Genomic DNA, 56,177 nt, shown 5'->3' on the forward strand with positions numbered 1-56,177 from the left:
CGGCGCCCCGATCGTTCTCATCTGGGACAACCTCAATGTGCACAAGGACGCCCGGCTGCGTGCCTTCGTCGACAGCCACGACTGGATCACCACCCACTACCTGCCGCCCTACGCACCCGACCTCAACCCCGTCGAAGGCATCTGGTCACTCCTGCGCAGGCGCTGCCAGGCCAACACCGCCTTCACCGACCCCGACCACCTCCTCGCAGCCCTCCGCCGACGGCTCCGCCAGATTCAATACCGCAGCGACATCATCGACAGCTGCCTCACCGCGACCGGACTTTCCCTAACGACACCACGCAGACAAAGTCAGTAACGCGTGCGACGAGCTTCGGACCGGCGCCGGGTGGCGTGGAGGGAGCCGAGGAGTTCGAGGGCCTGGGCGCTGGGGCTGCCCGGTTCGGCGTGGTAGATGACGAGCTGCTGGCCGGGGGCGTCACGTACGTCGAACGCCTGGTACGTGAGCGTGAGCGGGCCGACGTCCGGGTGGAGGAGGTGCTTGGCGTCCCGGGTCTTGCCGCGCACGGTGTGGGCGTTCCAGAGATGGGCGAAGTCCGCGCTGTGTTCGGAGAGGGTGCGCACGAGTGCGCGCAGCCGCGGGTGGTCCGGGTCGAAGCCGACTGCCTGGCGCAGGTTGGCGACGGTGGCCTGGGCGGCCCGTTCCCAGTCCGTGTAGAACTCCCGGCCCGCGGGGTCGGCGAAGGTCATGCGGGCCAGGTTGTCCACGGTCTCGAAGGGGGTGAAGAGGGCGTCGGCCAGGGCGTTGGTGGCGAGGACGTCCAGGGCCCGGCTGAGGACGAACGCCGGGGTGTTCGGGTAGCCGTCCATCAGCTGGCGCAGCGCTGGACCGACCTGTTCGGCAGCGCGCGAGGCGGACTGGTCGTCCAGCACGGTCCCGGCCAGCCGGTACAGGTGCGCACGGGCGTCTGCTTCGAGGCGCAGCGCGCGGCTGAGGGCGTCGAGCACCTGCGCCGAGGGATTACGTTCGCGGCCCTGCTCCAGGCGCGTGTAGTAATCGGCGCTCACCCCGGCCAGAACGGCGACTTCCTCGCGGCGCAGTCCGGCGACCCTGCGGGCCCCGTAACTCGCCATGCCGACGTCGTCGGGTCGCAGGCCGGCGCGGCGGGCGCGCAGGAACTCGCCCAGGTGGTTGCCGCCCAGGTGATTGCCGCCGAGGTGGGTGTCGTCCATGGCGTCAGGCTAGGCGGTGGTCCGGCGCGGAGCCTGGGTGTGCTGCACCCAGGCACTCCACGCCCTGGCGGAGGGGTGCTGACCTGCACAGACTCGGTGGAACAGGTCGCCCGGCCCAGCGGGCGGCATCCCGAGCAGCAAGGAGCGAGCGTTCCCATGACACGACTCCGTCTCGACGGCAGGACCGCGCTGATCACCGGCGCGACCGGTGGCATCGGTACGGCCACCGCCGAACTCTTCGCCCGCGAAGGCGCCCGGTTGGTGATCACCGATGTCGCCGAGGAGCCCCTGCGGGCCCTGGCGCACCGGATCGAGGCACGCGGCGCGGAGGTCGTCGCCGCCCGCCTCGACGTCTCCTCGGCGCGGGACTGGGACGAGGTGATCACCGCCGTACGCGACCGGTTCGCAGCGCTGGACGTGCTCGTGAACCTGGCCGGCATCGTGGACTGGCCGGGTGTCGAGGACACGCGGGAGGAGGCCTGGGACCGCGTGATCGCGGTGAACCAGAAGGGCACGTGGCTCGGCATGAAGGCGGCGATGCCGCTGCTGCGCGCGAGCGGCAACGCGTCGGTGATCAACACGTCGTCGGTGCTCGGGCTGGTGGGAAGCGGCGCGGCGGCGGCCTACCAGGCGTCCAAGGGCGCGGTGCGCCTGCTGAGCAAGACCGCCGCGGTCGAGTACGCGCAGCGGGGCGTACGGGTCAACTCCGTGCACCCCGGGGTGATCACCACGCCGATGATCCAGGACATCCTGGACGAGCAGGGCGACGAGCAGCCGGACATCCGGCGTACCCCGATGCGCCGGGCCGGCCGCGCCGACGAGGTTGCGTCCGCGATCCTCTTCCTGGCCTGCGACGACTCCTCGTTCGTGACCGGCTCGGAGCTGGTGGTCGACGGCGGACTGACCGCGCACTGAGGGCCCCGTACCCGTAGGGTGCCCGGCACCCGCACTCACCACGACCGGCGGATACGCCCATACGTGGGGACATGGCCCCCTCAGCGCCCGCCCGCCGATGCGCGCCCCTCAGCGCCCGAACACGCCCCTCAGCGCCCGATCACGCCGCTCAGTGCCCGATCACGCCGCTCAGCCACCGGAAGACCTCCGGGATCTGGTTCTTCCATACGGCCGTGCCGTGACCGCCTGCGCCCGGCGGGATCAGCTTCACCTTGACCGTCGTCGGGTTCTTGGCCAGCTGCTTGAGGGCAAGCCCGGCCTCGTAGCCGTCCCCCGAGGCCCCGGAGACGTAGAGCGCGCTGCGCGGCGGCTTGCCCGCCTTGTTGGCGGTCTTGAGGATGGTGACCGGGTTGCTCTCGACGCGCAGCTTGGGGTCCTGCCCGGCGAGTGAGGCGGGCTCCATCTTCGGGTCGTTGAAGCCGGAGAGGCTGACGGCGGCGCGGTAGCGGTCCGGGTGGGCGAGCGCCAGCTTGGTGGCGCAGTGCGCGCCCGCCGAGTAGCCCGCCACCGCCCAGGAGGCGGCCTTGTCCTCGGCCCGGAAGTTGTCGATCACCATCTGGCGTACGTCGACGCTCAGCCAGCTGTCGGCGTTGACCTTGCCCGGGACGTTGACGCAGCCGGTGTCCACCTTCCCCAGGAGGGTGGTGCGCGGCGCGACCAGGATGAAGGGCTTGACCTTGCCCTGCTGCATCAGCGGCTTCAGCTGCTCGGCCGCCTTGAGCGTGCCCATCCAGGACTTGGCCGAGCCGGGGAACCCGGGCAGCAGCTGTACGACGGGGAACTTCTTGTCCTTGTAGGCGGGGTCGTCGTACTGGGGCGGGAGCCACACGTACACCTCGCCGCTCACGCCCGAGATCCGCCCCTTGAACTCGCCTTCCTGGACGCCCGGTCCGACCACCGAGTCCTTCGGCGGCCCGAACTGCACCAGCTGCTTGGGCTCGTTCTTCATCTTGAGGCCGCCCATGCCGTCCGGCCCGAGGTCCTTGGCGGCTTCGACGTGGTCGGCCGTGCCGAGCAGGTCGTCCCAGTTGTCGTAGAGGCTGTTGGCGTTGTTGACCACGACGAACACCAGCGTGATCGCGGTGACCTGCGCGAACAGCAGCATGCCCAGCCGCGCCAGCGCCCGCACCACCTGCGGGCCGCGGATCCGGCTCCACAGCGCGAACGGCAGCACGACCGCGATGACCAGCAGCGCGATCGCGGTCAGAAAGAAGGGCGTGCCCGTCAGACTCATCGGGGATCTCGCTTCCAGGGCATGGTGCAGCGGTGGGCATGGTTCTGGCCCTGCCGACGGCAGCGAGCCTCTCCGCAAGATTAGATGGTGATCCGACACGCCGCGGTTGCGCCCTGTAGAGCCTTCTTTCCGCAGGTCCTTCGGGAAGGGCGGGACTTGTGGTACGGGTCACAGGCCCGCAGACCGGGCCGGGCGCGGCCGTGCACGGCCGGACACGGAGCCGCCGGGAGGGACGACGGCCCTCTCACCGATGCCCTCCAACGCCCCCGCCGCCCCCTGCTCCCGATGAGCCCCCGGATAGCGCCCGAACCACCGACTAAACCTGACATCCGTCACGCGAACATGTGCACGATCCCGTACCAGAGGTTGATGTCCGCGAGCGGCGTGGCCAGCAAAATCGCAGTCGAGCGACAGAGATCGCCGGACACCATCCGCCCACCGCCGGCTCCGCGGGAGCCGCCGGTCGTGAATCCGACGGAGACACGCACCATGTCCCTGCCTCCCCCGGGCCGCCGCCGCGCCCGGCTCGCCGCCACCGCCACCGCCGTCTTACTGGCCCTGCTCGCCCCGGCCCTCCCGGCCTCGGCCGCCGAGCCGCCGGCCGCACCGGCCGCAGCCACCACCGCGGCGCACCGGACCGCCCTCGACCGCAAGGCGCTGGACCGGACGCTCCAGGACATGCACAAGGCAGGCATGTACGGCGCCTACTCGGCCGTGCGGGACGGCGACGCGTCCTGGCAGGGCGCCTCCGGTGTCGCCGACATCAAGACCGGCCGCCCCACGACTCCCTGGCTTCGGCACCGCATAGGAAGCATCACCAAGACCTTCACCTCGGTCGCGGTGCTCCAGCAGGTCGGCAAGGGCCGCATCGGACTCGACGCACCGATCGGCCGCTACCTGCCCGATCTCTTCCCCGGCGAGCGCGGCCAGGCGGTCACGGTCCGGATGCTGCTCAACCACACCAGCGGCATAGCCGACTACGACACACTGATCTGGAAGACGCCGGACGACGTGGAGCGGCTGCGCTTCCACCAGTGGGATCCGCGTGAGCTGGTCCGGATCGGCCTGGAAGCTCCCCCGGAGGGCAAGCCCGGCGAGGCGTATCACTACGCCAACACCAATTACGTGATAGCCGGGTTGCTGCTCCACAAGGTCACCGGTAAGGCTCCGGAGAAGTACATCACCGACCACGTCATACGGAAGGCCGGGCTGCGGAACACGTACTTCCCGCGCTCGGCCCAGGTGACCGGCCCGCACGCCGAGATCTACGAGGGGATGTACGGCCTGTTCGACCCGCCGCGCGACTTCACCGTGCACAACATGTCCTGGGCCGGTACGGCCGGTTCGCTGATATCGACGATGGGCGACCTGAACCAGTTCATGCGGGCCCTGCTGACCGGAAAGCTCCTCGGCCCGGCCGAGCTGCGCCAGATGAAGACGACGGTGCCGACGGACACGCCGGCCCTGCGTTACGGCCTGGGCCTGATGTCGCTGGACCGGCCGTGCGGGCGGTTCTGGGGCCACAACGGCCTCGTCTGGGGCGCCGAGACCATGTCCCTCTCCAGCGAGGACGGCAAACGGCAGCTGTCGTACGGCACGACCCTGACGCGCTACAACGAGATCGGTGAGGACGGATACCCGAAGCCGAGCCCGATCGACTTCGCCAGGGTGGCCCACATGGACCAGGCCCTGTGCGGCACCGCCGCCCAGGGAACGAAGGAGACCCACCAGACCCCGCCCCCGGACTCCCTGAACGCCCCCGTCCCGGCCCGATAAGCCCCGACGACAACACCACTACCGACAAAAGGAGGTCACGACCGACGCTCCCGCGTGAGCCACAGCCCGGCGCCTGCACCGAGCACTCCGGCACCGCTCACGACACTCAGCAGGATCTGCTGCGGACCGCTGCCGACGACCGCACTGACGTAGATGTTGGCCAGCAGGCAGACGGTGAGCAGCAGCCAGAGCACGGCCTTCATGGGTTCCTCCGTTGGGTGTCGGGTTCGGGTGGGAGTCACTGAGCGGCGGCCCGGTCGGTAGTCCCCGGCCACCTCGCTCTCGGCTCTCCTCCTTGACTCTCCTCCCCGGCGCCGCCCGGCACGAGGGGGCCAGCCCCCCATCTGCGGGTGCACCTGACCCGCCGCGAGTCGGTGATCCCACGTTCGCGGCCGCGCGTATCGCCGGCCTTGTGTTTACGCGCGGGGGCGGGTCTGGGTGCGGCAGAGGTTTGCGTAGTGGTGGGTTCGTTGGGCTTGGAGGTGTTCGGCTGTTGGGTCGGGGGGTGGGGAGTCGCCTCGGCAGGGGCGGCAGAGGCCGCCGGGGAGGGCTTCGGGGCGGCCCGGGACGCCGCACTCGGTGCATTCCATGATGCGGGTGGGGGTGCGTTCCGGGGTGGGGGGCGGTGGGGGTGGGAGTTTGCCGGTGAGGCGGGTGCGGGCCAGGGCGCCTGGGGAGTGGACTTCGGGCGGTAGGCCGGCGGTGAGGGCCGTGATGAGGTGGGCGCTGGTCACGCCGCGGGCCAGCCACTGGGCGGCGAGGTCTTCGAGGGCGGTGCATTCGGCGGCGGAGAGGATCATGCGGGGGGTCGGCGGTACCGAGCGCGGCCAAGGCCGCGTAGGCGGCCGAGCGGGCCGGTGGGGCCGGGTGGGGGTCGGCGGCCACTTCCGTACGGCGGCTCGGTACGGAGCGCGGCGGGGCGGCGGGAGTGGTGGCCTCGGGATACGGGGGTTCGGCAGGGGCCTGCGGCCCGGTGGGGGGCTGCGGTCCGGGCGGACCTGCGGCACGGTGGGGGCCTGTGGTTCGGGCAGGTCCGGTGGTTCGGGCGGGTCCGGTGGTCGCTCGTCCGGCTGGAATTGTGGGGGTGGGTTGCCGGTCAGGAAGTGGTGCCACCAAGCGTCGTCGCGGGCGGTGCGGGTGAAGTAGGTGCGGTAGACCCACTGGGAGCGGCCGTTGCCGACGGTTTCCTGTAAGCGGCGCAGGTGGCCTGCGGCGGAGAGGCGGGTGAGGGCCGAGCGCACGGCTTGCTGGCCGTAGCGGGGCTGGGCGGCGGCGAGGGTTTTGACGTCCATGGCGGCGCCGTCGGGGAGCCGGTCGATGAACGCGGCGAGGAAGGCTTCCCGTTCCGGGAGGTGGGCGAAGTCCCCTGGTCGGCGGCGCGTTTGGTCCGGCGCGGAGCGTTTGCCGTAGCCGGGGGCGGCGAGAGGGTGGGAGGCGGTGGGCGCGCAGGGCGCCGTAGTAAGTTGGGCGTCAGCCACGAGATCGGTCCTGTCGATCTTGGAGGTCAGACCCCGGTTGGTGTTGGCGCACCTGCCGGGGTTGTTTGTTGCGCAAGAGCTGCTTGCTGCCGCGAACGCTAGAGGGTGGCGACGGGCTGCTGCAAGCCGGTAGCGGAACGTCATGTGCGCTGGTACGCGCGTGGCTTGGGAGGGCGGGTGGGTTGTGCCAACCCACCCGTTCCTTGCATAAGGGGCTCGACGCCCGCCGCCCGGAGCTTGGGGCTCACGCCCCGGCCGCGACGAAGGGTATGAAGGCCGCCCAGGCACGGGGGGAAACGGCGAGTTGGGGACCGCCCGTGTTCTTGGAATCCCGGATGCGGACGGCGCCGGGGCAGACGGCTATCTCCACGCATGAGTCGGCATCAGAGCCGCTGTAGCTGGACTTTCTCCACACGGCCGCGGTGCTCACAGATCCTTTGCCACCTTCCTGATGTACGCGTCGCTGTCCTCGACTCCCAGCGCTTGCATGCGGATCATGCCGTACAGGTGGGCCAGTTGACTCACGTCGCTCGCCTCTGATTGCAACGTGCTGGCACCCTGCGCCGCCGAGTACGCGTACGTATCGTGCTCGGCGGTTTCGAGCAGCACAACCGGCCCGCTGAGCGCCTGGTAGGGAGCCCGGCCGAACGGCAGGATCTGGATCGACACGTTACGCAGCCTCTGGCACTCAAGCAGTCGGTCGAGTTGCCGCCGCATCAATTCGGCACCTCCCACCCCCGTGCGCAGCGCGGCCTCGTACACGACGAAGCTGAACAGTACGGTCGGCTCGACCTCAAGCCTTTCCTGACGCTGAAGTCGAAACTCGACGCGCGTTTCGACCGTCTCGTCGTCCACTGGCGGGAACGAATTGCCCATCAACTCACGCGCGTACTCCTCGGTCTGCAGCAAGCCTGGGACCAGAAGGTTCTCGTACCAGTGCAAAGCGATCGCATCTGCTTCGAGCGCCATGAACTCGCTGCTTCGCTGATGGCAACGCTCCGGCTTCAGGAATTCGTTCGAGGACTCCAAGATTCCATGTGCCCGGCACACCTGATCGGCAATCCGGAGCATCCGCAACGTCGGCCTACGGCGCCCTTGTTCCATGGACTTGAGGTACTCGGCGTCGTAATCCGCTTCCTTGGCGAGTTCTTCGCGGGTGAGGCCCGCATGGGTGCGCCACAGCCTCAGTTGATCGCCGCAGTAGCGCCACGTCATCGGCGGTTGGGTTGGCCCTTTCGGCACCGTTCCCCCCTTTGTCGGCGCGACCGGTACAGCCCGGTGCGTACCTTTGTCGCGGCTGCCGACGGTACGCCCGCGTCGACATGCTCATGGGCGTGAACGACGGAAATTCCCCCCTCAAGAACGAATGGTGGCTGCCGCGCCACCCTCGGAGTGCACGGCGGGCCCGTGCGTACCTGTGGGTCCTGGCCGACGTGTGGCGGCTGCCGGACGAGGTGGCGGAGGCGGCCGTGCTGATGCTCAGTGAGCTGACGGCCAACGCCTGTGTGCACGCGCGGGTTCCGCGTGGGCGGCATGTGCGGACGCGGTGCCTGCTGTTCGCCGGGCGGCTGCGGGTCGAGGTGGCCGACGCGAGCGACCTGATGCCCGAGCTCCGGGTGGCGGACGTGGACGACGAGGGCGGGCGGGGGCTGGCGCTGGTCGCCGCACTGGCGGACGACTGGGGCACGTATCCGCGCCCGTACGGCATCGGGAAGGTGGTGTGGTTCGAGTTGAAGCTGCCGTCCGGTCACGGCACAGGGCCGCGTTTTCTTGAACGAGCGGTTAAGTAACGCGTAGGGTGCTCGCATGGGCAGAACCAAGGAGTTCGACCCGAGTGCCGCGCTCCAGGCTGCCCTGGAGCTGTTCTGGCGCAAGGGGTACGAAGCCACGTCGATGCAGGACCTGGTCGATCACCTCGGCATCAACCGGGGCAGCATCTACGCGACGTACGGCAGCAAGCACGAGCTGTACCTGCGTGCGCTCGACCGGTACTGCGAGAACGAAGGGGTGGCGGCGCTGGAGTGGCTGAACCAGCCGGGGCCGGCGCTGCCCGCCGTACGGGCGTTCCTGCGCGCGTTCGCCAACGAGGCGCTGGCGGACGCGGACCGCAAGGGGTGCCTGGTCACGAACACCGCCGTGGAGCTGCTGCCGGAGGACGCGAAGGCGCAGCGGCGCGTGGAGACGGCCTTCCACGAGGTGGAGTCGGCCATCGCGGGCGCCCTCATCAGGGCGAAGGCGCAGGGCGAGATGGCGGAAGGGGCGGACGTGCGGGCGCAGGCCCGGTTCCTGGTCACCTTCATCCAGGGCCTGCGCGTCATCGGCAAGACGGGTGACGAGCGGCGGATCAATGACGCCGTGGAGCAGGCGATGACGGTCCTGCGCTGACGCCCCATTCACGCACCACCCCCGCCACGGCGGGGGTTTCTTCTCGGGCAATTACTGGAACGATCGGTTAGGAAAAGAGGGGGATCATGCGCGTACCACGCGCCGTGTACGTCCTGGCCCTGGGCATCTTCGCCATGGTGACCAGCGAGTTCGCCGTCGCCGGGCTGATGCCGCAGATGGCGGACGGGCTGGGCGCCACCGTGCCGCAGATCGGTTACCTGATCACCGCCTTCGCGGTGGCCATGGCCGTCGGCGGGCCGTTCCTGACGGTCGGCGTCATGCGGCTGCCGCAAAAGCGGGCGCTGGCAGTGCTGTTCGGGGTGTTCCTGGTAGGCAACGTGCTGGCCGCCGTCGCGCCGGGCTACGGGACGATGACGATCGCGCGGATCGTCACCGGCGTCGCGTCGCAGGCGTTCTTCGGCGTGGCGCTGTCCGTCTGCGCCCAGCTGACGCGCCCGGAGGCGCGCGGCCGGGCCGTCGCGGTGGCGATGAACGGGCTGATGCTCGGCACACTGCTCGGCCTGCCGCTGTCCACGCTGGTCGGTGAACACCTGGGCTGGCGGGCCGCGTTCTGGGCCGTGGCCGCACTGACGGTGGGCGCCGCGGCGTGCACGGCCGTCGGGGTACCGCGGCTGGAGCGGGCGGACGCGGGCGGCAGCGTACGGGAGGAGCTGGGCGCGTTCCGCAACCCCCGGCTGTGGATGGCGCTGTCCACCAGCACGCTGATCATCGGGGCGACCTTCGCCGTCTTCAGCTACTTCAACCCGATCCTCACCGAGGTCACCGGGTTCGGTACCGGGACCGTACCGGTGCTGCTCGTCGCGTACGGGGCCGCGACCGTCGTCGGGAACACGGTGGTCGGCCGCCTCGCCGACCGGCACACGGTCGCCGTCCTGTGCTGCGGGCTGGTCCTGAACCTGGGGTTCCTCGTCGGGTTCGCGCTGCTCGCGCAGCGGCCGGTCCCCGCCGTGGTGTTCATGATGGGGATCGGGCTGGTCGGGGTCACGATGAACCCGGCGATGGTGACCCGCGTGCAGCGGGCCGGGAACGCCCGGCCGCTGGTGAACACCGTGCACTCGTCGTTCATCACGCTCGGCGTGATCGTGGGGTCGCTGGTCGGCGGCATGGCCATCAGCGCGTACGGGCTGCGGGCGACGATCTGGCTGGGGGCCGGGCTGGCGGCGCTCGGGATCGTCTCGCTCGTACCGGAGCTCGGGCGGCGGAAGCGGCGCCGCACGGGCCCCGTCGTCGCGGGCGGAAACGGTGCTTCTACGAGTGCGCCGGCCCCCGCAGCCGCGCCCACCGCCCGCGCCACGCCGGCCGCCGGGCCCTACGTCGCGCCGACCGCCGGGCCCCGCGGCACACCGGCCGGCGAGCCCTGCGTCACACCAACCGCCGGGCCGTAGCCCACCGGGTCAGCTCGTGCCGGTTGGAGAGCTGGAGCTTGCGCAGCACCGCCGAGACGTGCGACTCGACCGTCTTGACCGAGATGAAGAGCTGCTTGGCGATCTCCTTGTACGCGTAGCCGCGGGCGATCAGGCGCAGCACCTCGCGCTCGCGCTGGGTGAGGCGGTCCAGGTCCTCGTCGACCGGCGGGGCGTCCGTGGAGGCGAAGGCGTCCAGGACGAAGCCGGCCAGCCGCGGGGAGAAGACCGCGTCGCCGTCGGAGACCCGGAAGATCGCGTCGACCAGGTCCGCACCGGTGATCGTCTTGGTGACGTAGCCACGGGCGCCGCCGCGGATGACACCGATGACGTCCTCGGCGGCGTCGGACACCGACAGCGCGAGGAAGCGCACGGGGCGTTCGGCGTCGGCCATCATCGCGGCGGAGCGGCGCAGCACCTCCACTCCGCCGCCGCCCGGCAGGTGCACGTCCAGCAGGACGACCTCCGGGCGGGTCGCGGTGATGACCGTGACGGCCTGGTCCACGTCCGCGGCCTCCCCGACGACCTCCACGCCCGTCTCGTCGGTCCGGCCGATCTCGGCCTGGACGCCCGTACGGAACATCCGGTGGTCGTCGACGAGGACGACCCGGACCGTGCGGGCCGGGGCACCGGGCCGGTCGCTGCCCTGGTCACCGGGCCGGTCGCTGCCCTGGCCACCGGCCGTGCCGCCGGTCTGCCCACCCTGTGCGGCGTCGCTGCTCATCTCGTCCGTCCGTCCCTCGTCGGCGTCACTTCCGTCGGCGGTCCCCGCGCGCGGCGGGCAGGTGTCCCGCCACATCCTCATCATCCGTCATTCGTCGGGTGGCATCCGTCAGCCGTCAGGCGGCACCCGTCAGACGACACCTGTCAGGCGGCACCCGTCAGGCGGCATCCGGCGCCCGGCCCCCGTCAGCCGTCGTCTGTTGTCCGTCATCTGTCATCCGGCAGGCGCTCCGTCTCCAGCTCGACCACGGTGCCGCCGTCCGGCGCGGAACGCAGCCGTGCCGTACCGCCGTTGCGCTGCATCCGGCCGATGATGGATTCCCGTACGCCCATCCGGTCGCCGGGGACCGCGTCCAGGTCGAAACCGGGGCCGCGGTCGCGTACGGAGACGAAGACCGAGCGGCCCTCGACCTCGGCGTAGACCTGTACGGCGCCGCCCTCGCCACCGTACTTGGCCGCGTTGACCATCGCCTCGCGCGCGGCCTGCATCTGCGCGCCGAGCCGTTCGTCCAGCGGGCAGTCGCCGACGACCACGACCTCGATCGGCACGCCGTGGTGGTCCTCGACCTCGGCCGCGGCCTTGCGTACCGCCTCGGCGAGGGTGTCCGGCTCCTGCTCCTCGTCCTTGCCGCGGCCCTCCGGCTTGTAGAGCCAGGCGCGCAGTTCGCGTTCCTGGGCGCGGGCGAGGCGGGCCACCTCGCGCGGGTCCTCCGCGTTGCGCTGGATCAGGGTGAGGGTGTGCAGGACGGAGTCGTGGACGTGCGCGGCGACTTCGGCGCGTTCCTGCGCGCGGATGCGCATCAGACGCTCCTCGGACAGGTCCTGCGTCATACGCACCAGGTAGGGGCCCGCGAGCAGCGCGATGCCGACCAGTACGGCGAGGGCGGCCTGGAGCACCGAGCCGAGATGGCGGACCGAACTCTGCAGGACGACGATGCCGGTCACCCCGGCCCCGACCAGGACCACGCCGGCCGCGCCGCGCACGACCGGCAGCAGGCCCTTGCGGCGGCCCATCTCCCGCCACTGCGCGCGGCGCGCGTTGTCCGCCTGCCGCCACACCAGCGCGACGCCCGCGCCGATCAGCAGGATCGGCCATACGTACGCGTTGGCCCGGCCCAGCTGGAACTTCGAGGCGACGACGGCGGCACCGGCGAGCAGCGTGAGCAGGGCGAGGATCTGGCCCTTGTCGGCCTTCCGCCCGGCCCGGCCCTGGCCCTTGCGGCTCCACGGACGGCCCGGACTGTGCCCGGGAGCGGACGCGTTCGCGCGCGCGGCGTCCACACCGCCGACACCGAGCGGCACGATGAACCAGAACGCCGCGTAGAGCAGCGCGCCCATGCCCTCGGCCATGAACAGCGCGACGAACACGACCCGCACCCACGAGACCGGCAGCCCGAGATGCCCGGCCAGCCCGCGCGCCACACCGCCGAGCATCCGCCCGTCGGCGCTGCGGTAGAGCCTGCGCAGGGGCGGATCGTCGGGGTCGGGCGCCGGGGCGTAACCCGCCTCGGGCCGGGGCGGCGCGGTGGTCATGACACCGATCGTCACACGGCGGGCGGGCCCGGGGCATCAGGGTGGTCCCTGAGGGGACCCCTAGGCCGATGCCGGGCCCGGTGCCGAGCCCGGTGCTGAGCCCGATGCCGCCCGATGCCAAGCCCGAACCAGGTCCGCGGCCTGGCCCGATGCCGGTACAGCTGCCGGTACCGGTGCCGCTGCCGCGCGGAGGCGGTACCAGGGTCTCCGGTACCCGGCGTGCCCCCTCGGCGTCCCGCTACCGCTTGAGGTCCTCGGGCAGCTGGAGGCCGGCGAGGACGTCGTCGAAGACCTTCTTGTACCGGTCCCACTCGGCGGACGGCGCGGAGAGGTAGACCGCGTACTCCTTCTCGCCGGGCCGGCCGAACCCCAGGTCGATGGCGCGGAAGTCCCGTCTGCTCCCCGACCACCTCCACTCCCACAGCGCCGCGGGCCGCCCGCGGAAGACCGTGCCCTGCATCCGCAGCTGCTGGTACCCGGGGAACTTGCCCTCGTTGAGGGAGGCGCGCTCGTTGTCCTTCCAGTGCCGGAGCGGGTCCACACTCGCGAAGTCGAGCACCTCGATGCGCAGGCCGACCAGCTGGTTCGGGTTGAGGTAGGTGGAGCCGTTGCCGTTCGTCTGTCTCTGGCGGGTCCAGCCGTCCGGCAGCGGGAAGGCGACGCCGGCCGCCGGGTCCTCGACCCGGTGGTACCCGGCGGGGACCGGCCGGGGGGTGGGCTTCGCGCTGGGCTTCGACGGGGAGGGCGACGGCTGCTCGGTCCGCGGTGCGCCGCCGTCGGACGCCTGCGCGCTGCCGTCGCCGCCCGGCCGGAAGCCGAGGGCGTAGAGGGTGCCGCCCGCGAGGGCCAGGGCGGCGACCACGGCGACGGCGCTCAGCAGGATCGTCCGGCCGCGCTTGCCTCGCTTCGTACCGGACTGGGCGGAGGTGGTGGTGGGGGCGGTCGGGTCCGTCGACGTGCGGTGGACGGGCGAGGTGGGCCCGTCGTCGGGGACCGCCGCGGCCCCGCCGCCGGTGACGGCTCGGCCGTCGGCAACGGCTCCGGCGCCCGTGACGGCTCCGCCGCCGGTGACGGCCATGCCGCCGGTGACGGCCGTACCGTCCGTGGCGGGTCTGCCGCCCACCGCGGCCGTGTGGCCCGTGACGGCCGTACCGTCCGCGGCCGGAGGCGCCAGGTGGTACGAGCCGGTGGCGTTGCCGTCATCCGCGGGCCGCTGCCCGCCGACCGTGCCCGAAGCGCCCGGCACGCCCGGTGCACCCGGAACGCCCAGCACGCCCGAAGCGCCCGAAGCGCCCGGCACACTCGAAGCACCCGGCATGCCCGGAGTGCCAGCGGCACCCGGAGTACCGGCAGCACCCGGAGTACCGGCGACGCCCGGAGTGCCCAGCCACGCGGTGTCCGTGTACGCGGTGGGTGCGCGCAGGGCCTTCTCCACGTCCTGGACCGAGGGGCGGTCCGCGGGCTCCTTGGCCAGCAGGGCTTCGATCAGCGCGGTCAGCGGACCGGCGTTGCGCGGCGGGTCCAGCGGGTCCACGGCGATGGAGTACGCCGTCTCGACCGCCGTGAGCTTGCGGAACGGAGGCCGCCCCTCCAGCGCTTGGTAGAGCGTGGCGCCCAGCGCCCACAGGTCGGAGGCCGGACCGGGGGTGCCGCCCCTGACCCGCTCGGGGGCGAGGTAGTCGATGGAGCCGACCAGCTCGCCGGTCTTGGTGAGGGTGGAGGTGCCGGTGGCGACCGCGATGCCGAAATCCGTCAGGACGACCCGGCCGTCCTCGCCGAGCAGCACGTTGCCGGGCTTCACGTCACGGTGCAGGACCCCGGCGGAGTGCGCCGCCCGCAGCGCGGCGACCATGCCGCGGCCGATCCGGGCCGCCTCGCCCGGCGGCACCGCACTGTCCGAGAGCGTGGCCTCTTTGATCACGTCGCCGAGGGTCACCGATGGCACGTACTCCATCACGATGCACGGCAGCCCGTGGTCGTCCACGACATCGTGGACGCTGACCACGTTGGGGTGGTTGATGCGGGCGGCGGCCTGGGCCTCGCGGCGGGTGCGCTCGTTGCGGCGGGCCAGCTCGTCGGCGTCCAGTTCCGGGGAGACGTGCAGCCGCTTGACCGCGACCTGCCGGCCGAGCAGTTCGTCGTGGGCCCGCCAGACGGTCCCCATGCCGCCCCGGCCTATCTCCTCGACCAGGCGGTACCGCCCGGCGACCAGTCGCCCGTCGTCCACCGCCGCCTCCGTCACCGCGCCGCGCCCCTTCGGTTCCCCCCGTACAGGTGTCCGACGCAACGATAGTCGTCCGAGCGGCGCCGCCGGAGGCCCGGGGCGCGGACGCCGGGGCACGCCCCGGCCCCTTCCCGGGATCACGCACCGGCCACTGCCACGATGCGGATCGCTCCGTACCGCCAGGGTCCGGGGCTCATTCCGGAGACGCGGCGACCTGCGCGCGGTCGCTGTCCCCGTCGGAGAGGAACGCCGCCAGCGCCCGGCCCTCCTCGGCCACGGCGGTGCGCTCGGACCGGGAGAAGCGGCGCAGCGGAGTGGCCGTCACCATGCCGTCCCGGATGGTCCAGGTGGCGGCCACCCGGCCGTCCACCAGGACGACACGGGCACCGGCGACCGAGAGACCGCGGTGGGCGTCGTCGATGATCCGGCTGCGGTCCTGGTAACCGAGGATCGCGTTGTCGAACGCCGGCAGGAACCGCACCGGGGCGGGCGTATCGGGGTCGGGGCGCGGCGCGTCGGGGAGGTCCAGCAGTTCCCGGCCGCGCTCGTCGCGGAAGGCGACCAGCTCCTCGCGTACGGCGGCGACCGCGCCCGGCAGCCCGGCGAGGCCGCACCAGGCGCGCAGGTCGGCCGAGGCGGCGGGGCCGAAGGCGGCCAGGTAGCGCCGTACGAGGGCTTCGCCCGCGGGGTCGGGGGTGGCGGGAGCGGCGGGAGCGGTAGGGGCGGCGTCGGTCGTGGTGCCGGGCGTGGTGGTGCCGTCGGCGGCCGGTGCGGTGGCCGGTGCGGCGGTCTCGCGGCCGAGCCAGGAGGCGAGCGGGACGTAACGTACACCCCCCTTCGTACGCCAGAGGCCGCGCGGCGGCAGCTGCACCATCGGGATGAGGGCGGCGACCAGCATCTCCCCCAGCGCCCGCGGCCCCGGTTCGGGCCAGCGCCCGGCGACCGCCCGCGCGAGCCCGGGCATCGAGCGGGGCTCGCCGTCGGCCATCACCGCGCGGCCCGCCGCGGCGAGTTCGTCGAGGTCCACCCCCGCGAGTTCGCGGCGGTAGGCGCCGAGCACCCGTTGGCGCAGCATGGCGTCGTGGCGGGCGCGCCAGGCCAGTACGTCGTCGGCGGTGACGAGGTGGACGGTGCGGCGCATGAGGTGGGTCCGGACCACTCGCCGCCCGGTCAGCAGGTCCGAGAGCACCGACGGGTCGAACGCGTGCAGCCGCGACCAGAGGCCGGTGAACGGTGCCTGCGGCTCCTGCGCCTGGAGGCCACAGAGGTGCCCGACGGCGTCGAGGACCGGCAGGGCGGAGCGGTCGAGGAGCAACTGCCGGGCTAGCGTCGCCCGATTGAGGGCCCGGGTGCCGAGAACGGTCATCTGCGTCCTTGCCTTCTTGTACGTCGTGGGCCCACGTTCCGGCCCGTCTTCTTGGCCGTCTTCTTGGCCGTCTTCTTGGCCGTCTTCTTGGCCGTCTTCTTGGCCTCCCGGCCGGATTCCCGGCCCGGATTCCTGGCCGCATTCCGGGCCGTCTTCTCGTCCGGCTCCTGGCCGTGCTCGTGGCCGGGGCTGCGGACCCAAGATTGCCGGAAGCAGCGGACAGGTTGTGTCCGCTATCCCGGGCAGCATGGGCGCCATGCAGAAAACATCAGCGCGGCTGCCGGCCCTGCTCTCGCTGCTCCAGGCGCGCCGGGACTGGCCGGGGGCGCTGCCGGCCGAGCGGCTGGGCATCAGCTCGCGGACCGTACGCCGGGACGTCGACCGCCTGCACGAACTCGGCTACCCCATCGCGTCGGCCAAGGGCCCCGACGGCGGTTACCGGCTCGATGCCGGGTCGGAGCTGCCCCCGCTGCTGTTCGACGACGAGCAGGCCGTCGCCCTCGCGGTCGCCCTCCGGAACGCCACCACCACCGGTGTCGGTGTCGAGGACGCCGCGGCGCGCGCGTTGCACACCGTCCGTCAGGTCATGCCCGCACGGCTGCGCCACCGGATCGACACCCTCCAGGTCACTGCCGTCGAGCGACCCACGAACCGACCGCAGCCGCAGGTGGACAGCGGTGTGCTGATGGCACTCAGCGCCGCGGTGCACGCCCGCGAGGTGCTGCGCTTCGACTACGTTCCCGTGGCCGGTACGGGCGACTCCGCTGTCGGTACGGACGGCTCCGCTTCCAGTACGGGCGACTCCGGCTACCGGCACGGCCCCGCCGCCCCGCCGCGTACCCCCACGGGTCCCCGCTTCACCCCGCGCGAGCTGCCCGGCGGAAAGGTCGCCGCCTTCGTCGCGAGCCGGTTCCGGGGCTCCGACGGCACGGGCGGCCGGCCCTGCCGGGGCGAGGTGATCCTCGGGCTGCCGGCCGCCGCCGTGTCCCGGTACTCCCGCGACGGGGTCGTGGAGGAGCTGGGGCCGGACCGCTGCCAGCTGGTCCTGGGCTCGTGGTCGTGGCCCGCACTGGCCGCGGACATCGGCCGGTTCGACGCCGCCGTCGAGGTCGTCGGTCCGGCCGAGCTGAAGGACGCGTTGCGCGGCTGGCCCGGCGGTACGCGGAGGCGGCGGGCGGCACGTCCGGCCCCCGCGCGTGCCGGGACCAGGGCCCACCGGCCTGATCTCAGGGACCAACCAGGGTTCCCACGGATGCCGCCCGCCCGCGCCGCTTGCCACCATGGGCGCATGAACGATGCTGCCCCCGCCGACGAGACGCCGGGCCCCGCCGGGGGCGCGTCCGGCCCCGCGGGCGTCCCGCCGGACCCCGACGCGACCGCCCGCCAGGCGCCGCAGCCCCAGCTGCGCCGCAGCCGGCGGCACAAGGTGATCGCCGGGGTGTGCGGGGGCCTGGGACGGCGCTGGGACCTGGACCCGGTGATCTTCCGGATCGTGCTGGCCGTCCTGGCGGCCTCCGGCGGCATCGGCCTGATCGTCTACGGCTTCGCCTGGCTGCTGATCCCGCAGGACGGCGAGGACGAGAACGAGGGGCGCCGGCTGCTGTCCGGCCGGGTCGAGGGCACGGCGCTGACCGCGCTGCTGTTCGCGCTGGTCGGCTGCGGCATCTTCCTGACCTCCCTCGCCAACCGCGGCCTGCTGACCTTCACCGTCATGCTCGCGCTGGCGGTGGGCGGTTCGGCGTACTGGTCGCGGCAGCGCCGTACGGCCGGGACGGACGGGCCGGGGGCCGCGGACCCGGCGACCGCCAAGACGGTCGCGGACGCGCCGCCCGAGACGATGGCGCCCCCCACCCGCAACGGCCCGTCCTGGTGGCGGGACCCGCTCTCCAAGGAAGGGACGGCCGGCGGGGGATATCTGTGGGGCCCCGACGACACCCCGTACGGGTACGGGCAGGCGTACGGCGCGCACGGAACGGCCGGGGCGGCGGGCCGGGGCTCCGGCGCGACCGCGTGGGCCGGCCCTGGCTCGCCGGGTACCGCCGCGCCCGCCCGGCGCCGGCGGACGGGCCGGCCGATCGGCGGCTGGACGTTCCTGCTGGCGGTGGTCGCGGCCCTGGCAGCGGGCGGCGCGATGGCGGAGGACCACCGGCTGTCCGCCGTCCTCATCGCCGGCCTCGCCGCCGCGCTGGTCGTCTTCGGCCTCGGGCTGGTCGTCAGCGCCTGGTTCGGGCGGACCGGCGGCGGCACGGTGTTCCTGGTGATCCTGACGTCCCTGCTGCTGGCGGGCGTCGCGGTGCTGCCCCCGAACGTCGCCACCGACTGGCACAACCGGGTGTGGGTGCCGATGGACGCCGCCTCCGTACAGACGAGTTACGACATCGGGGCCGGGCGCGGGGAACTGGACCTGACCAACATCCCGTTCAAGAACGGCCAGACGGTACGGACCGAGGCCTCGGTCGGCGCCGGACAGCTCCAGGTGACCGTGCCCGACGGCGTCACGGCGCGGCTGACCATCGACGTGGGCCTGGGCGACGTACGGCTGCCGGGCGAGACGTCCGAGGACTTCCACCTCGCGGCCGGCCAGAACCAGACCGTCACCCTGCCCGCCACCGGCCTGAAGGCGGGCGAGCAGCCGCGCGGCATCCTGGACCTGGACCTCAAGGTGGGCGCGGGCCAGGTGTCGGTCGAGCGGGCCGCGCCGACGGCGGCCACCCCGTCGCCGTCGTCCACGCCGTCACCGCCCTCGCCGTCCTCCGCCGCCACATCCCCGGGAGAGCAGCAGTGAAGCGTCACGAGTTCGAGCCCGCCCGGCTCATCACCGGCCTGACCGCGCTCGGCGTGGGCGGCGCCTACGTGTGCGAGGCGGCCGGAGTGGTGGACCTGCCGGGCGCGCTGCCGGTACTGGCCGTGCCGGCGGGTCTGTGCCTGTCCGGCGCCACGGCGGCCGTCTGGAGTGTGGTCCGGCGGCACCGTGCGGCGTCGTCCGCCACGCGGGACTGAGGGGCTGCGCGTACGGGCCCGCAGCACCGCGCGCCCGGCCCCACGTACCGCTCACCTCACCTTCCCCCTCGGCTCGCTCCTCACCTCACCTTCCCCCCTCGGCTCGCTCCTCACCTCACCCGAACAGCTGCATCCCCTGCCGACTGCGCCGCGCCGCCAGTACCGCGTCGAGGGACAGCACCGGCGCCCCGGCCAGCACCAGCGGCAGCCACGCCATCAGGTACGCCAGGTCGTTGCCGTAGTAGTACGGCTCGGCCGACCAGCTCACGGTGAGCCACAGGCTCAGCGAGATCAGCGCGCCGCCGAGCGCGGCGACCCGCGCGAACAGTCCGGCGAGCGTGCCGATGCCGACCGCCAGCTCCCCGGCCGCGATGGCGTAACCGAAGCCCGCCGGGTTCTTGAGCGCCAGGTCCACCAGCTGCGGCACGGCCGAGGTGCCGCGTACCTGCCGCATCAGTTCGCCGACCGACCCCGTACCGCTCGCCGCGAAGAACGCCGGATCGGTCAGCTTGTCCAGGCCCGCGTAGACGAAGGTGACGCCGAGGAAGATGCGCAGCGGCAGCAGCGCGTGGCGCGCCATCGCGCCGCGCGGCCCGCCGCCCCGGCCCGCCCCCGGCCCGCCCAGGCCGGCCCCGACCGCACGATCCGCGTGAGCCATGGCATCCGCCTCTCCGTCACCGCCGGACGCAGACGATTGTGCCCGCGCCCACGTGTTCCACAAGGGATACGGGCGCCTTCGTACGCGATGTTCAGCCCGGCGTACGCGATGTTCAGCCCGGCCCGCGGGCCCGGGCCGCACCGGACCGGACCGACCAGGGTGGGCAGGCCGCCCCCGGTCAATCCTGGACGTCGATCGGGTAGCTGTTCGTCTCCACGCCCGCCGCCGTGACGACCCGGACCTCCACCCGGCCCGGCTCCACGTCCACCGGCACCGGCACGGTCAGCACGCCGTCCGTCGGATTCCCGAAGCCGCCGGCGACGGGCACCAGCGGTACGTGCACGTGCACCGCGCCGATCCGTACGACCGTGCGGGCCAGCAGGTCCGGGTCCTGCGCGCCCGGCGGCACGAAACCGGTGCCGCGGATCTCGATGTCGTCGCCGGTACGGATCGGCGCGGCCAGGTCGCCGGGCTCGCGGGCCCGTACGACGGACAGCACGACCGGACGGCCGCCCTCCGCGTACTTGCCGGCCAGGTACATGAGCGCCCCGATGACCACGATGACGCCGAACGCCCACGGCAGGTCCGGCAGCCGGGACGGGTCGCGGGCCAGCCGGACCAGGGCGAAGGACACGGCCGCCACGTTCAGCAGCAGGTACTGGGTGTCGGTGAGGCTCGCGCGCCCCGCGTCGTCCGTGAGCAGGTCGCCCGCGCGCGGCCGTTCCGCGCGCACCTTCTGGAGGCGGCGCCCCTGGATGCGTACGACGACGACGCGGCGGACAAGGACCGCCACCGCGCAGGTGACCGCCAGTACGGTCAGCAGCCCCGCGCCGTGCGGGAGTTCGAGCCCGTCCACGAGTGCGCCACGGTCGTCCGCGTCCGTCACCACGGCCAGCTGGACGGCCTGCACGAGGACCGCGTACGCCACCAGCAGCAGCCAGCCCGCGGCCACCGTCCGGGAGGTCGAGAGGCGGTTGTCCTCGCCGATCAGCGGGGCCAGCAGGCCGCCGCGGGCACGGTGCCGCCAGGCCGCGCCCGTCAGCGCGACCGCCAGGAGCGCCGCCGCGGCCAGCCCCGCCGTACGCTGCACCGTCCAGCCGGTGCCGATCGCGGTCAGGGCCTGGACCAGGACGAGCACACCGAGGCCGCCCCACATCACCAGCAGCGTGCGCCGCCACACGGAGTCCAGCCAGGCCGTGCCTTCGGCGACGGCGCGCTCGGCGACCGTACGCGCCGACAGGGCCAGTTCGTCCGAGACCCACTGCCGGGCCGCTCCCGCCGAGTGCGCGAGCGCGGACGGGACGCCCCGGCCGGCGGCGTACTCCTCGCGCAGCGCCACGAACGCGGCGACCGCCCGGCGATGCCCCTCGCGCGCGCCGCGCGGACACCTCCCGCACGTGCACTCACCGCTGCCCCCGGGCTCCCCGGCGCCCGGCCCTCCCGTCGCCCGGAACCCTTCGGCCCCTCCGGACCGCGATCCCCCTCCGGGCGTTCCGGACGCCCCCGCCGCCCCGCCCGCCGTCTCCACCGACACGTCCGCTCCGCCCCGACCCACCAGTCGTCGTCAACTTCACCGTACTGAGAGGGAATTGTGCCGTACGCGGCGAGGGCGGAGAGCCGGGCGGCAAGCGTTACGGGCGGTGACGGCCGGTCCGCCGTGTTGACGCCGTCCGTCCGGGGCGGCCGGGTATCAGTCGAACAACTCCGGTTCGCTGCGCGCGATCTGCTGGTACAGCGGCTGGTAGTTGATCCACGCGACCAGGTCGTTGCCCAGCTGCTCCCGCGTGTGCACGGCGTTCTCGTGGTCGATCAGCACGGGCTTGCCGGCGGCCCGCGCGGTCAGCTGCACCTGGCAGGAGCGCTCCATCGTGATGAACCACCAGGCCGCGGCGTCCACCGAGTCGCCGACCGTCAACAGGCCGTGGTTGCGCAGGATCACGGCCTTGTGCGGCCCCAGCGCGACCGCGATCCGCCGCCCTTCCTCCTCGTCCACGACCACCCCCGTGTAGTCGTCGAAGAGGGCGTGATCCTCGTAGAAGGCACAGACGTCCTGAGTGATCGGGTCGAGCAGCTCGCCGAGGGCGGAGAGGGCGCGGCCGTACACGGAATGGCTGTGCGCGGCGGCGACCACGTCCGGCCGGGCGCGGTGCACCTGCGCGTGGATGGCGAACGCCGCCTGGTTGACGTGGTGGCGCCCCTCGACGACCTTCCCCTCCTGATTGACGAGGATCAGGTCGCCGACCGTGACGTGCTTGAACGACATCCCGAACGGATTCACCCAGAAGCAGTCGGTGAACTCCGGGTCCCGGGCGGTGATGTGCCCCGCCACCCCCTCTTCGAACCCGAACCGCCCGAACAGCCGCAGCGCCGCCGCGAGACGCTCCTTGCGGTACCGCCGCTCCTCCTCGACGGTCGCGTGCCGCGGCGGCAGCGCGAAGTGCAGCTGATCGGCGGGCACCGGAGCGGGCGGCGTGGACTCGGACATGGCGGCTTCCTCCCTGCGCGGCGGCCTTGCTGTGACGGCGTTGCGCGACGGCCGTGTGGGGCGGCCTTGCACAACGGCCCGCCCCGGAAGCTACCTGTCGGTAGTGGGCGTGACCAGAGGTGCGGCACCGTCGCCTTCCCCGGGTCCGTACCCACTCAGCCGCTGCACGCCGCGCAGCAGGGCCGAGTGGTCCAGCCCGCCGTCGCCGCGGGCCACCGCCGAGGCGACCAGCTGGGCCGCGGTGGCGCCGACCGGGATCGTGGCGCCGACCGCGCGGGCGGCGTCGGTGACGATGCCCATGTCCTTGTGGTGCAACTCCAGCTTGAAGCCCGGCTCGAAGTCCTGGGCGAGGAAGTTGTCCTTCTTACGGGTCAGTACGGTCGAACCGGCCAGCCCGCCGTTCAGGACGTCCAGGGCGGCGGTGAGATCGACCCCGGACTTCTCCAGGAAGACGACGGCCTCGGCGCACGCCTGGAGGTTGACGGCGACGATCAGCTGGTTGGCGGCCTTGACGGTCTGGCCGGCGCCGTGCGGTCCGCAGCGCACGACGGTCGTACCGAGCGCCTCGAAGACCGGCCGGGCGGCGTCGAAGTCCGCCTGCTCCCCGCCCACCATGATCGACAGCACGCCCTCGACGGCGCCCGCCTCGCCGCCGGAGACGGGGGCGTCCAGCACCCGGACGCCCTTCTCGGCCGCGGCGGCGGCCAGCTCGACGGAGGTCTGCGGGGTGATCGAGGACATGTCGATCAGCAAGGTGCCCGGGCGGACGTTCTCCAGGATGCCGTCGGGCCCGTACGCGACGGCCTCGACCTGCGGTGACGCCGGAACCATGGTGATGACGACATCGGCGTCGCGCACCGCCTCGGCGATCGTCGCCGCCTCCGTACCGCCGGCCGCCACCAGCGCCTCCGCCCGCCCGGGACTGCGGTTCCAGCCGGTCACCGCATGCCCGGCCGCGGCGAGGTTGACCGCCATCGGGCTGCCCATGATGCCGAGGCCGATGAAACCGATCGTGCTCATTGCGTGAGGCTCCCCTTCGAGTTCCGCATGACGGACTCTCGTCACCGCCATACGGAACTCATCATGGGAGCCTCACCGGCCCACGTCAACGCTCACAGGGTTTCGACCGCGGTGAGGTCGATGTCGATATCGAAGGGCGCACCAAGCTTCACCTGCTCCCGGAAGGTGTCGACGGGACGGTAGGCGCGGGTCTCAAGGTCCAGCTCGAAGGCGTGCACCACCGGATGATCGTCAGCGCCGGCCATTTCGACCCGCCAGAAATACGGGATACCCGCGTTGGCGTACTTGTGCGGCTTGGTGTCGTGGTCCCGGGCCTCGGACTCCGGGGACACCACTTCGACGGCGAGCAGCACGTCCCGTACCTGGAAGTACGACTGCGTCCGGCTGCGCACCGCCGTGGCCCGCACCACCGAGATGTCCGGCTCCGGACCGTTGCGCTTGTCGATGACCACAGTCATCTCGCGCCGCACCTTCAACTCGGGCGGCGCAGTGCGGCGCAGCCCACTCATCAGCAGATCGATCACGACGCTGTGAAAATCCCTCTGCGGACTCACAAAAACCAGACTCCCGTCGAGCAACTCCGTGTGCGGCGGGAGGTCGGGCAGGGTCAGCAGGTCGTCCACGGTGTAACCGTCCAGCGGGGGCACGGGCCAGTGGTGCGCGATCTCAGGGGTCATAAGTCCTCCCATGGACGGGATTCTGGGCCGTACGGCCAGCGTACCCACCCACAACGCCGCAGCCGCCGCTCAAACTGATGAGCGACGGCTGCGGCGTTGACCTGGGGGGACCTACGAGGGGGTCACTCCCACTCGATGGTGCCCGGGGGCTTGCTGGTGACGTCGAGGACGACGCGGTTGACCTCGGCGACCTCGTTGGTGATGCGGGTGGAGATGCGGGCCAGGACGTCGTACGGCATGCGGGTCCAGTCCGCGGTCATCGCGTCCTCGGAGGAGACCGGGCGCAGCACGACCGGGTGGCCGTAGGAGCGGCCGTCGCCCTGGACGCCGACGGAGCGGACGTCCGCGAGCAGGACCACCGGGCACTGCCAGATCTCGCGGTCCAGACCGGCCGCGGACAGCTCCTCGCGGGCGATCGCGTCGGCCTCGCGCAGCAGGTCCAGGCGCTCCTGGGTGACCTCGCCGACGATGCGGATGCCCAGGCCGGGGCCGGGGAAGGGCTGGCGCTGGACGATCTCGTCCGGCAGGCCCAGCTCGGTGCCGACCCGGCGGACCTCGTCCTTGAAGAGCTGGCGCAGCGGCTCGATGAGCTCGAACTCCAGGTCCTCGGGGAGGCCGCCGACGTTGTGGTGGGACTTGATGTTCGCGGTGCCGGTGCCGCCGCCGGACTCCACGATGTCCGGGTAGAGCGTGCCCTGGACCAGGAACTTCACGGGCTCGCCCGCCGCGCCGGACTCGGCGACGATCTCCGCCTGGGCCTGCTCGAAGACCCGGATGAACTCGCGGCCGATGATCTTCCGCTTCTCCTCCGGGTCGGAGACGCCGGCCAGCGCCTTCAGGAAGCGCTCGGAGGCGTCCACGACCTTCAGCTGGACGCCGGTGGCGGCCACGAAGTCCTTCTCGACCTGCTCGGTCTCGCCCTTGCGCATCAGGCCGTGGTCGACGTACACGCAGGTCAGCTGGTCGCCGATGGCCTTCTGGACGAGGGCGGCGGCGACCGCCGAGTCCACGCCGCCGGACAGGCCGCAGATCGCCCGCGCGCTGCCGACCTGCTCGCGGATGGCCGCGATCTGGTCCTCGACGACGTTGCTCGTCGTCCAGACGGGCTCGATGCCCGCGCCGCGGTACAGGAAGTGCTCCAGGACCTGCTGGCCGTACGTCGAGTGCATCACCTCGGGGTGGTACTGGACGCCGTACAGCTTCTTCTCGTCGTTCTCGAAGGCGGCGACCGGGACCATGTCGGTGGACGCGGTCACGGTGAAGCCCTCGGGCGCGGCGGAGCAGGCGTCGCCGTGCGACATCCACACGGGCTGCTCGGCCGGGGTGCCCTCGAAGAGCGTCGAGCCGGTCCGGGAGACGTGCAGGCCGGTACGGCCGTACTCGCGGGCGCCGGTGTTGTCGACCGTGCCGCCGAGGGTGGTGGCCATGAGCTGGAAGCCGTAGCACATGCCGAAGACCGGGACGCCGGACTCGAACAGGGAGCGGTCCAGGCTGGGCGCGTTCTCGGCGTAGACCGACGACGGGCCGCCGGAGAGGATGATCGCCTTGGGGTTCTTGGCGAGCATTTCGGCCACCGGCATGGTGGACGGGACGATCTCGCTGTAGACCCGGGCTTCACGTACGCGGCGGGCGATGAGCTGGGCGTACTGCGCGCCGAAGTCGACTACCAGGACGACGTCGGGGGCGGCAGCAGGTGACGCTGATGGCACTTCGGCGGCCTTCCGGCGGTGGTGGTGCAAGGGGTTGGACTTTCGATTCTAACGGGCTCATACTGGGCGCCATGTACAAGCAGCTGACCTTCGTCTTTACCTATGGCACCGGCCCGTCCGGCTGCCATGGTCGTGCTGCTTGATCAACTGACGAGCGACTTCCCAGGCGCCCCGGGCCGACAAGGCCCGGGGCGCTCTGTTGTATGCGGGGGCGGCGGGGCCGGAACGGTACGGACGGCGGCTGCGGGGTCATGATCCGTAGGAGTGACGGACATGAGCGGTATCCAGGCAGTGACCGACCCGGCGAGCACCCCTGTGACGGCCACCACGACGGGCGCCGTGCCACCCGACACGGGCGCCCGCACCGAGGCGGCGGCCGGTGTGATCACCGACGCCCGGGCGCGGATCGACGATCTCGACGGCCGGATCATCGGCCTCGTACAGGAACGCATGGCGGTCTCGGCCGTCATCCAGCGCGAGCGCATCGGCTCCGGCGGACGCCGGGTGAACCTCTCCCGTGAGATGCAGATCCTGGAGCACTACCGGGGGCAGCTCGGCCGGCCCGGCACCGCGCTGGCGATGACCCTGCTGGAGCTGTGCCGCGGCCGGATCTGAGGGCGGGCCGCGGCCGGGTCCGGGAGCCGTGCGGGCGACTCACCCGTACGGCGCCGTGACCGGCCGCCGCCGGGCTTCGTTGTTCCGGGTGCCACGCCAGCCAGGTGCGGTCTGCAGGACTACGCGTAGACGCCGCCCGTGGGCGGATCCGCCGGAGCGATGAGACGCCGGCCGACTTGGAGCGGTCCGCGTCGTGGGACCTCGCTGCGGTGTTGTGACCGGTCAGCAGGGGACAGCAGCCCGGTCACATCCGATGGGGCGGTCGGTCCCGGGGACGCCTGGGGCCGACCGCATCCGGTCGCGTCGGCCACGCCCGTGGTGGCGTGCCGAGCACCATGCTCGAAGAGTCCATCAGCGTGCACAGAGCGGGTGACGGCGCTGCCCTGACGCCGGCGCCGGCAGCCGAGGGCCCCGCAGCCGCCCGCACCCCCGCGCGGACGGCGCCCGGGGCCCTTCGTCATGTTCCGCAGCCCGGTGGCGGCGCCACTTCCGTGGCCCGCGGTGACCGGTGCGACTTCGGCGCGGCGCATGGTGCAACCTTTTCCCGCCATGGCCGGTCAGTATCTGCGATCGCCCGGCCATCCCGCGCCCCACCGCGACGGCCTGTCACGAACGCGTGCCGCCAGTCCGGCACTTCGGTCCCGAGAGGTCTTCACGATGCAGTTCCGCCACGTCCTGGCCGCCGTCACCGCGACGGCCGCCCTGGCCCCCGCCGCCCTGCTGGCGGCCCCCGCCGCGTACGCCGCCGAAACGCCGGACCGGACCCCGGCGGCCAGTGCGAGCGGCGCGCCCACCGGCACGCCGACGAACGGCACGAACCCGCCCACGCACTCCCCGACGCCCGGCGAGAGCAGCCCGCTCCCGCCCCTTCCGAGGCCCGGTCAGAGCAGCCCGCCGCCGCAGGCCGAAGGCGGCAAGGGCGCCGTACCGGCCCCGGCGGCCGAGAAGACGCCGCCCGCCGGGAAGACCGGGACGGGCACGCCGACCGCCACGCCCACGCCCTCCGACGAACCGGAGTGCTCCGACTACTCCAGCGAACGGGCGGTCCGCACCGAACTCCGCGGCCTGCCCAGCAAGATCGTGGCCGGTTCCGGCTGGGTGGACTTCACCTTCCGCGCCACCAACACCTCCCGTGGACACATCAAGTCCGTGGACGCCTTCGCGCTGGTCTCCGCGCTGAAGATCCCGACCACCGACGACGTGTCGGACCACCTGACCCTCCAGTGGTTCGACGCCAGGACGGGTGCGTGGAAGCGGGTGCCCGGGGCCGAGGAGAACGACGGGTTCTTCGCCTCCCTCGGTGGCCGCGACGGCCTGGCCCCCGGCGAGTACGCGGAGGCCCGGCTGCGGCTGAAGGCCGACGCGACGACGCCCGCCAGTTACGGCGGCGCGGTCAGCGTGGGCTGGTACGTGAACGCGAACCACGAGTGCGGCTACTCGAAGGCCATGGACTACGACTTCGCCATCCTCCCCGCGGGCAGCGGGAAGCCGGGCCCGCGCGTACCGGACGCCCAGGGCAAGCCCGGCCAGCGGCCCCACCGGCCGGCACCGCAGGGCGGTACGAAGCAGCAGGTGCAGCTGCCGGTCACCGGCAAGCTGGCCGAGACCGGCGCGTCGTCCGGGCTGCCGACGCTGGCGCTGGCGGGCGGGGCGGCGGTCGCCGTCGGCGCGGGCGCGGTGTTCGCCGTACGCCGCCGCAAGGGCGCCGACGCGGGCTGAGCGGCGAGAACGGTACGGGCCGCACCGGCAGCGGTGCGGCCCGTACGGTCCACGGTCAGCTGTCCGTCGAGGTCACGGCCTTCGGCGGTACGGCCGGTACCGGCAGCAGGGGCAGCCGCAGCGCCGCGAACGCGGACCCGGGAACGGCCGGGTGCCGCGGCGCCACCGCGGACAGCCGCCGGTACGGGCGGCCGGGCGCGGGGCGGGGGTCCGCCTCCCCCTTGTTCGGCCAGAAGGACATGGCGCGTTCGGCCTGGGCGGTGATGGTCAGCGACGGGTTGACGCCGAGGTTGGCGGAGACCGCCGAGCCGTCCACGACCGAGATGCCGGGGTGGCCGTACAGGCGGTGGTACGGGTCGATCACTCCGTGGTCCGCGTCCGCGCCGATCGGGCAGCCGCCCAGGAAGTGCGCGGTCAGCGGGGTGCCCATCAGTTCGCCGATGTTGCTGCCCGCGAAGCCGTTGATCTCCTGGGCGAGCAGCGTGGCCGCCTCGGTGGCCTCCGGTATCTGCTGCGGGTTGGGCGCGCCGTGGCCCTGGCGCGCGGTGAGCAGGCCCTTTCCCAGGCCGCCCGGCTTGCGGTACGTGGTCAGCGAGTTGTCCAGGGACTGCATGACCAGGCCGATGATGGTCCGCTCCGACCAGCGGCGGTTGGACAGCGAGCGCAGCAGCAGGAGCGGGTGGCGGGTGCAGTTGGCCGCCCAGGCGAGGGCCCGGGGCGCCCGGGTGGCGATCGGGACCTGGAGGATGGACAGGCTGCCCATCGCGTTGGAGCCCTTGCCGTACCGCACCGGCTCGATGTGGGTGTCGGCGTTCGGGTGCACGGACGAGGTGATGGCGACGCCGCGGGTGAAGTCGGCCCTCGGCACGCCGTGGGCCTTGCGGTAGCGCCGGTCGTCGGTCTGCGCGCCGACCAGGGCCTCGGAGTTGGTGCGGGTCAGCTCGCCGAGCCGGGCCGAGATGTGCGGCAGCAGGCCGCTGTCCTTCATCTTGTGCAGCAGGGTCTGGGTGCCGTACGTACCGGCGGCGACGACCACCCGCCGGGCGGTGAAGGTGCGGCCCCGGCCCTTGCGCCGGTCGTCGGTGGGCAGCGTGCCGACCGCGAAGCCGCCGCGGGAGTCCTCGGTGACGGTGACGACGGACGTCATCGGGTGGACGACGGCGCCCGCCCGCTCGGCGAGGTGGAGGTAGTTCTCGGTGAGGGTGTTCTTGGCGCCGTGCCGGCAGCCGGTCATGCACTCGCCGCATTCGGTGCAGGCCCGGCGGGCGGGTCCGGCGCCGCCGAAGTACGGGTCGGGGACCTCGGTGCCGGGCGCCGCCTTCGCCGTACCGTCGGTGTCCTCGCCGTCCCCGAAGAAGACGCCGACCGGTGCCAGGTGGAAGGTGTCGCCGACGCCCATCTTCTCGGCGGCGGCCTTCAGGTGGACGTCCGAGGGGGTCATGGTCGGGTTCAGGCGGACACCGAGCATGCGCTGCGCCTGGTCGTAGTACGGCTTCAGCTCGTCCTGCCAGTCGGTGATGTGCCCCCACTGGCGGTCCTCGAAGAACGGTTTCGGCGGTATGTAGAGGGTGTTGGCGTAGTTGAGCGAGCCGCCGCCGACCCCGGCACCGGCCAGGACCATGACGTTGCCGAGCAGGTGCACGCGCTGGATGCCGTAGCAGCCGAGGGCGGGCGCCCAGAGGTAGTTCCTCAGGTCCCAGGAGTTCTTGGGCAGGGTGGCGCGGGTGAAGCGGCGCCCGGCCTCCAGGACGCCGACGCGGTAGCCCTTCTCGGTCAGGCGGAGCGCGGCGACGGAGCCGCCGAAGCCGGAGCCGATGACGAGTACGTCGTAGTCGTAGCCGTCCCCGGCCGGCACGGACCGGTTCTGGGCATGGTTGTCCTGGGGCACTGGCACTCCCTCGAATCTCGGCGGGCCCGGCGGCCCGGGTCCGGCCGGTGTCTCAGCGGAGGCGGAACGCCTTCATCGCGCGCAGACTGCGGGTCATGAACGCCGCGTACCGCTCGTCGTCCATGCCGAACGACGGGGCCAGCGGCATCAGGCGCTGGTGGGCGACGGTCTGCGCCTCGGTGTACTTCAGGATGCCCTCCGAGCCGTGCCGGCGGCCGAGGCCGGAGTCGCCCATGCCGCCCATCGGGGACTGGACGCTGCCGTACCCCGCGGCGTACGCCTCGTTGACGTTGACCGTGCCGGTGCGCAGCCGCGCGGCGACGGCCCGGCCGCGGCGCCCGTCCCTGGTCCAGACGCTGGAGTTCAGGCCGTACGGCGTGGCGTTGGCGCGGGCGATGGCCTCCTCCTCGTCGCGGAAGCGGTAGACCGAGACGACCGGGCCGAAGGTCTCCTCCTCGCACACGGCCATCGGGGGCTCGACGCCGTCGAGGATGGTGGGCTCGTAGAAAAGCGGGCCGATGTCGGGGCGGGCGCGGCCGCCGGTGACGAGCCGGGCGCCCTTGGCGACCGCCTCGTCCACGTGCCGTTGGACGGTTTCCAGCTGCCGCTCGCCGACCAGCGAGCCCATGTCGGCGCCGTAGGCCAGGGCGTTGCCCAGGCGCAGGGCCTTCGTACGGGCGGCGAAGCGTTCGAGGAAGGCGTCGGCCACGGACTCGTGGACGTACAGCCGCTCTATGGAGATGCACAGCTGGCCGGCGGAGGAGAAGCAGCCGCGCACCGCGCCGGCCGCGGCCTTGTCCACGTCGGCGTCGCGCAGCACGAGCATGGCGTTCTTGCCGCCGAGTTCGAGGGAGACGCCGACCAGGCGGGCGGCGGCGCCCTGGGCGACCTCGCGGCCGGTGCGCGTGGAGCCGGTGAAGGACACGTAGTCGGCGTGCTCGACGACCTCCGGGCCGACGACCGGTCCGTCGCCGAGGACGACCTGCCAGACCTCCGGCGGCAGCCCGGCCTCGATGAGCTGTTCGCGGGCCCACAGGGCGGTCAGCGCGGTCTCCGTGTCGGGCTTCATCACGACGGCGTTGCCGGCGGCGAAGGCGGGCAGCGCGTCACCGACGGACAGCTCGAAGGGGTAGTTCCAGGGGGCGATCTGCCCTATGACGCCGCGCGGGTGGCGCAGCTCGGTGACCTTGGTGAGGGCCGGCACGACGCCGGTGTGGCGCCGGGGCCGCAGGTAGGCGGGGGCCTTGCGCCCGTAGTGGCGGGCGGCGACGGCGACGGCCTGGACCTCCTCGTGGGCGTGCAGCCGGGCCTTGCCGGTCTCCAGCTGGATCAGGTCCAGCACCTCGTCCTGGCGGCGCAGGACCAGGTCGTGGAAGCGCAGCAGGACGGCCGCGCGCTGCCGTACCGGGACCTCGGCCCAGGCGCGCTGGGCGGCGCGGGCCCGCTCGAAGGCGGTCGCGACGTCCTCCGGGGTGGACTCGGGCAGGTCCGCCAGCTTCTCGCCGGTGAAGGGCGTGTGGCCGGCGGTCCGGCCGCTGCCGGTCACCCCGCGGGTGAGACGGGCGACCAGGTGCGGGGTGACCACGTCGGCGGCGGTACGGGTACCGGCGACGGCGCGGACGACGGGGTTGCCGTCGGCCGGTGCGTCCTGCGGGGCGTCGCCGGTGGCGGAGGGGCGTATACCGGTGTCCTGCGAGTCCGTCATGCGGGCGAGCGTATGCGGCGCCGGACGCTTTGGGTACCCACCGGTAATGAGTTTTCACGCGGTGGGCACAAACGCGCCAGTGTTTGCTGGCCGCAAGGGGGTTGTCCTGGGGAGTTGTTCTGGGGATCCGTTCTGGGAGACCGCCCTGGGGAGTGCCTGGCGGGTGCGGTGCGGGCCGCCGTCGGGTGAAAGGCGCGGTGGGGAGGACGAGGGGGATGTGGTGGCTGAGGTGGGTGCGGTGGGTGCGGTCGGCCGAGACGAGGGACTGGACGTACGAGAAGAGCCCGAACGTTCCTGCGACGGGCCGGAACGCGTGCTCCCGGGATCGCCGTTCTTCCCGTCCGTGTCCCCGCCCTTGAGGATCAGCGCCGCGATCCCCAGGCCCGCGCCCGCCAGCAGGCACACGGCCAGGCCCGCGACGAGCGCGGTGCGCGCGCGGCCGGTGCGCGGGCGGGCCGCGGCGGCCAGCGCGCGGTCCGCCAGCGCGTCCGGTATCGGGACACCGTGGGTGCGGCCCGGTTCGGGTGCGGGCACCGGCCGCCCGGAGGCGGACGACGGGGGCGGTGGTGTCTCGGGGACGCGGCCCGACTGGAGGTAGCCGCGCAGCAGGCGTTCGGTGACGGTGATGTCGAGGCGCCGGCCCGGGTCGCGTTCCAGAAGGCCGCGGACGACGGCCAGGAGGGGGCGGGCCGGTTCGGGCAGTTCGATCTCGTCGTGCACCACCGCGTTCAGCACCCCGCCGAGCGAGTCACGGCGGAACGGCGACTGCCCGCTGAGCGCCGCGCACAGCAGGACACCGACCGACCACAGGTCCGCGGCCGGCCCGGCGTGCCGGCCCGCCATCCGCTCGGGCGCGGTGTACTCGGGCGAGCCGACGAAGCCGCCGGCCTCGGTCAGCGTCGTACTGCCGGGGACCTTGGCCACGCCGAAGTCGGTGAGGACGACCCGGCCGGTGCCTTCTTCCAGCAGGACGTTGGCGGGTTTGATGTCGCGGTGCAGGACGCCGAGGGTGTGCGAGGCGCGCAGCGCGCCCAGCAGGGCGAGGCCGATGCGGGCCGCTTCGCGGGGTGCGAGCGGTCCGCCGCCGGTCAGCCGGTCGTCGAGGGACCGGCCGTCGACCAGTTCCATGACGATCCAGGCCCGGCCGTCCTGCTCGACGATGTCATGCAGGACGATCACGTTCGGGTGCTTGATCCGGGCGACGGTCCGGGCCTCGCGCATCGCCCGCTCCCGCTGGGCCCCGGCGCCGGTGCCACTGCCTTCCGGGCCGTCCGGGCCGTCGTCCAAGTGCAGGACCTTCACCGCGACCTGACGCCTGAGCAGTTCGTCGGTGGCGCGCCAGACCGTTCCCATGCCGCCGCGGCCGAGCCGTTCGCCCAGGCGGTAGCGGCCGGCGAGCAGCCGGCCCTCGTCCCGACAGCCTCCCATGGGGTCATCTTGCCCCAACGGCCGTGGTCCGGAGCCGGTGCCGGTGGCAACGTGCGGTGCACGCGGGGTACACGGGGCGGCTGCGCACGATTGCGGCGCGCGCCTGTGGGCAGAGGGGTGGAGGGCCCGGCGCGACGCGGCGGGCCTCTGTACGGACAGTGCCCCACGACACACGGGAGGGAACCTCCGCCGCCTCCGTCGCCGTCCTTGGCACAGTGAGGCGGCAGCAGCACATGCAGCGGTAACCGGGTAGTGAGCAGTGGGCAGCCGGCGGCACACGGCCGGCGTGGGTGATGCACGGCGCGGCGGATCGGGGGTCGGACATGGTGATGCAGGACGGCGGTGCGGCGGACGTCCGGCCCGGCCCCGACCCCGGCCGGGCGGCGGCCGGGCATGCGCGCGCGTACCGCACGGCGGGGGCCGCCCTCGCCGTGTACGGCGGCGCGCTGACCGCCTGGACGGTCTACGGGATCGTCCAGGGCGACGGCGGCGTATGGGACTTCTTCGAGGGGCTCTTCAACCCGCGCGCCTCCTTCTTCATGTGGACGCTCGGGCCGGGCGAATGGGCGCTGGTCGTCGCGCTGCTGGCGGTCGCGGCCGGGGCGTTGGCGCTGCGGCGGGTGGCGCGTACGGGCGCGCTGCTGCTCGGCTGGGTGATCCTGGCCCAGTCCGGGCGGGAGATCGTCGGTCTGTGCCACGCCGGGTACCGGCAGGTGTACGCCACCGAGCCGCTCGGCGGCTGGGTGCTGACAACCCGGGCCCTGGGGCTGGTGGCCGCGCTGGTCGTGGTCGTGGTGCTGCTGCCCGCCGTGGAGCGGGCGGGCGCGGCCGGGGGCGCGGAGGCCGCGCGCGGCGGGGCGCGCGACGGCCTGCCGCCCGCCGTGCCAAAACGGTCATGCGCCGACGCCGACTCCTGGTGGCGCCGCCGCCTCTCCCGTATCTGCGGGGTGCTGTTCCTGGTGATGGCCGCGCTGCGGCTCGCCTGGACGGTCTGGATCATGTTCCAGGAGCCCATCGACGTGGCCGCGTACCTGCGCAGCGCGGTGGACGGCTCGACCGGCAGCTCCGTACAGCTGTCCCACTCCACCGAGTTCACCACGCTGTCGTCGGTGGTGGTCCTGCTGGTGCTGGGGGTGCTCGCGGTCCGCAGCAACCGGGACGTGCGCGGCGCGCTCCTGGTGTTCGCCGCCGTGGAGCTGTACCTGACCGTGCGGACGGTGGTGCTGCTGACCGTCACCGGCTTCTTCGGCGGCCCGTTCGTCACCGGTGAGAGCACGCTGTCGCTGGTGATGACGGCGTACGAGCTGGCCGCCACGACCTCGGTGGTGGTCCTGGCGACCGGCCGGTCGTTCAGTGCGTACGGGTCCTACGAGACGCGGCTCAGCGGCCCGTGTGCCGGTGGAAACCGTCGATCATGGCCTGACGGCCGGGCAGGTTGAACTCCCGGCCCAGCGTGCGCATGATCGAGTCGGCGGTGGGCCGGTAGAGGCCGCGCGGGTAGTAGCCGCCGCCCTCGAAGGCGCCGACCTTGCCGCCGTCCGGCGACTGCTGTCCCAGATAGCGGTACCACTTCGCCTTCTTGGCCTTCATCTCCGCTGCGGTCATCCTGGTGATGTTGGGCGCGGCCGGTTCCGGGCCCGTGTACGTGCCGTTGGTGTCGTACACGTACTCGTCCGCCAGCTTGCCGAGGGAGTGCCCGGTCTCGTGGACCGCCACCTGGGCGGAGTCGGGGTGGTCGGAGGAGGCGGTGGCGATGCCGTCGTAGCCGACGGGCGAGGTGATGTCGTTGTAGCCCGCGCCGCCGTACTTGCGGGAGTTGGCGAGCACGATGACGAGGTCGGCGTCCGGCGCCTTGCCGGCGTACGACTCGACCTTGCCGGTGTCCACGCACAGCAGGCGCTCGATGGCGTCGCACCAGAAGTGCGAGTCCAGCGCGGTGTCCCGGACGACGTCCTTGCCCGGGTCGCCGGAGACGCCGGACTGGTTGGAGACGGCGTCCACCGTCCAGACGTTGAACAGCTTGCGGTTCGAGGCGTACGGCTCGACGGCGGAGATCTGCGCCCACTTCGCCTTGGCGTCGGCGTGGAAGTCCTTCTGCTGGGCGAGGGTGTAGCCGTCGCCGATGATGACGACGTCGACCTTCTTTGCGGTGGGGCCGTTGCGGACGACCGCTGTCACGTCGCCGTCGGCGGCCAGTTCGGTGGCGGAGCGGGCGCGGTGGCCGCGGACCAGGCGCTCCGGAGTGGCGACCGGGACGGTGGTGTGCCGGGGGTGGCCCTCCGGGGTGAAGTACTCGACCTGCTGGGTGCGGGAGGCCGCGGGCGGGGGCGCGGAGGCGCCGGGGGCCGTCGGCGCGGCGGAGGCCGTGGGGGCGGTGGCGGCGAGACCGGTGGCGAGCGCGAGGCCGGCCGCCGCGGCGGTCATGCGCAGCCGGGTACGGCCGCGCGTCCGTATTCGGGCCCGTATGCCGGAGGGTTCGGGAGCGTCGGACGGTATGGGGGAACGGCGGGGTCTGTGCACGAGGAAGCCTCCGAAACCGATGCCGGGCCGTGCCCCGAAGGGCCGTGCTCCGAGGGGGGTGGTGGACCGCGGAACGCCGTACGGACCGGCGCGCGGCGGACCGCGCACAACCTAGAGGCGGCGGTGACGGGAGGCAACGGGCGGGGACGAAGTTGTTCCGGAGGCGCGTGTTCCCGGCCCGTTCGCGGGCCCGGACGCGGGTCCGCGGCGGTACGGGCGACGGCCGCCGCGTGTGGGGGTCGCGGCGGCCGTCACTGTGAGCTGCGCCGCTGTGGTCGGCTTGTGGCCCCCTCGGTGGTGCAGCATGAAAGGCACTCTGCCCGCGGGCGCCACCTCACGGCATCCTCCGCAGGTCGTGCACCGACCCCCGCCGTCCGGCGGGGGTGGCACGGCGGCGGCGGGCAGGCCCGAGGACCCGAACCAGGAAGGGGCGGCCGGTGATCCGTGTCGCGGTGGTGGACGACGAGCGGCTGGTCAGATCCGGGCTGCGGATGATCCTGGGCACCGCCCCGGACATCGAGCTGGTCGCGGACTGCGGCGGCGCCGAGGCCGTGGACGCGGTGCTGGACAACGCGGCGGACGTCGTCCTGCTCGACATCCGGATGCCGGACGTGGACGGGCTGACCGTGCTGCGCCGGCTGCGCGCCGCCCCCGAACCTCCCGCGGTGGCCATGCTGACCACGTTCGACGCGCAGGAGTACCTGACCGCGGCGCTGCGCGAGGGCGCGGCCGGGTTCCTGCTCAAGGACTCCGACCCCGAGCAACTCGTGCGGGCCGTACGCACGCTGGCCGGGGGCGGCAGCGTGCTGGACCCGGGCGTCACCCGGGCCGTGATCGGCGGCTATCTCACCGCCGAGGACCAGGCCGCGGCGGTCCGCGCCGTACGGGCGCTGACCCCGCGCGAGTCCGAGGTGCTGGCCCTGCTGGGCGAGGGCCTGGGCAACGCGCGGATCGCCGAGCGGATGGGGCTGGCGCCGAGCACGGTCAAGGACCACGTACGGGCGCTGCTGGGCAAGCTGGGCGGGCTCAACCGCGTCCAGGCGGCGATCCTCGCGGACCGTGCGGGGCTGGTCTCGGGCGGGCCGCGGTGACGGCGTCCGGCGGCCTGCCCGGCGGCATACGCCGGGCCGTGTCCCTCGCCGTGCCGCTGCTCCTGTCCATGGTGGACGCCTTCCTCGTCAACGGTCTGGACCTGGGCCTGGAGTTGGGCGTCTCGCTGGTCGCCGCCGCCGCGCTGCTGCTGCGGCGCCGGCTGCCGCTCACCGTCTTCCTGGTCACGCTCCCCGGCCTGTACATCGGCTACATCTGGTTCGCGCCGATGATCGCCCTCTACACGCTCGCCGTGCTCCGGGCCGGCCGGGCCCGGCTCGGCGTCTGCGCCGTCCTGCTGGTCGCCGCGCACTTCCTGCCGTACCCGCTCTCGGACCTGGACCCGGGCGCGTACCGCGAGAACGCGCAGGTGCTGATCGACGCGACGGTCACCTCGGCCGCGCCCATCGCACTGGGCCTGCTGGTGCGCACCCGCCGGGAACTCGCCGCGCGGGTCGCCGACCTGACCGACAGCCTGCGCCGCGAGGACCGGCTGATCGCGGACCGGGTCCTGGCGACCGAGCGGGCCCGGCTGGCCCGCGAGATGCACGACGTGGTGGCCCACCAGGTCAGCCTGATCAGCCTGCAGGCCGGAGCGGTGCAGGTCAGCACCGGGGAGGAGGCCGCGCGCGAGTCGGCCCGTACGATCCGTGAGCTGTCCGTGCAGACGCTGGACGAGCTGCGGCACATGGTCGGCATCCTGCGGGCGGCCGGCGGCGGCACCGCGGACGCCCGGGAACTGGCGCCGCAGCCGGACCTCGCCGAACTGCCGCGGCTGATCGAGCGGAGCGCGCTGGACGTCGTGTACGAGCACGAGGTGCCGGACGGGGCCTGCGGCGCGAAGGCCGTGGAACGGGCGGCGTTCCGCACGGTCCAGGAGGCGCTGACGAACGTACGCAAGCACGCGCCGGGAGCGCGGGTCCGGGTCCGGGTCGCGGCGGTGACCGGCGGACAGGCGGCCGACGGGGACGGGCCGGGTGCCCCGCGCGGCCTGCGGGTGGAGGTGCGCAACGGCCCGCCGGACGCCTCGGCGCCCGCGCCGGCGCTCCCGGGCGGCGGCCACGGGCTGGTCGGCCTGCGCGAACGCGCCCAGAGCCTGGGCGGCCTGCTGGAGGCCGGACACACGGCGGACGGCGGGTTCCTGGTGCGGGCGGAATTTCCGGGCGAGGTGGGGTGAGGGATTCGGGAGAACGATGGCGTTATGCCGGTTTTTTCAGTTCTAGCCGATTCTTCAGCTCTCGCCGCAAATGAGGTTTACGTGACTCGTGCGCCCCGGAGACGTGGCAGGAGGTGACCGGCGCGCAACTCTTTGCAACGCGGAAGGGAATGCGCGACCCACCCGCGCGGGCCCCGGTGAGGAGCTACGCGGAAAGCGGGGCCGCCGCCTCGTCGACGGCCGTGTTCAGGTCCGGGTAGACCTCGAAGAGGCGGCGCACGCCGAGTGCCGCGAGCACCCGGTTGACGTGCGAGCCGTCCACCGCGCCCTGTGCCGGGAGGATCAGCCGCAGCCGCCCCTGGCAGGACCGCATCAGCCGGCGGGCCGCGATCAGCACGCCGACGCCGCTGGAGTCGCAGAACCGGACCTCGGAGAGGTCGAGGACCAGGCTGCGGCGGCCCTCGGCGACCGCGTCGTGCACGTGCTGGCGCACCGCCGGCGATGTGACCAGGTCCATCTCGCCGGAGACCTGCAGTACGGCCCAGCGGCCCTGCTCGCCTTCTGCCACCTTCAACGACACGCGCTCGAAGCCTTTCGCTCGCTTGCGGACGGACACCCCCCGGAACCAACCGGAATGCGCCCTTCCCGCCTCGACTGCCCGGCCGTTCTCCCCTGAAACTCTTCAGAATTGTTTGCGCAACGGGCTGTTCCCCTCCAAGGCTATGCCCAGTGAACGGGGAACTTTCTCCTGGAACCGGTCACACACGGATAACACATCGGCAGATACAGAAGCGAACGGTCGCGCTTCGATCCCCAACGAACGGGCATTACCACCTAACGTGACCGTCTCCATACCATCCGTCAGCGGCCCGCAGTGCGGGTTTGCGGCAAAGGGGCGTCAATGTCGGACCGGAGCACTACATTCGATGGCACGGTGGAGCGCGGTGCCGCGGCAGGGCACGGCGGTGGCGAAGGGTGGGGCCGGATGGGACATGACGCACCGCCGCGCTGGGACAGGCGGATGCAGCAGCGGCTGGCGCGCGGCGAGGCGGCCGCGCTCGGTGAGCTGTACGACCGCTTCGCTTCGCTTGTGCACAGCCTTGCCCGCCGGGTGCTGGGGGACGAAGCCGCCGCCGACCGCATCACCCGTGAGGTCTTCGGCTACATCTGGGAGAACCCCGACTCCTACGACCCCAAGCAGGGCTCGCTGCGCTCCTGGGTGGCCCAGCTCGCCCACCGCCAGTCCGTGCACCGGCTGCGCCAGGCCGGGACCGCCGCCGCCCTGGACCGCGGCGCGGACGCCCCCGAGCCCGCCGAGACCGAGCGCCAGATCCGCGAGGCGTCCACCGCCGCCCGCGCCGACTACATCGTCACGTCCATGCCCGCCCCGCTGCGCGCCGCACTGGAACTGGCGTACTTCCAGCGCCGTGACTACCGCCAGACCGCCGCCGACCTGGGCGTCACCGAGGACGAGGCACGGCGCCGGCTCCGCCTGGGCCTCCAGTTACTGTCCACCGCGCACAACCACCGGACGCTGCCGCCCGGCCCGCCGCGCGGCAGCGGATGCGGACGGCAGCCGTGAACGGCCCGGAGGGGTGGGACCGGTACGACCCGCACGACGGCCAGGGCCCGCGCGAGCCGGGCGGCCCGCAGGGGCCGGGCACCGGCGGCGCCTCCCCTTCCGGCAACCGGCCGCGCATACCGGCCCCGCGCACCGCCGCGGAGGACGACGGACCGCTGCCCGACGCGCCACCGCCCGCGGCGCCGGACGTCCGTACGGACGCCGTGGACCAGCCCGCGGCCCCCGCCGCCCCGGACCGCGCCGCGGCCCCGCCTCCCCCGCACCGGGTCCTGAAGTCGCTGCTCGGCGCCTGGGCCCTGGCGGCCTGCTCCGCCGAGGAGACGGCCGCCGTCGAGGAACACCTCACGGACTGCGCGGCCTGTGCGGACGAGGCGCTGCGCCTGCGCGACGCGGTCGGCCTGCTGCACCCGGCCGACCCGCTCGACCTGGACCCGCTGCTGCGCTCGCGCGTGCTGGAGGGCTGTCTCGGGCGGCGTCCGGCGCGTATCCCGGTGCCCGAGTGGGCGGCGCCGTACGACGCCGAGACGGCGAAGCTGGACGCCCTGCTGAGCGACATGGGCGAGGCGGAGTGGCGGGCACCGGTGCGGCTGCGCTGGTTCGAGGACGAGCGGCCGGCCGAGCGGCGGACCACCGTCGCCGGGGTCATCGGGCATCTGATGGCGGTGGACGGCCTGGTGGCCGCCGCGCTGGGGCTGGGCGACCCGCTGGGCGCCGCGGCCCCGCCCGGACCGGCCGGGCCCTCCGACCGTACGGAAGCCTGCTGGCAGGCGCTTGCGGACGGCCGGGCCCCGCACGCCACCCGCGCCCCGTGGCGTGACCAGAGCCACACCCTGATCCGGACGGTGTCCTTCGCGGGCCGCGGGGTCGCCGAACTGTCCGTGCCGTACGGGGACGTGCGGCTGCCGCTGCGCGACTCCTTCCTGGACCGCGCCTTCGAGTGCTGGGTGCACGCGGGCGACATCGCCGACGCGGTGGACTATCCGTACGAGCCGCCCGCCGCCGGGCATCTGCACCTGATGGTCGACCTGGCGGCCCGGCTGCTGCCCGCCGTGCTGGCCGGCCGGCGCCGGGCCGGGCTGGCGACGCCGCCGCAGCGCCTGGTCGAGGCGGGCGCGCCCGGCCGTACGCTGCATCTGGAAGTGGAGGGGTCCGGCGGCGGTCACTGGTACATAGCCCTGGACTCGCCGGCCGCGCTCGGCACCCCGGACCGCACGGTCGCGCACATCGCGCTGGACAGCATCGAGTTCTGCCAGCTGGCGGCCGGGCACGTACCGCCCCAGGAGGCGGCCGCCGGACAGCACGGCGAACCGGCGGCGATCCGCGACGTGCTGTTCGCGACGGCCTCGCTGTCCCGAATGTGAGGACGCCTGAGCGCGGGCCGGCCGGCCCGCGGCGGATTACGCGAAGACGACGGTGCGCGTGCCGTTGAGCAGGACGCGGCGCTCGCTGTGCCACTTCACGGCACGCGCCAGCGCCTGGCACTCCACGTCCCGGCCGACGGCCACGAGCTGGTCCGGCGTGACGCCGTGGCCGACGCGCTCGACCTCCTGCTCGATGATCGGGCCCTCGTCGAGGTCCGCCGTCACGTAGTGCGCGGTGGCGCCGATCAGCTTGACGCCGCGGGCGTGCGCCTGGTGGTAGGGCTTGGCGCCCTTGAAGCTCGGCAGGAAGGAGTGGTGGATGTTGATGATCCGCCCGGACAGCGCCTTGCAGAGGTCGTCGGAGAGCACCTGCATGTAGCGGGCCAGCACGACCAGCTCGACGTTCTCCTCGCGCACCAGCTCCAGCAGCCGCGCCTCGGCGGCGGCCTTGGTGTCCTTGGTCACCGGGATGTGGTGGAAGGGGATGTCGTACGAGCCGACCAGCTCGGCGAAGTCCGTGTGGTTGGAGACCACGGCCGCGATCTCGACCGGCAGCGCGCCGATCCGGGAGCGGAAGAGCAGGTCGTTGAGGCAGTGCCCGAACTTGGACACCATGAGGATGACGCGCATCTTCTCGTCGGCACGGTGGATCTGCCAGTCCATCTGGAAGGAGTCGCCGACCGCGGCGAAGCTGGCGCGCAGCTTCTCCAGGCTGACCGTCGCGTCCGCGGTGAAGTGGACGCGCATGAAGAAGAGCCCGGTGTCGTGGTCCCCGAACTGCTGGCTGTCCTCGATGTTGCACCCGGTCATGAACAGATAGCTGGACACCGCGTGCACGATGCCCTGCTTGTCCGGGCAGGACAGGGTGAGGACGTACTGGTCGGGGGTACCGGACTGCGAGGCGCTCATGACCTCATAGGGTCGCACATTCCCGGCGGTGCTCCGTCCCGCCGTCTCGCACCGGCCGCCGGGACCGGCTCCCGCGCCCGCCTCAGACCGACGCCTGCGTCATGATCGCCAGCACTTCCAGCGAGTGCGGCGGCGCGTCCGGATCATCGCCGTCCGCCGTCGCCATCCGTACGTGCGCGTCGCGCGCGGCCCGTACCGCCTCCGCCCAGCCGTGGTGCTCCAGGTAGGCGGTCACCGGGGCGTCCGGGCCGACCTGGTGCATGATGCGCAGCACCCGCAGCACGGCGACGTCCACCAGGGACGCCTCCTGGGAATCGCGGAAGATCGTGCCCACGTACTTCTCGGCGGACCAGTTGTCCAGCCAGGTGTCCTCGACGAGCCGGTAGACGGCGTCGGTGACGTCCCCGTACCCCGGGCGGCCGGCCAGCCAGGTCTCCTGCTGGAAGCCGGGGTCGGAGAGCATGTGCAGCGCGGAGCGCACATTGCTGCGCCAGCGCCACCACGGCATGTCGTTGAGCGGCATGGCGCCCATGGTGGTCGAGCGGCGGCCGCGACGGGAAGACTTCTCCGAACCTTGCACAGTATTCGATCGTACGTTCTCGACCGTTGATCATCCGCGGACCCCCGGAGTTCACCCCGCCGTCACGTTCCGGTCCGCTGTCGTCACTCACGCGTTCCGGGCGAACCGGAATGCTCCGTGCCCATGACCGGACGGCGACGCCCCTCCCCCCGCCCCTTCCCCCGCGCCTCCGCAGCCGTCACGGCTGTCACGGCCTGTACGGCGGTCCTGGCGTCACTGCTCGCGGCCTGCGGCTCCCTCCCCGGCGCCTCCGGGAACTCCGGGGAGAAGGAGCCGCTCACGGTCATGACCTGGGCCCCGGTGGACACCAAGGCGACCAACATGCCGGGCATGCCGGCCATGGCGCAGGCGTACGCGCGCTGGGTCAACGCCCACGGCGGCATCGACGGCCACCGGCTGAAGGTCCTCACCTGCAACGACCACAACGATTCGGTGGCCGCCGCGCGCTGCGCGCAGCGCGCGGTCGACGCCGGGGCGGTCGCGGTCGTCGGCTCGTACAGCCAGTTCGGCCGCTCGTTCATCTCGCCGCTGGAGATTCACGGCATCCCCTACATCGGCGGGTACGGCGCCTCCGACGAGGAGTTCGCCAGCATGCTGTCGTACCCCGTCAACGGCGGGCAGGCGGCGCTCCTGGCGGGCAACGGACGCCAGCTGGCGAGCGTCTGCGACCGGGTCGCGCTGGTGCGCCCGGACACCATCCAGGGCGACCAGATGCCCGCCCTGCTCAGCGCGGGCCTGGCCGACGGCAGCCGCGGCGCCGCCCAGGACATCCGCGCGCCCGAGGACGGCACCGACTACGACGCCGCGGCCCGGCGCGCCCTGGACGCGGTCGGCGCCTCGTCGGGCGGGCCCGGAGGCGCGAAGGGGGCGGGCGGCTGTGTGACCGCCGCCCTGGGCGAGCGCACCGACACGTTCTTCGACTCCTTCCGGCGCCTGCAGCCCGACGGCTCCAAGGTGCGCATCGCCTCGGTGCTGGGCAGCGTCGGGCAGGCGCTGGTGGACCGTACGGGCGGCCGGTCCGGGCCGCTGGAAGGCGCGTACCTGACCGGCTGGTACCCGGTCGCGAGCGACGCGCGCTGGAACCCCATGCGCAAGGTCATCGACGACCACGCCTTCGGCGACAACCGCATCGACCCGGCCGACCCGGGCGTGCAGACCACGTGGATCGCCTACACGGTGCTGCGCGCGGTCATCGAGCAGCTCGGCGAGGAGGGCGTCGGGGAGATCACGGCGCACACCGTGCAGCAGGCGCTGGACCGCGGCGACCGGGCCGTGGACACCGGCGGTCTGACGCCGGAGCTGCGCTGGCGCTCCGACGGCATGCTCGCGGTGCCGGACTTCCCGCGCACGGTGAACGGCCTGGTCACCTATCAGGCCGTGCGGGACGGGCGGCTGGTGGCGGCGAAACAGGGCTTCACGGACGTCACCCGGACGCTGGAACGGCCGCGCGGGGACGGGTGACGGGCGCCGGGTTCCTCGCCACTGGTCGGCAGCGGTGGCGGCCGGTGCCGTCGCCGCCGCGGGCCTCAGAGCTGTTCCGGACGGCGTTCGGTCAGGCCGTACTTCTGCGCGATCGGGTTCCACAGCTTCGCCGCCTGCTGCTTGGCCTTCGTGGCCCGCCCGCTGGCCGCGTTGCCCTGGCCGGCCTCCTTGCCGCCGCGCGCCTTGCCCTTGGGGCAGCCGTTCTTGCCCTTGACCTGGCCGGCCCAGGCCGCGTAGTGGTTGTCGGCCGCGGCGGAGGACTTCCACGCGTCGTTGAGCGACGCGGTCAGCTCGCCGCTGCCGGGCAGCTTGTCGACGGAGAGCTTGGCCAGCCGGCTCACCAGCTGGTTGCGCTGCGCGGCGGCGTCCCGCAGGTCCTTGGCCGCGCCGTCGAGGTTGTCGCACGACTTGATGCTGTTGACCGCGCCGATCACCGCGGCGCGGCTGTTGTTGCTGTCCTTCAGGAGCGCGTCGAGGTCCTTGGCCTGTGCGGCCACCGGGTCGGCGGACGGCGGCTGTTCCTGGGCGTCCTTGTCGCCCTGGCCGGCCTTGTCGTCCTTGCCCGCGCCGGATGTCCCGCCGCTCTCCTGCTTGTTGTTTGCGGCGCCGTCCTCGCCGCCTCCGCTGAGCGCCCAGCCGACGCCCAGACCGGCCCCCGCCAGGGCGACCACAGCGATGCCGATGACCGCGGCGGGCGCCAGGCGCCGGCGCTTGCCACCGCCGTCCTGCCCGGGGCCCGGCTGCGGTGCGTACTGGTCGTACTGCTGCCGGCCGGGCGGCTGTTGGCCGTAGGGCTGCTGACCGTACGGTCCCGGCTGCTCCGCATCGTCGAAGCGCGGCAGCGGCGCGGTCGCGTCCGGGACGCCGCCCGCGGCACCGGCCGGGGCGGCCCCGCCGGGCCCGGAGCGGAACAGGCCGTCGAACTCGGCCGGTGTCGCGCGGTCGCCGGGTGCGCCGGGTGCCCCGGGCCGTGCGCCGAAGGGGGCGCCCGGGGGCGGGGTGGGCGTGCCGGCGCCGACCGGCGGTATGAGCTGGGTGGCCTCGGAGTCCGCAGCGGGCTGGGCTGGCTGCCCCGGGCCGGGCTGCGGACCGGGCTGCGGGCCCGGCTTGACCGGTCGCAGCGTACGGGTGGACTCGCTGGGCGTTTCGGGACGGGCGCCCGCGGCCCGGGGGCCGGCGGCACCGGGCATCGGGCCGGGCTGCCCGTGCCGGCCGCCCTGCGCGTTTCCGCCCGTACGCCCGGACTGCCCGCCGATCGGGCGCAGCAGCGCCGTCGCTTCGGGGTCGCCCGCGGCGGGCGGCATCGGCGCACCGGCCTGCGGTGTCGCGGGGACGATCTGACCGTGCGCCGCCGGCCGGCCTTCAGGGGGCAGCGGGCCGCCCGACTGCGCGTCGAACGGCGGGATCAGCGCGGTGGCTTCCATGTCCGGGGACGGCGCCTGGCCGCCCGGCGCGCCCTGGTTCGGCAGGGGCGGCTGTGCCTGGGGAGGCAGCGGCATGGCAGCCGGGGGCTGTTGCCGGAGCGGCGGCTGCGGCTGCGGCTGCTGTGCCACAGGAGCCACCGGGGGCACCGGCGGTGCGGGCGGCTGCTGGGCGAAAGGCTGGGCGTGCGGGGGCTGCTGACCGTACGGCGGCTGCTCCGGTGCGAACGGCTGCGGCCGGCCGTAGGGCGGCTGAGCGGGGGCCTGCGGGCCGGGCATCGACTGGCCGGGCATCGGCGGCTGTCCGGGCACCGGCCGGCCGGTGGGCTGCTGTCCCGCAATCGGCTGCCCTGTGGATTGCTGCCCGGGCATCGGCTGCCCCGTGGGCTGCTGCCCCGGTACCTGCTGTCCGGGTATCGGCTGGCCAGCGGGCTGCTGCCCCGGTACCTGCTGCCCGGGCATCGGCTGCCCCGTGGGCTGCTGCCCCGGTACCTGCTGGCCCGAAGGCTGCTGGTCCGGCCCCCATGGCTGCCCCCACGGCTGGCCCGCGGGCGGTGCGGCCTGCTGACCGGGGACCCACGGATCACCGTGAGCGGGTAGCACAACGCCCTCTCGCGCGGGCTCGCCCGCAGGATTGTGCGGGTCGTTGCCCTGTCCGCTCTGCGTCACCGGGACTCCTACGATCTGCTGACTTACGGAAGCGTCGGTCACGCTACCGGGTCGCCGTCGCGTTCGACCATGTCCCCTGGTCACCGCCGGTGCGGACGCGTGGAGCGGCACCGGGCGGGCCGTGGTGGCCCGCCCGGCGCGGAAGGACGAGGCGGCCCGCGTGCCGACGAGCCCTCCCCCGGCTGCGACGGGCCGCGAGTCCGCTACGCGGCTGCCCGCAATTCCAGCCGGGCACCGAACTCCCGCACCACCGGCTCGTCCCGGTACGGCTCCAGCCGCAGCTGGAAGTCCTCCAGGTACTCCGCGCCACGGTTCGAACGCAGCCCGCTCAGCAACTCCACGGCCTGGGTGCCCGTGTGGCACGCCTGCTCGATCTCGCGCTGCTGCACCTGCGCGCTGGCCAGCAGCACCAGCCCGATGGCGCGGCGCCGCGCCCGCCCCTCGGGGTGGCCGTCCACCGCTTCCTGTGCGCGCTGACGGGCCGCGTTCGCCTGCCCCAAGTCACGGTGGCAGTGCGCGAGTTCATCGGCGAGGTACGCCTCGTCGAAGTGCGCGATCCAGGCCGGGTCGTCGCTGCTCCCGGAGGAGCCCCCGGCACGTTCCATCGCGCCCACGGCCCGGCCCGCCACGACCTGGAAGGCCCGCGCGTCACCCATCAGGGCGTGCCCGCGCGCTTCCGCGGCGAAGAACATCGCCTCCGCGCGCGGCGTGACGTGCCCGCGCGCGCCTTCCTGCGCGGCCTTGGCGAGCTGCGCGATCTCCCTGGGGTTGCCCAGCGAGGCGGCGAGGTGGCTCATGCTGGCGGCCAGTACGTAACCGCCGTACCCCCGGTCGCCCGCCGCCTGGGCCAGCCGCAGCGCCTGGATGTAGTAGCGCTGCGCCAGCCCCGGCTGGCCGGTGTCGACGGCCATGTAGCCGCCCAGTTCGGTCAGCCGGGCGACGGCCGCGAACAGTTCGCGGCCGACCGACTCCCGGTACGAGCCGGCCAGCAGCCCGGAGACGACGCTGTTGAGGTAGTGGACGACGACCGGCCGGACGTGGCCGCTGCCGTAGCGGTGGTCCAGTTCGCTCAGGGCCGTGGTCATGGCCCGTACGGCTTCCACGTCCGAGATGCCCACCCGGGCACCGGCGTTGCGCGCCACCTGGGGGTCGGCGCTGGTGATGAGCCAGTCGCGGCTCGGTTCGACCAGCGCGGACGCGGCCACGGTGGAGCCGCTGAGGAAGTCGCGGCGGCCGACGTCGCTGCGCCACAGCTCACAGACCTGCTCGATCGCGCCGAGGACCGTGGGCGAGAACTGCAGCCCCACACCGGAGGCGAGGTTCTTGCCGTCGGCCATCCCGATCTCGTCGATGGTGACCGTGCGCCCCAGTTTGCGCCCCAGCGCCTCCGCGATGATGGCCGGGGCCCGGCCGCGCGGTTGCTGGCCGCGCAGCCAGCGGGCGACCGAGGTCTTGTCGTAGCGCAGGTCCAGGCCGTGTTCGGCGCCGCACATGTTGACGCGGCGGGCGAGTCCGGCGTTGGAACAGGCGGCTTCCTGGATGAGCGCCTGCAGCCGTTCGTTCGGCTGCCGCGCGACGAGTGGCCTGGCGGCCATGCTGCACCCCCTGATTACTGCTGCGCGTTCACCAGCGAACGCCGTACCCGTTGATCGATTCCCCGCGCATATGCCGGATATCCGGGATATCTCGGATGTGCGTCATGTCCGCCGAAGCCTTGACATTCCCGGAACGGAGCGGACGGACCGGCCGGCCGGCGGATCGCTCCGCCGGATTGCGGTGTCCGGCAGTCCCTGCTGCTCCGGTCCGAGGCCCTGCCGTACGGGCCCGGCTCCTGCTGCTCCGGTCTTCGGTGGGACGGTGATTCCGGGGAATCGACGAACCGGCACCCGGCGTGCGGTGCCCGCGTTCTGCTCGCGGCGCCGCCGCCCCGGACGGACCCGGCGTGCGCTCCGGGAACCGTCACGGCCGTGCCGCGGCCTTGCCGCCGGGCGGCCTCTCCGCCCGTCACGCAGGTGGCTACCCGTTCTCCGGACGCCACCCCGCACGCGCCCCCGGACATGCTTCCATGCGCCCCACGTGCGGGAACGATGCGCCGGGGTGGTGCACGTGTCGGCCGTAACCCTTGGTGACAGGGAAAGTTGTCCTCCACGTGAAAGACACCATCGGAGTCACAGGAGCCTCTCAGGTCACCGAACAGCGTGGCGAGCTGTTGATCGAAACTGCGGTGCGTTACGCGGAAGAGCGGCATTGGGACGTCTTGCCCGGCGCATGGCTCGAAGACGAGGGCGAGGTGCCGCGCTGCTCGTGCGGCGCGGTGGACTGCGCCGCGCCCGGCGCGCACCCCACGGCCCCCGGCTGGGCCGGCCAGGCCACCGGCAGCGCGACGGCCGCCCGCCGTCTGTGGAACAAGAACCCCCGCGCCTCGATCCTGCTGCCGACAGGCCGTACGTTCGAAGCACTCGACGTGTCCGAGTCGGCCGGCTGCCTGGCGCTGGCCCGGATGGAGCGCATGGGCCTGCAACTCGGCCCGGTCACCAGCACCCCTGGCCGCCGGATGCTCTTCTTCGTCCTGCCCGGGGCCTCGGTCAAGGTGCCCGACCTGGTGCGGCACTTGGGCTGGGCGCCCGCGGCGCTGGACCTGATCACGCGCGGGGACGGCGATTACGTCGCCGCGCCGCCGACGCGCATGGGGGCGCACGGAGCGGTGCAGTGGGTGCGCCGGCCCACCGCCGCCAACCGGTGGCTGCCGGACGCGGAGGAGCTGATCAGTCCGCTCGCCTACGCCTGCGGGCGGGAGGCCGCGGCGGCACGGGGGCGGTGAGGCCGCCGGGCCGTCGCCCGCGCCGCCCGAGCCCGGGCGTGGGGCTGTTCGGCCCCCGGGCGTGGGACTGTCCGGCACCGGGCGTGGGACCGCCCAGCCCTGGGCGTGTGCGCCGGGCTTGTGGTCCGCTCCGCGCGCCCCCTGCGCACTCCTCCCGCTCGTCCAACCGGCCGCACGGCCCCGTCGTACACCCGCCCGTATCGTGGACGGCGGACGGGGGCACGACCGGCCCCCGCGGGGACGTGGAAGGGCAGGACCGGTGGCCAACCAACCGGAGCACGACGACCAGCCAATCGCAGCCGGTACCGGGCCGGCCGCACGGCGGGACGGGGCCGCGCCGCCCGCCGTCCGTGTGCAGGGGCTGTGGAAGAAGTACGGCGAGCAGGTCGCCGTCGCGGGGATCGACCTGACGCTGCCCGCGGGCCGGTTCATCGGCCTGGTCGGGCCGAACGGCGCGGGCAAGACCACCACGCTCTCGATGGTGACCGGTCTGCTGCGCCCGGACGCCGGGCAGGTGGAGATCGGCGGCCACGACGTGTGGCAGGACCCGGTCGCGGTGAAGTCCCGGATCGGCGTGCTGCCCGAGGGACTCCGTCTGTTCGAGCGGCTGTCCGGCCGCGAACTGCTGGCGTACATCGGGCGGCTGCGGGGGCTGCCCGGTGCCGAGGTGGACAAGCGCGCCGACCAGCTGCTGGAGGTACTGGACCTGGCCGGCGCCCAGAACAAGCTGGTCGTCGACTACTCGACCGGTATGCGCAAGAAGATCGGCCTGGCGGCGGCGCTGCTGCACAACCCCGAGATCCTCTTCCTGGACGAGCCGTTCGAGGGTGTGGACCCGGTGTCCGCGCAGACCATCCGCGGCGTCCTGGAGCGCTACACCTCCTCCGGGGCCACCGTCGTCTTCTCCAGCCACGTCATGGAACTGGTGGAGTCGCTGTGCGACTGGGTGGCGGTGATCGCCGGCGGGCGGATCAGGTCGGACGGCCCGCTCGCGGAGGTACGCGGTGACGCGCCGACCCTCCAGGACGCGTTCCTCGAACTGGTCGGTGCCAACGGCCGGACCGCCGGGCAGGACCTGGACTGGCTGGGCGGCGGGGGCGCCCGATGACCGCCTCCCCCACCACCGCGCCCCCCACCGGCACCGCCCCCGCGGCACCGGCCGCGTCGCTCACCGCGGTCTTCGTCCGCCTCAAACTGTCCCTGCTGCGCAACGGGCTGCGCCAGTCGTCCGGCCGGACCGCCGTGTACGTGGCGTCGCTGGTGGTGGCACTGCTGTGCGCGGCGGGCATGCTGGTCGGCCTGATCGCCCTGCGGGGCGTCGCGCACGCGGGCGCGCTGGGCGTGCTGCTCGCGGCGCTGCTGGCGCTGGGCTGGGCGGTGATGCCGCTGTTCTTCCCGGCCGGCGACGAGACGCTGGACCCGACGCGGCTGGTCATGCTGCCCCTGCGCCCCCGGCCGCTGATCGTCTCGCTGCTGCTGGCGTCCCTGGTGGGCATCGGCCCGGTCTTCACCCTGGCGCTGGCCGTCGGCTCGGTGATCATGCTGGCGCACGGCGTGGCGGCCGCGGTGGCCGCGGTGTTCGCCGTGGTCCTGGTCATCCTGGTGTGCGTGGCGCTGGCACGGGCCGTGGCCACCGCCAACGTACGGCTGCTGACCAGCCGCCGGGGCCGTGACCTGGCCGTACTGAGCGGCCTGTTCCTCGCGATCGGCGGACAGGTCGTCAACATCGGCTCGCAGAAGCTGTTCGGTTCGGGGGCCGGACTGGCCGCCCTGGAGCCCGTGTCGGACGTGGTGCGGTGGATTCCGCCCGCTTCGGCCGTGGACGCGGTGCAGGCGGCGAGCGAGGGCGCGTACGGACGCGCCGTACTGGGCCTGGTGCTGGCCGCGGTGGCGCTCGCCCTGCTGCTGTGGTGGTGGCAGCGCACGCTGACGACGGTGATGACCTCGCCCGACTCGTCCACCCTCCAGGCCGTCGAGAAGGACAGCGGGCGCAAGCGGAGCACTGCCGGCGGTCTGCAACGGCTGCTGCCGGACAACCGTACCGGCACGGTCATGCTGCGGATGCTGCGCTACGCCTGGCGCGACCCGAAGACCAAGATGGGCTGGGCGATGGCGTACGGCGTGGGCCTGCTGGTGCCGGTCGTCTCCGCCGTCCAGGGCGGCGGCAGCATCTACACGTCGTTCTCGGCGTCGGCCCTGCTGGGCATGCAGATGTACAACCAGTTCGGGCAGGACACCTCGGCGTTCTGGATGGTGGCCTCGACGCTCTCGACGCCGCGCGACGCCTATCTGGAGCTGCGCGGGCGGGCGTTGGGCCTGGCGCTGGCCGGGGTGCCGTTCGTGACGGTGGTCGTGGTCGGCGCGGCGGCCCTGCTCGGGCCGTGGTCGGCGTTCTGGGACGTCTACGGGCTGTCACTGGCGCTGCTCGGTTCGCTGGTGGCGACCGGCGCGCTGGCCTCGGCGCTCTTCCCGTACTCGATCCCCTCGGAGGGCAACAAGAACATCGCGCCCGGCCAGGGGGCCATCGCCTGGTTCAGCCTGTTCGGCGGGATGCTGGTGAGCGCCGTGTTCACGGCCCCGATGGCCGGCCTGACGATCTGGCTGCACGTGGCGGGCCTGCACGGCCTGCTGTGGGTACTGCTGCCGGTGGGGGCGGCGTACGGGATCGGCATCGCGGTCCTGGGGATGCGGGTCGCCGCGCCCCGGGTGGCGGCGCGGCTGCCGGAAATCCTGGCGGCGGTCAGCAAGGGCTGACGGGGCAGGGAGTCCCGGGGCGGGGCGTCCCGCCCCGGGACGCTTGTCCCCAAGTCGACCAGGTCCGAGGGTGTGTGTGACCAGCCGGCCGTACGGCGGGCCGGGGGCACGCTGTCGTGGCGATGGCCTTCGTCGTCGTCCTCGGCACCGTCATCCCCGTCACCGCGTGGGCCGTCGGCCGCTTCGGCACCAAGCGCCTCTACATGCTCGCGTCGGCGGAGGGCCGGGCGGACGCGTGGGCCGCGAGGACCGCTTCTTCCTGCGCGGGGGTGTAGCCGTACGGGAGGGGCGGTTCGCCGCGGGCGCGGTCCCAGGCCAGGACGTCGGCGGCGGTGACCTCCAGTGGCGTCGCGGGAAGGCCCGCGCGGCGGGCACGGGCCGCGCTGCGCTGCTGGGTCGCCCAGTCGCGGCGGATGAGCGGGAACATGGACGGTGCGCCGTCGGGAGAGACCGGGACGATCTCGACCTCGGTGCCCGCCGCCCGCGCGCACGTTCCGATCAGCCCGCCGAGCGTCGTCGGCTCGGCCGGGCCCACCGCCTGGAAGGCGCCGGGGCGGTCGTCGGTGAGCAACTGCACGACCAGGCGCGCCAGATCGCGCGAGTCGACGACCTGCACCGGCTGTGCGGGGTCCCCCGGCAGCGCCACCCGGCCGCCGCGCGCGGCCCGGCGCACCCAGTACGTGAACGTGTCCATCGAGTCGTGCGGCCCGGCCACCTTCCCCGGCCGTACGATCGTCGCCCGCTCGCCGTACCGGGCCGTCACGTCGTCCTCGCAGGCCACCTTGAGCGGGCCGTACGTCTCTCCGCTCAGCTCCTCGGTGTCCCGCACGGGCGGGCGGCGCGGGGTGTCCTCGTCGCTGCCCGGGGCCACTCCCGCATGTTCGTAGACCGCGTGGCTGGAGATGAACAGATACCGGCCGACGCGGTCGCCCAGCGCGTCCATCGCCTGCCCGACGTGTCGCGGGACATAGCCGCTGACGTCCACGACGGCGTCCCAACTGCCCTTCCGGACGGCCGTGTAGTCGCCGGTGTCCCGGTCACCGATGAGCCGGGTCAACCGGGGGAACAGGTCCGGATTGGTACGGCCCCGGCCGAACAGGGTCACCTCGGCGCCGGTACGCACGGCATCCTCGACGATGGCGCGGCCGACGAAGGACGTACCGCCTAGAACAAGAAGGTGCATGCCCCCTGACAGTAGTGGGGTTCCGGTGGCCGCGGCAGGGCACGACGGGCCGGGCCGCGGCCCCGGATGATCAGGCGGGGAGGGCGGATTCGAGGAACGGGCCCACCACGGCCCGCCACTCCTCCGGCGCCTCCCAGGGGAGCCAGTGCCCGGCGTCGGGTATCTCGGCGTAGACGCCGCGCGGGAGGACGCGGACCATCTCCTGGGCCTCGGCGCGGCCCAGTTCGCCGTCCAGCCCGCGGACCACGAGCGTGGGGCACCGCACCAGGGCGAGGTCCTCCCAGTGCGCGTCGTGGACCCAGGTCTCGCGGGCGGTGAGCATCTGGTGGCGGGAGAAGACCGGCCGCCAGCCGTCCGCCCGTTCGGCCATGACCTCGGCGAAGAACTCGCCGCGGGCCGGCTGCGGACGCTCCAGGGTCGGGTCGTCCTCACCGAACCATTTCCGTACGTCCGCGAGGGTGGCGAACGGGACCGGCCAGGACCGGAACCAGTCCGCCCACTCCCGCTGCGAGGCCGCGCCCAGGGCGGAGGCCCGCATGTCGCAGATGACCAGGGCGCTGACGAGGTCGGGCCGGCGGGCGGCCACCTGCCAGGCCGTCAGGGCGCCCATGGAGTGGCCTATCAGGACGGCGGGGGCCAGGCCGAGCTGCTCGATGGCGGCGATGCCGTCGGCGACGTACGCCTCGCGGTCGTACGGGCCGTCCTGGGGTTTCTCGCTGCGGCCGTGGCCGCGCTGGTCCAGTCCGACCGGGCGGCACCGGGAACCCAGCCAGCGGGCGGTCTCGGCCCAGTGCGACGCGCGCCCCATCAGGCCGTGCAGGAGGAGCACACCCGGGCCCCGCTCCCCCTCCTCCCCGCCCCGGCCGGACTTCGGCGGGTCGGTGAACTCCCAGGCGGCGAGCCGGACGCCACCGGTCCCCATCACGTCGATGCGGCGCACCATGAGCCCTGGCACCCCCATTCGGTCTTCGAGCAGCCCCACACTATCGAACCTCTATTCGACTAGGCTGTTCCTGCGCCCAATAACCCTCGTTCGGGTGACCACGCCCAAGGATTGCCGGTCTTCGCCGAGGGGAGACACGTAGCGGGAGGCGGGCCCCACCGGGAAGGGGGCCCACGGGGAAAGACCCTGAGAGCTCGGGGCTCCGGGTCTTGGCGGGGGGACATGGGGAGGCGGGGCCCCGGCTGCTCGCAGCGCCGGGGCCCCGGGTGTGCGCGGGGCCGCCACCGTCACGCCGGGCAGCACGTCCCCGGAACCCCTCACGACTTGCCGAAGTCACAGGCCACGCGATCCGCGGGGACGCCTGTACGGACGCGGGCAGCGCGGCGCCTACGGGCGCGAGCCGCGGACCCGGCGGCGAACTCACCGGCCGCGGCAACGGTGTTCGCGGTGGCCGGATCGGGGATGGCGGTGGACCGCTCCGCACCCGAGCCCCCTCCCCGACCCGGGCCCGCGGCGGCAGGGGGCTCGCGCCCCGTCCGTCCTCAGCCGCACCGCCCCAGGTCTCCGGCGCCACACGTCATGAAGCCGCTGTGCTCGCGCGCACGCGCGACACACGGCCGCCGGCCGCTGTCGTGCGCGTGCCCAGCGCCAGGGTGGCATGCCATCGGCCGCTCCGCTGGTGGTTCGCCGACTCCGGCCGGTGGCACGGCAGTCGACCACCGCACCGGACCGGCCGTCGCACCAGGTCAGCCGGGGAGCGGGCGGCGGGGGATCAGCGCTTGGCCACGAAAACGTGTGCGGCGATCTCGGACTCCAGTTCCGCGGCCTCGCCGCTGCTGCCGATGAGCACACCGGAGGGCGACTCGGTCACGCTGACCACCGCGCCCGGCTGCACACCGGCGCGCCGCAGCGTGTACATGAGCTGGGCGTCCGCCTGGATGGGCTCGCCGATCCGGCGCACCACGACCGTCTTGCCGTCCGCACCGGCCTCCAGGTCCATCAGGCTCACCATGCCGGCGTCCAGGAACGGGTCGGCCTCGGCCTTCTCGCCCAGCTCCTCCAGGCCCGGGATCGGGTTGCCGTACGGCGACTCCGTCGGATGCCGCAGCAGCTCGACGACGCGGCGCTCGACCGCCTCGCTCATCACGTGCTCCCAGCGGCACGCCTCGGCGTGCACCTGCTCCCACTCCAGACCGATGACGTCGACCAGCAGACACTCGGCGAGGCGGTGCTTGCGCATGACGCGGGTCGCCAGCCGGCGGCCCTCCTCGGTGAGCTCCAGATGGCGGTCGCCCGCGACCGTGAGCAGGCCGTCCCGCTCCATGCGCGCCACGGTCTGGCTGACCGTCGGGCCGCTCTGTTCGAGCCGCTCGGCGATCCGGGCGCGCATCGGGACCACACCTTCCTCTTCCAGCTCAAGGATGGTGCGGAGATACATCTCCGTGGTGTCGATCAGTCCGGACATGCGTGCCCCTCGATGTGTCGTGCGGTGGCCCTGACCTCAATTCTGACGCATCCCACCGACAACGGTTCCGCGTCCGCTCCGGCCGGCCCCTCCCGGAGCCCCGGTACGGCGGCCCGCGCCCGGCGCCCGGACGGCGACCGGGCGACGCCCGGACGGCCGGAAGGCGTCCACCCGGCCGCGAGTGGCGGCGGACACCGTATTGACAGGGCGCTGGTCCAGACCGCAACGTGATCCGCGCCACGGCGAGGACCGGTGCGGACGGCTGGGGACCGGTGGGGAACGGCGCGTAACGGAGGGCGCCGGCACCCGCCGGACGCCGGAACGTGCCGGAACACGTCAGAACGTACGCAAACGTACGAGGACCAACGTACAAGACCGATGAACACCGACGACACACCGACGAGACACCGACGAGTCACGGACGAGAGGGGCCCCGCGGCGATGGGCGAGAGCAACCGGTTGGCCGGGCAGTACTTCGACGCCGCGATCGGCCTGCTGCGCCGGGTGCGCGACGAGGAGGACGAGCGGATCGGCGCGGCCGGCACGCTGATCGCCGACACCGTCGAGGCGGGCGGCCGGGTCTTCGCCTTCGGCGCCGGGCACTCCTCGCTCCCCGCCCAGGACACCGTCTACCGGGCCGGCGGACTCGCCGTGGTGAACCTGCTGACCGTCCCGGGCGTCGTCGGCGTCGACGTACGGCCCGCGACGCTCGGCAGCGCGCTGGAGCGGGTGGACGGGCTGGCCGGGGCGGTCCTGGACACCAGCCCCCTGGAGGCCGGTGACGTGCTGATCATCATCTCGCTCTCCGGGCGCAACTCGCTGCCCGTCGAGATGGCGATGAACGCGCGGGCGCTCGGCCTGAAGGTCGTCGGGCTGACCTCGGTGGCGTACGCGGACGAGACCAGGTCGCGGCATGTGTCCGGGACGCATTTGCGGGACCACTGCGACATCGTCCTGGACAGCAAGATCGCGGTGGGTGACGCGGAGTTGACGGTGCCGGGCATCGCGGCGCCGTTCGCCCCCGCCTCGACGGTCGTCACCAGCGCGATC

At 73.2% G+C, this 56,177-nt stretch carries 49 protein-coding genes and 2 pseudogenes (1 of these 51 running past the window's edge); 22 read left to right on the forward strand and 29 right to left on the reverse strand.

What is annotated here, in order from left to right; all coding sequences use genetic code 11:
- The coding region (locus ACH4FX_RS10070) for a transposase (protein WP_398477071.1) at positions 1 to 316 on the forward strand (316 nt) is incomplete at its 5' end.
- Here the strand turns inward: ACH4FX_RS10070 and ACH4FX_RS10075 are convergent.
- Entirely contained in the window at positions 310 to 1,161 is an 852-nt protein-coding gene (locus tag ACH4FX_RS10075; protein WP_398477684.1) for a helix-turn-helix domain-containing protein, read from the reverse strand. The two genes, ACH4FX_RS10070 and ACH4FX_RS10075, sit on opposite strands and share 7 nt — an antisense overlap.
- Positions 1,162 to 1,347: 186 nt before the next feature.
- On the opposite strand from ACH4FX_RS10075, the gene ACH4FX_RS10080 reads away from it, so the two are divergent.
- A complete protein-coding gene (locus ACH4FX_RS10080) occupies positions 1,348 to 2,106 on the forward strand; it encodes an SDR family NAD(P)-dependent oxidoreductase (protein WP_398477073.1) in 759 nt (252 codons plus the stop codon).
- Between the two features lie 148 nt (positions 2,107 to 2,254).
- Here ACH4FX_RS10080 and ACH4FX_RS10085 read toward each other — a convergent pair whose 3' ends face one another.
- Both ACH4FX_RS10085 and ACH4FX_RS10090 read right to left on the reverse strand, forming a co-directional pair.
- On the reverse strand, positions 2,255 to 3,379 hold the full coding sequence (locus ACH4FX_RS10085) for an alpha/beta hydrolase (RefSeq protein ID WP_398477075.1): 1,125 nt from the start codon (positions 3,377 to 3,379) through the stop codon (positions 2,255 to 2,257).
- A gap of 332 nt (positions 3,380 to 3,711) precedes the next feature.
- Entirely contained in the window at positions 3,712 to 3,870 is a 159-nt protein-coding gene (locus tag ACH4FX_RS10090; protein WP_398477077.1) for a hypothetical protein, read from the reverse strand.
- Here ACH4FX_RS10090 and ACH4FX_RS10095 point away from each other — a divergent pair.
- Positions 3,869 to 5,155, forward strand: a complete 1,287-nt coding sequence (locus ACH4FX_RS10095; protein ID WP_398477079.1) for a serine hydrolase domain-containing protein — start codon at positions 3,869 to 3,871, stop codon at positions 5,153 to 5,155. The genes ACH4FX_RS10090 and ACH4FX_RS10095 overlap by 2 nt on opposite strands.
- A gap of 35 nt (positions 5,156 to 5,190) precedes the next feature.
- Here the strand turns inward: ACH4FX_RS10095 and ACH4FX_RS10100 are convergent, their stop codons facing one another.
- The 4 genes from ACH4FX_RS10100 to ACH4FX_RS10115 form a co-directional block, all read right to left on the reverse strand.
- On the reverse strand, positions 5,191 to 5,358 hold the full coding sequence (locus ACH4FX_RS10100; RefSeq protein WP_398477081.1) for a hypothetical protein: 168 nt from the start codon (positions 5,356 to 5,358) through the stop codon (positions 5,191 to 5,193).
- A gap of 213 nt (positions 5,359 to 5,571) precedes the next feature.
- The gene (locus ACH4FX_RS10105) at positions 5,572 to 6,633 is read right to left on the reverse strand and encodes a MarR family transcriptional regulator (RefSeq protein ID WP_398477083.1); all 1,062 of its coding nucleotides are present in this window, start codon (positions 6,631 to 6,633) and stop codon (positions 5,572 to 5,574) included.
- Between the two features lie 244 nt (positions 6,634 to 6,877).
- Positions 6,878 to 7,063: a DUF397 domain-containing protein gene (locus tag ACH4FX_RS10110; RefSeq protein ID WP_398477085.1), complete on the reverse strand. Its 186-nt coding sequence runs from the start codon at positions 7,061 to 7,063 to the stop codon at positions 6,878 to 6,880.
- Complete coding sequence (locus ACH4FX_RS10115; RefSeq protein ID WP_398477087.1) at positions 7,060 to 7,848, reverse strand: helix-turn-helix domain-containing protein; 789 nt, start codon at positions 7,846 to 7,848, stop codon at positions 7,060 to 7,062. Before ACH4FX_RS10115 ends, ACH4FX_RS10110 begins: the two co-directional genes overlap by 4 nt.
- Positions 7,849 to 7,967: 119 nt before the next feature.
- On the opposite strand from ACH4FX_RS10115, the gene ACH4FX_RS10120 reads away from it, so the two are divergent.
- The 3 genes from ACH4FX_RS10120 to ACH4FX_RS10130 all read left to right on the forward strand — a co-directional run bounded on the left by ACH4FX_RS10120 (position 7,968) and on the right by ACH4FX_RS10130 (position 10,424).
- Positions 7,968 to 8,423 (forward strand): ATP-binding protein, encoded by a 456-nt coding sequence (locus ACH4FX_RS10120; protein ID WP_398477089.1) that lies wholly within the window; start codon positions 7,968 to 7,970, stop codon positions 8,421 to 8,423.
- Positions 8,424 to 8,439: 16 nt separating this feature from the next.
- The gene (locus ACH4FX_RS10125) at positions 8,440 to 9,018 is read left to right on the forward strand and encodes a TetR/AcrR family transcriptional regulator (RefSeq protein WP_398477091.1); all 579 of its coding nucleotides are present in this window, start codon (positions 8,440 to 8,442) and stop codon (positions 9,016 to 9,018) included.
- An 86-nt stretch (positions 9,019 to 9,104) separates the two neighbouring features.
- Positions 9,105 to 10,424, forward strand: coding sequence for an MFS transporter (locus tag ACH4FX_RS10130; protein ID WP_398477093.1), 1,320 nt, complete (start codon positions 9,105 to 9,107; stop codon positions 10,422 to 10,424).
- On the opposite strand, the gene ACH4FX_RS10135 is transcribed toward ACH4FX_RS10130, so the two are convergent.
- The 4 genes from ACH4FX_RS10135 to ACH4FX_RS10150 form a co-directional block, all read right to left on the reverse strand.
- Positions 10,402 to 11,166, reverse strand: a complete 765-nt coding sequence (locus tag ACH4FX_RS10135; protein WP_398477686.1) for a LuxR C-terminal-related transcriptional regulator — start codon at positions 11,164 to 11,166, stop codon at positions 10,402 to 10,404. The genes ACH4FX_RS10130 and ACH4FX_RS10135 overlap by 23 nt on opposite strands.
- Positions 11,167 to 11,372: 206 nt before the next feature.
- Entirely contained in the window at positions 11,373 to 12,698 is a 1,326-nt protein-coding gene (locus ACH4FX_RS10140) for a PspC domain-containing protein (protein WP_398477095.1), read from the reverse strand.
- A 238-nt stretch (positions 12,699 to 12,936) separates the two neighbouring features.
- Positions 12,937 to 14,862, reverse strand: coding sequence for a protein kinase (locus ACH4FX_RS10145; protein WP_398477688.1), 1,926 nt, complete (start codon positions 14,860 to 14,862; stop codon positions 12,937 to 12,939).
- Positions 14,863 to 15,115: 253 nt separating this feature from the next.
- On the reverse strand, positions 15,116 to 16,288 hold the full coding sequence (locus tag ACH4FX_RS10150) for a winged helix DNA-binding domain-containing protein (protein ID WP_398477097.1): 1,173 nt from the start codon (positions 16,286 to 16,288) through the stop codon (positions 15,116 to 15,118).
- Between the two features lie 247 nt (positions 16,289 to 16,535).
- Between ACH4FX_RS10150 and ACH4FX_RS10155 the strand changes: the two are divergent.
- The 3 genes and pseudogenes from ACH4FX_RS10155 to ACH4FX_RS10165 all read left to right on the forward strand — a co-directional run bounded on the left by ACH4FX_RS10155 (position 16,536) and on the right by ACH4FX_RS10165 (position 19,288).
- Positions 16,536 to 17,512 (forward strand): annotated as a pseudogene (locus ACH4FX_RS10155) (helix-turn-helix transcriptional regulator).
- 187 nt (positions 17,513 to 17,699) lie between these two features.
- A pseudogene (locus ACH4FX_RS10160) lies at positions 17,700 to 19,073 on the forward strand (PspC domain-containing protein); the annotation flags it as partial.
- Complete coding sequence (locus ACH4FX_RS10165) at positions 19,070 to 19,288, forward strand: hypothetical protein (protein ID WP_398477098.1); 219 nt, start codon at positions 19,070 to 19,072, stop codon at positions 19,286 to 19,288. The pseudogene ACH4FX_RS10160 and the gene ACH4FX_RS10165, both read left to right, overlap by 4 nt.
- A gap of 115 nt (positions 19,289 to 19,403) precedes the next feature.
- On the opposite strand, the gene ACH4FX_RS10170 is transcribed toward ACH4FX_RS10165, so the two are convergent.
- From ACH4FX_RS10170 to guaA, 6 genes are all read right to left on the reverse strand, one after another.
- Complete coding sequence (locus tag ACH4FX_RS10170; RefSeq protein ID WP_398477100.1) at positions 19,404 to 19,946, reverse strand: DoxX family protein; 543 nt, start codon at positions 19,944 to 19,946, stop codon at positions 19,404 to 19,406.
- A 178-nt stretch (positions 19,947 to 20,124) separates the two neighbouring features.
- Positions 20,125 to 21,504: a hypothetical protein gene (locus ACH4FX_RS10175; RefSeq protein WP_398477690.1), complete on the reverse strand. Its 1,380-nt coding sequence runs from the start codon at positions 21,502 to 21,504 to the stop codon at positions 20,125 to 20,127.
- Between the two features lie 132 nt (positions 21,505 to 21,636).
- Positions 21,637 to 22,431, reverse strand: coding sequence for a class II aldolase/adducin family protein (locus tag ACH4FX_RS10180; protein WP_398477102.1), 795 nt, complete (start codon positions 22,429 to 22,431; stop codon positions 21,637 to 21,639).
- A 90-nt stretch (positions 22,432 to 22,521) separates the two neighbouring features.
- Positions 22,522 to 23,502, reverse strand: coding sequence for a 2-hydroxy-3-oxopropionate reductase (locus ACH4FX_RS10185; RefSeq protein WP_398477104.1), 981 nt, complete (start codon positions 23,500 to 23,502; stop codon positions 22,522 to 22,524).
- Positions 23,503 to 23,543: 41 nt separating this feature from the next.
- Entirely contained in the window at positions 23,544 to 24,140 is a 597-nt protein-coding gene (locus ACH4FX_RS10190) for a Uma2 family endonuclease (RefSeq protein ID WP_398477106.1), read from the reverse strand.
- Between the two features lie 110 nt (positions 24,141 to 24,250).
- Positions 24,251 to 25,837 carry a glutamine-hydrolyzing GMP synthase gene (gene guaA / locus ACH4FX_RS10195; RefSeq protein WP_398477108.1) on the reverse strand — a complete coding sequence of 529 codons (1,587 nt, stop codon included), beginning with the start codon at positions 25,835 to 25,837 and terminating at the stop codon, positions 24,251 to 24,253.
- Between the two features lie 273 nt (positions 25,838 to 26,110).
- Here guaA and ACH4FX_RS10200 point away from each other — a divergent pair, with 273 nt between their 5' ends.
- Both ACH4FX_RS10200 and ACH4FX_RS10205 read left to right on the forward strand, forming a co-directional pair.
- The gene (locus tag ACH4FX_RS10200) at positions 26,111 to 26,452 is read left to right on the forward strand and encodes a chorismate mutase (protein ID WP_398477110.1); all 342 of its coding nucleotides are present in this window, start codon (positions 26,111 to 26,113) and stop codon (positions 26,450 to 26,452) included.
- 657 nt (positions 26,453 to 27,109) lie between these two features.
- Positions 27,110 to 28,171, forward strand: a complete 1,062-nt coding sequence (locus ACH4FX_RS10205; protein ID WP_398477112.1) for an LPXTG cell wall anchor domain-containing protein — start codon at positions 27,110 to 27,112, stop codon at positions 28,169 to 28,171.
- A 55-nt stretch (positions 28,172 to 28,226) separates the two neighbouring features.
- Here the strand turns inward: ACH4FX_RS10205 and ACH4FX_RS10210 are convergent, their stop codons facing one another.
- From ACH4FX_RS10210 to ACH4FX_RS10220, 3 genes are read right to left on the reverse strand one after another with little or no spacing between them, the layout of a single operon-like run.
- Positions 28,227 to 30,059: a GMC family oxidoreductase N-terminal domain-containing protein gene (locus ACH4FX_RS10210; protein ID WP_398477114.1), complete on the reverse strand. Its 1,833-nt coding sequence runs from the start codon at positions 30,057 to 30,059 to the stop codon at positions 28,227 to 28,229.
- Between the two features lie 52 nt (positions 30,060 to 30,111).
- On the reverse strand, positions 30,112 to 31,764 hold the full coding sequence (locus ACH4FX_RS10215) for a succinic semialdehyde dehydrogenase (protein ID WP_398477116.1): 1,653 nt from the start codon (positions 31,762 to 31,764) through the stop codon (positions 30,112 to 30,114).
- Positions 31,765 to 31,818: 54 nt separating this feature from the next.
- The gene (locus ACH4FX_RS10220; RefSeq protein WP_398477118.1) at positions 31,819 to 33,192 is read right to left on the reverse strand and encodes a serine/threonine-protein kinase; all 1,374 of its coding nucleotides are present in this window, start codon (positions 33,190 to 33,192) and stop codon (positions 31,819 to 31,821) included.
- 323 nt (positions 33,193 to 33,515) lie between these two features.
- Between ACH4FX_RS10220 and ACH4FX_RS10225 the strand changes: the two genes are divergently transcribed.
- The gene (locus tag ACH4FX_RS10225; protein ID WP_398477120.1) at positions 33,516 to 34,631 is read left to right on the forward strand and encodes a hypothetical protein; all 1,116 of its coding nucleotides are present in this window, start codon (positions 33,516 to 33,518) and stop codon (positions 34,629 to 34,631) included.
- Here the strand turns inward: ACH4FX_RS10225 and ACH4FX_RS10230 are convergent.
- A complete protein-coding gene (locus ACH4FX_RS10230) occupies positions 34,573 to 35,616 on the reverse strand; it encodes a M64 family metallopeptidase (RefSeq protein WP_398477121.1) in 1,044 nt (347 codons plus the stop codon). The two genes, ACH4FX_RS10225 and ACH4FX_RS10230, sit on opposite strands and share 59 nt — an antisense overlap.
- Positions 35,617 to 36,149: 533 nt before the next feature.
- Between ACH4FX_RS10230 and ACH4FX_RS10235 the strand changes: the two genes are divergently transcribed.
- A complete protein-coding gene (locus ACH4FX_RS10235; protein ID WP_398477123.1) occupies positions 36,150 to 36,803 on the forward strand; it encodes a response regulator in 654 nt (217 codons plus the stop codon).
- A 38-nt stretch (positions 36,804 to 36,841) separates the two neighbouring features.
- Positions 36,842 to 37,978, forward strand: coding sequence for a sensor histidine kinase (locus tag ACH4FX_RS10240; RefSeq protein WP_398477125.1), 1,137 nt, complete (start codon positions 36,842 to 36,844; stop codon positions 37,976 to 37,978).
- 184 nt (positions 37,979 to 38,162) lie between these two features.
- Here ACH4FX_RS10240 and ACH4FX_RS10245 read toward each other — a convergent pair whose 3' ends face one another.
- Positions 38,163 to 38,537 carry an STAS domain-containing protein gene (locus ACH4FX_RS10245; protein ID WP_209282680.1) on the reverse strand — a complete coding sequence of 125 codons (375 nt, stop codon included), beginning with the start codon at positions 38,535 to 38,537 and terminating at the stop codon, positions 38,163 to 38,165.
- Between the two features lie 405 nt (positions 38,538 to 38,942).
- On the opposite strand from ACH4FX_RS10245, the gene ACH4FX_RS10250 reads away from it, so the two are divergent.
- Entirely contained in the window at positions 38,943 to 39,539 is a 597-nt protein-coding gene (locus tag ACH4FX_RS10250; RefSeq protein ID WP_398477127.1) for a sigma-70 family RNA polymerase sigma factor, read from the forward strand.
- Complete coding sequence (locus ACH4FX_RS10255; protein ID WP_398477129.1) at positions 39,536 to 40,900, forward strand: zf-HC2 domain-containing protein; 1,365 nt, start codon at positions 39,536 to 39,538, stop codon at positions 40,898 to 40,900. The genes ACH4FX_RS10250 and ACH4FX_RS10255 overlap by 4 nt, the downstream gene beginning before the upstream one ends.
- 36 nt (positions 40,901 to 40,936) lie before the next feature.
- Here the strand turns inward: ACH4FX_RS10255 and purU are convergent, their stop codons facing one another.
- Together purU and ACH4FX_RS10265 are read right to left on the reverse strand one after the other, a co-directional pair.
- Positions 40,937 to 41,809, reverse strand: a complete 873-nt coding sequence (gene purU / locus ACH4FX_RS10260; RefSeq protein WP_398477131.1) for a formyltetrahydrofolate deformylase — start codon at positions 41,807 to 41,809, stop codon at positions 40,937 to 40,939.
- 82 nt (positions 41,810 to 41,891) lie between these two features.
- A complete protein-coding gene (locus ACH4FX_RS10265) occupies positions 41,892 to 42,332 on the reverse strand; it encodes a hypothetical protein (protein ID WP_398477133.1) in 441 nt (146 codons plus the stop codon).
- Between the two features lie 180 nt (positions 42,333 to 42,512).
- On the opposite strand from ACH4FX_RS10265, the gene ACH4FX_RS10270 reads away from it, so the two are divergent.
- Positions 42,513 to 43,850: an ABC transporter substrate-binding protein gene (locus ACH4FX_RS10270; protein WP_398477135.1), complete on the forward strand. Its 1,338-nt coding sequence runs from the start codon at positions 42,513 to 42,515 to the stop codon at positions 43,848 to 43,850.
- 65 nt (positions 43,851 to 43,915) lie between these two features.
- Here ACH4FX_RS10270 and ACH4FX_RS10275 read toward each other — a convergent pair whose 3' ends face one another.
- A complete protein-coding gene (locus tag ACH4FX_RS10275) occupies positions 43,916 to 45,370 on the reverse strand; it encodes a hypothetical protein (RefSeq protein ID WP_398477136.1) in 1,455 nt (484 codons plus the stop codon).
- 15 nt (positions 45,371 to 45,385) lie between these two features.
- On the opposite strand from ACH4FX_RS10275, the gene ACH4FX_RS10280 reads away from it, so the two are divergent.
- Positions 45,386 to 45,892 (forward strand): hypothetical protein, encoded by a 507-nt coding sequence (locus tag ACH4FX_RS10280; RefSeq protein ID WP_398477138.1) that lies wholly within the window; start codon positions 45,386 to 45,388, stop codon positions 45,890 to 45,892.
- 272 nt (positions 45,893 to 46,164) lie between these two features.
- Here ACH4FX_RS10280 and ACH4FX_RS10285 read toward each other — a convergent pair whose 3' ends face one another.
- Positions 46,165 to 47,556 carry a transcriptional regulator gene (locus ACH4FX_RS10285; RefSeq protein ID WP_398477140.1) on the reverse strand — a complete coding sequence of 464 codons (1,392 nt, stop codon included), beginning with the start codon at positions 47,554 to 47,556 and terminating at the stop codon, positions 46,165 to 46,167.
- A 554-nt stretch (positions 47,557 to 48,110) separates the two neighbouring features.
- Here ACH4FX_RS10285 and ACH4FX_RS10290 point away from each other — a divergent pair.
- From ACH4FX_RS10290 to ACH4FX_RS10300, 3 genes are all read left to right on the forward strand, one after another.
- On the forward strand, positions 48,111 to 48,782 hold the full coding sequence (locus ACH4FX_RS10290; RefSeq protein WP_398477142.1) for a bifunctional DNA primase/polymerase: 672 nt from the start codon (positions 48,111 to 48,113) through the stop codon (positions 48,780 to 48,782).
- Positions 48,783 to 49,074: 292 nt separating this feature from the next.
- Positions 49,075 to 49,890, forward strand: a complete 816-nt coding sequence (locus ACH4FX_RS10295) for an ABC transporter ATP-binding protein (protein ID WP_398477692.1) — start codon at positions 49,075 to 49,077, stop codon at positions 49,888 to 49,890.
- Complete coding sequence (locus ACH4FX_RS10300; RefSeq protein ID WP_398477144.1) at positions 49,887 to 51,536, forward strand: transporter; 1,650 nt, start codon at positions 49,887 to 49,889, stop codon at positions 51,534 to 51,536. Before ACH4FX_RS10295 ends, ACH4FX_RS10300 begins: the two co-directional genes overlap by 4 nt.
- Before the next feature lie 199 nt (positions 51,537 to 51,735).
- Here the strand turns inward: ACH4FX_RS10300 and ACH4FX_RS10305 are convergent, their stop codons facing one another.
- The 3 genes from ACH4FX_RS10305 to ACH4FX_RS10315 form a co-directional block, all read right to left on the reverse strand.
- Positions 51,736 to 52,719, reverse strand: coding sequence for an NAD-dependent epimerase/dehydratase family protein (locus ACH4FX_RS10305; protein ID WP_398477146.1), 984 nt, complete (start codon positions 52,717 to 52,719; stop codon positions 51,736 to 51,738).
- 70 nt (positions 52,720 to 52,789) lie between these two features.
- Entirely contained in the window at positions 52,790 to 53,662 is an 873-nt protein-coding gene (locus ACH4FX_RS10310; RefSeq protein WP_398477148.1) for an alpha/beta fold hydrolase, read from the reverse strand.
- Between the two features lie 772 nt (positions 53,663 to 54,434).
- Complete coding sequence (locus ACH4FX_RS10315) at positions 54,435 to 55,127, reverse strand: metal-dependent transcriptional regulator (protein ID WP_030598393.1); 693 nt, start codon at positions 55,125 to 55,127, stop codon at positions 54,435 to 54,437.
- Positions 55,128 to 55,568: 441 nt separating this feature from the next.
- Here ACH4FX_RS10315 and ACH4FX_RS10320 point away from each other — a divergent pair, with 441 nt between their 5' ends.
- Positions 55,569 to 56,177: the 5' portion of an SIS domain-containing protein gene (locus tag ACH4FX_RS10320; protein ID WP_398477150.1), read on the forward strand. The gene runs 150 nt beyond the window's last position; the window shows 609 of its 759 coding nt (coding positions 1-609); it begins with the start codon at positions 55,569 to 55,571; the stop codon falls past the right edge of the window.

Origin of the sequence: Streptomyces sp. NPDC018019, from assembly GCF_044327805.1 — a bacterium.
Taxonomy (GTDB): Bacteria; Actinomycetota; Actinomycetes; order Streptomycetales; family Streptomycetaceae; genus Streptomyces.

Coding starts and splice junctions, on each gene's coding strand:
- ACH4FX_RS10080 (WP_398477073.1), top strand. CDS start 1,348: ATGACACGACTCCGTCTCGACGGCAGGACCGCGCTGATCACCGGCGCG.
- ACH4FX_RS10085 (WP_398477075.1), bottom strand. CDS start 3,379: ATGAGTCTGACGGGCACGCCCTTCTTTCTGACCGCGATCGCGCTGCTG.
- ACH4FX_RS10095 (WP_398477079.1), top strand. CDS start 3,869: ATGTCCCTGCCTCCCCCGGGCCGCCGCCGCGCCCGGCTCGCCGCCACC.
- ACH4FX_RS10090 (WP_398477077.1), bottom strand. CDS start 3,870: ATGGTGCGTGTCTCCGTCGGATTCACGACCGGCGGCTCCCGCGGAGCC.
- ACH4FX_RS10100 (WP_398477081.1), bottom strand. CDS start 5,358: ATGAAGGCCGTGCTCTGGCTGCTGCTCACCGTCTGCCTGCTGGCCAAC.
- ACH4FX_RS10115 (WP_398477087.1), bottom strand. CDS start 7,848: ATGACGTGGCGCTACTGCGGCGATCAACTGAGGCTGTGGCGCACCCAT.
- ACH4FX_RS10125 (WP_398477091.1), top strand. CDS start 8,440: ATGGGCAGAACCAAGGAGTTCGACCCGAGTGCCGCGCTCCAGGCTGCC.
- ACH4FX_RS10130 (WP_398477093.1), top strand. CDS start 9,105: ATGCGCGTACCACGCGCCGTGTACGTCCTGGCCCTGGGCATCTTCGCC.
- ACH4FX_RS10135 (WP_398477686.1), bottom strand. CDS start 11,166: ATGAGCAGCGACGCCGCACAGGGTGGGCAGACCGGCGGCACGGCCGGT.
- ACH4FX_RS10140 (WP_398477095.1), bottom strand. CDS start 12,698: ATGACCACCGCGCCGCCCCGGCCCGAGGCGGGTTACGCCCCGGCGCCC.
- ACH4FX_RS10145 (WP_398477688.1), bottom strand. CDS start 14,862: ATGGGGACCGTCTGGCGGGCCCACGACGAACTGCTCGGCCGGCAGGTC.
- ACH4FX_RS10150 (WP_398477097.1), bottom strand. CDS start 16,288: ATGACCGTTCTCGGCACCCGGGCCCTCAATCGGGCGACGCTAGCCCGG.
- ACH4FX_RS10170 (WP_398477100.1), bottom strand. CDS start 19,946: ATGGCTCACGCGGATCGTGCGGTCGGGGCCGGCCTGGGCGGGCCGGGG.
- ACH4FX_RS10180 (WP_398477102.1), bottom strand. CDS start 22,431: ATGTCCGAGTCCACGCCGCCCGCTCCGGTGCCCGCCGATCAGCTGCAC.
- ACH4FX_RS10185 (WP_398477104.1), bottom strand. CDS start 23,502: ATGGCGGTGACGAGAGTCCGTCATGCGGAACTCGAAGGGGAGCCTCAC.
- ACH4FX_RS10190 (WP_398477106.1), bottom strand. CDS start 24,140: ATGGGAGGACTTATGACCCCTGAGATCGCGCACCACTGGCCCGTGCCC.
- ACH4FX_RS10200 (WP_398477110.1), top strand. CDS start 26,111: ATGAGCGGTATCCAGGCAGTGACCGACCCGGCGAGCACCCCTGTGACG.
- ACH4FX_RS10205 (WP_398477112.1), top strand. CDS start 27,110: ATGCAGTTCCGCCACGTCCTGGCCGCCGTCACCGCGACGGCCGCCCTG.
- ACH4FX_RS10215 (WP_398477116.1), bottom strand. CDS start 31,764: ATGACGGACTCGCAGGACACCGGTATACGCCCCTCCGCCACCGGCGAC.
- ACH4FX_RS10220 (WP_398477118.1), bottom strand. CDS start 33,192: ATGGGAGGCTGTCGGGACGAGGGCCGGCTGCTCGCCGGCCGCTACCGC.
- ACH4FX_RS10225 (WP_398477120.1), top strand. CDS start 33,516: ATGGTGATGCAGGACGGCGGTGCGGCGGACGTCCGGCCCGGCCCCGAC.
- ACH4FX_RS10230 (WP_398477121.1), bottom strand. CDS start 35,616: ATGACCGCCGCGGCGGCCGGCCTCGCGCTCGCCACCGGTCTCGCCGCC.
- ACH4FX_RS10250 (WP_398477127.1), top strand. CDS start 38,943: ATGGGACATGACGCACCGCCGCGCTGGGACAGGCGGATGCAGCAGCGG.
- purU (WP_398477131.1), bottom strand. CDS start 41,809: ATGAGCGCCTCGCAGTCCGGTACCCCCGACCAGTACGTCCTCACCCTG.
- ACH4FX_RS10265 (WP_398477133.1), bottom strand. CDS start 42,332: ATGCCGCTCAACGACATGCCGTGGTGGCGCTGGCGCAGCAATGTGCGC.
- ACH4FX_RS10270 (WP_398477135.1), top strand. CDS start 42,513: ATGACCGGACGGCGACGCCCCTCCCCCCGCCCCTTCCCCCGCGCCTCC.
- ACH4FX_RS10275 (WP_398477136.1), bottom strand. CDS start 45,370: ATGCCGCTGCCTCCCCAGGCACAGCCGCCCCTGCCGAACCAGGGCGCG.
- ACH4FX_RS10285 (WP_398477140.1), bottom strand. CDS start 47,556: ATGGCCGCCAGGCCACTCGTCGCGCGGCAGCCGAACGAACGGCTGCAG.
- ACH4FX_RS10300 (WP_398477144.1), top strand. CDS start 49,887: ATGACCGCCTCCCCCACCACCGCGCCCCCCACCGGCACCGCCCCCGCG.
- ACH4FX_RS10305 (WP_398477146.1), bottom strand. CDS start 52,719: ATGCACCTTCTTGTTCTAGGCGGTACGTCCTTCGTCGGCCGCGCCATC.
- ACH4FX_RS10310 (WP_398477148.1), bottom strand. CDS start 53,662: ATGGTGCGCCGCATCGACGTGATGGGGACCGGTGGCGTCCGGCTCGCC.
- ACH4FX_RS10315 (WP_030598393.1), bottom strand. CDS start 55,127: ATGTCCGGACTGATCGACACCACGGAGATGTATCTCCGCACCATCCTT.